Source organism: Cytobacillus eiseniae, from assembly GCF_017874625.1.
Classification (GTDB): domain Bacteria; phylum Bacillota; class Bacilli; order Bacillales; family Cytobacillaceae; genus Cytobacillus; species Cytobacillus eiseniae.
Genome location: NZ_JAGIKZ010000009.1, coordinates 57,672 through 115,342, shown reverse-complemented (window position 1 = coordinate 115,342; position 57,671 = coordinate 57,672). Strand labels below are relative to the sequence as shown.

Genomic DNA, 57,671 nt, shown 5'->3' with positions numbered 1-57,671 from the left:
TCACTAATCCTTTGATTAAAATGCTGAAACAAGCGTTTTAATAAATATGTTTGCAGTTATTTTAAAGGAGGTGAAAAACGTGAGAAAGATACTTAAAAAGCTATTTGCCATTGATAAAAGATTATTACTATTTATCGGTTTATTTGCGGGAATCGTGCTATCAGTTGTCACCGTAAAGACTTTTGCTTATACAGATTCACCTGAATTCTGTCAAAGCTGTCATATTATGACGAGTGCGCATGATACATTTGCAGATTCCACCCATGCGACACTTGCTTGCAGTGACTGCCATTTGCCACATGATACACTCGCTAATAAACTTGTATTTAAAGCGAAATCCGGTCTAGGGCATGTATATTACAACACACTCGGGGTTGAGAAAATTCCGGCCGTATTAATTGCCACAGATGGCTCAACAGATGCCATTAATCAAAACTGTATTGATTGTCATGAAAGTACATTAAATAATGTATCCCATGATGCAAAGGACAGCTGTTCAAGCTGCCATCAGGCAATCCCGCATGGCAACGGTTTTAAAACAGAGGATTTCTTTAAACCACCGAAATCAGGTGAACTGTTAGAAAACAAAGGAGGTACGATGAATAATGGCTAGGAGATATCGATGGTTATTTCTTTCCTTAGCTGCTGTTTTGCTAATCATTACAGGCTGTTCAAGTTCAAATGAAGCGACGACTGCAGCTGATGGTGGAAAGACAGGACTATCTAAAGACGAAATCAGTAATGAAGCATTTAAAGAATTATTTCCTCTTCAATATGATAGCTATCAGAAAAATGGAGAGGATACGGAAGATACGAAGTATAGTGGTTCAGTGAAAAGAAGTAAGTTTGATGCAGACAAGGAGCCTTACCTACCGGTTCTTTTCAATGGATATGGGTTTGCAACAGATTACAATGAGGACCGTGGACATATTTATGCAAATGAAGATGTTCGCGCCACAGCTCGAATTAATGATAAATCGATTGGTTCTTGTTTAACATGTAAATCAACAGCCGTTCCACATATGATTGAAGAAATGGGCGATGACTATTGGGGCTCAAGCTTTAATGATGTCATTTGGCCAAAAGCAGAGTCAATGGGACATTCCCCAATCGGCTGCTCAGACTGTCATGATCCAGAAACAATGGATCTTCGCATTACCCGTCCAAGTTTTATTAAAGGGATGGAAGCACAAGGAATTGATATTTCAAATGCGACGAAAAATGATATGAGAAACTATGTATGTGCACAGTGTCACGTAGAATATCACTTTGCTGCAGATAATGGCGAGGTCACATTCCCATGGGAAAATGGCTACAAACCAGAAGAAATGTATGAATACTATGAAACAACAGCAAAGGAATCTGGATTTACTCAGGATTGGATTCATAATGTTTCAGGGACGCCAATGGTAAAAGCCCAGCACCCAGATTATGAAACACATATGGAAGGGCCGCACGGACAGGCTGGTGTGACATGTTCGGATTGTCATATGCCGTATGAACGTGTAGACGGCAAGAAGAAAATTAGTTCTCACTGGTGGCAGTCACCGCTTAAGACGATGGAGCAATCTTGTGCAACTTGTCATAGTGATCGAGACTTAGAGGATTTAGAAGATCGGGTCATGGGAATACAAGATACACATATGGAAGCTCTTCATAAAGCAGAGGATATTTCCATCAGTTCTCATTACTATGTGAATAAAATGATTACCTCTGGTGTAAGTGAAGAGAAAATTAAAGAAGCACAAGCACATATACGTAAAGGGCAATGGTTCTGGGATATTGTTGCTGCCGAAAGTGGAGCAGGTTTCCATAATCCTCAGGGAGCAATGGATTCTTTAAGAGTTTCAAGTGAAGAATCAAACATGGCCATCCAAATAGCGACAGAGGAGCTTGTAAAGAAAGGCGTAAATATTGAAGAACTAAAGGGAGAAATAGAAAAAGTGAAGAAGGCTGTATTTGAAGAAAAAGATCACTCCAATAAGAAAGTACATGCGACCAACAGTTACTTTCCAGCTCAACAGCCCCCTTCAAAATAGAAAAAAAGTAAGCTATGAAAACACTGTACAATGAAACTTGTACGGTGTTTTCTTTATTGTGGCAAAATGTTGAACCTGTGTCAATTAACTCACCCCATTTTCAAAATATTTCATAGAAACATTATTCTGAATACTTATTTTTAACTAACAGGCTAAATACTTATTGCAAGGACAATGAAAAAGCAATAAAATTTACTTTGGCATACGAAATAAAGAGGGCATTAAGTTCATTTGAATTGAAATAAAAGTAAATATAAATTTTGATATAGAAATGTCTAGCTCCAGCGCCCAGGGGTTCGAGGTTATAAGCCATTCCGTCAAGAAGGTTAAAGAACAACCTTCCTGCCGGCCTGTCTTGTGCTTGTCGTCCCTGACCAAGGCGCTTCCGCATTTCTATGAAAGGAGCGTTTTTATGCCTCGGACCTTATGGCTTTTAGTTATTGGGATGGCGGTGAATGTAACAGGCTCTTCTTTTTTATGGCCTTTAAATACGATTTATATTCACGATCATTTAGGGAAATCATTGTCTGTTGCTGGAATTGTCTTAATGTTAAATTCTGGGGCAAGCGTGATTGGGAATTTATTTGGTGGCGTGCTTTTTGATAAAATAGGCGGCTATAAGTCGGTACTGCTCGGCATAGGCATTTCGCTATTTTCTCTTGTCGGATTAACCATGTGGCATGGATGGCCAACCTATGTTGTCTTTTTAACGATTGCTGGATTTGGTGCAGGGATTATTTTCCCATCCATGTTTGCAATGGCGGGCTCTGTTTGGAAAGAAGGCGGGAGAAAGGCCTTTAATGCGATTTACGTTGCCCAGAATTTAGGGGTTGCAGTCGGTGCAGCGCTTGGGGGGCTAGTTGCGTCTTACTCTTTTCAGCTTATTTTCATAGCCAATACACTTATGTATATCGTCTTCCTAGTTATTGCAGTTTTGGGATATCGAGGAATTAATACTGTTTCAGTTACACAGAGTACTATTTTACAAGAGAAACCAGTTGTCAAAAATCATAGAAAGCTATATGCATTATTGGTTCTTTGTATTGGGTATTTATTATGCTGGGTTGGGTATGTTCAATGGCAGACGACAATTGCAGCCTTCACACAGGAATTAAATATTACTTTAAAACAATATAGCTTCCTATGGACGGTTAATGGTGCATTGATCGTTCTTGGTCAGCCGCTAGTCAATCTGTTTGTTAAGCGAATCAAGTCACTCAAAACACAAATTAATCTCGGTATTGTTATTTTTATTGGCTCCTTCGCCCTTACAGCTGGTGCAAAAGAGTTCCCAATCTTCCTTACAGCGATGATTATTTTAACAATTGGTGAAATGTTCATCTGGCCTGCTGTCCCAACAATTGCAAATGACCTGGCACCAAAGGGAAGGGAAGGCTTTTATCAAGGGATTGTAAATAGCACAGCAACTGGCGGGAGAATGATTGGTCCTTTACTAGGTGGAGTGTTAGTTGATGTTTATGGAACGTCCATGCTCTTTTCAGTTCTCATCGTCCTCCTATTCATCTCGATTTTTACTACTTTAATTTACGATCGAAAAATAAAAGAAAAGAAGCAATTAGCACATGCGTCGTAAGAATGATGGAAAAAGCAGTGGGAGAATGCCACTGCTTTTTGTGTTTTTTGGGAGAGCAGAAACGAAAGATCGAGAGAATAGTAATGAGATAAAATTCTGATGGTCAGAACACGATCAAGAAAAAGGAAAAAGTCCATCATCAAGGTGATGATGGACAAAACGTGGTCAGAAAACGGAAAAAGAGTCCGTCATCAAGGTGATGATGGACAAAACGTGGTCAGAAAACGGAAAAAGAGTCCGTCATCAAGGTGATGATGGACAAAACGCGGTCAGAAAACGGAAAAAGAGCCCGTCATCAAGGTGATGATGGACAAAACGTGGTCAGAAAACGGAAAAAGAGTCCGTCATCAAGGTGATGATGGACAAAACGTGGTCAGAAAACGGAAAAAGTGGTCTTCTGTCAAGAAAGTAGACACAAAAAATTGAGACAAGTTTCTTCTTAAATAACTACCGCACTTCGTTTGGTGGGGTGTTAGAAATGACCACTCGATAAAACGTGACTGGTCATTTCTAACACCAATTGGCTAACTCATGAGATATTTTACAGTCCCTAACTGATGGTACTTTCTCTCAAAGTGATTCGGAGAACAGTTCCCCAAAGTAGAGTGTTTTCGTTTTTCATTATAAAAACTGCTGATATAAGAGTCGATAGCTTTTTTAGCTTCTGCTCTCGTAGTAAACCGCCTTCTATAGATCAGATCCTTTTTTAGTGTGGCATGAAAGGATTCGATACAAGCGTTGTCATATGGGTCACCTTTTTTGCTCATACTAATTTGCATTTTATTTTCATTCAAAACATCGATATAGTCATTCGAACAGTACTGAGAACCACGATCAGAATGATGAATCACTCCTTCGGGAGGCTGTCTTGATATAATGGCCATGTTTAAAGCCTGTACTGTTAACTCTTTCTTCATGTTACTCCCAAGACTCCAACCTATGATTTTCCTAGAGAACAAGTCCATTACCGAGGATAAATATAACCAACCCTCTAGAGTCCAAATATACGTGATGTCAACTACCCAGATTTTATTAGGCTGCTCTACATTGAACTTCCGTTTAACTAAATTAGGATAAACCTTTAAATCATGATCCGAATCAGTTGTGACAAGGAATTTATTTTTTGGAGTAGCTGTTAGACCGAGTTCTTTCATTCTCCTGGCAACTGTTTTCTCCGAAATGTTATACCCCCACTCGACCAAGTCATCATGTACTCTAGGGCTGCCGTAAGTCCCCATGCTCTCATGAAAAGACTTACTAATCTTTTGATTGATTTCATTTCTATAAGCTTCTTTTTCAGAATGCGACTTCTTTTGATTCTTTAACCATTTATAAAAACCACTTGGTGATACGCCTAGAACTTCGCACATCTTCACGACAGTATGTTCATCACGGTGAGCTTCGATGAAGGTATAAATTACTCTGGGTTTTTTGTGAAGATGTGCATCGCCTTTTTTAAGATTTCATTCTCCTCTTTCAGTTGTTGTATTTCTTTTTCATGTTGTTTTTTTAGCTTTTCTAATTCGGAAGGAGAGATAGAAACTACTCCAGATTGATTTGCAATTAATCTATCCTTATAAATCTTGACCCATCTACATATAGTCTTATATGAAATCTCTAATTCATAAGCCACATCTGAAGCTTTTCTTCCTTCCTCCACTACTAATTTTGATACATATTCTTTATATTCTAGTGAAAAGTGCTTTCCCATTTGAACACGCCCTTTTGAATGATACTTTTATTATAAATAAAATCTCATATTTACGTGTCCACTTTATAGACTAACTTTAAAAAAGTCCATCATCAAGGATATGCTGGACAAACACGGTTAGGAAACAGAAAAAAAGTCCTCATCAAGTGTATGAAAGCCATAACTCAATAGTCAAAGAGTTCAAATAGCTTTTCTCACCAAAGCTTGTTCCACAAAGAGCACTTCATCAAAATAGCTTTTTAATCGGATCCATCGTGCTGGATAGGAATAAATAAAATCTGCAATTGCGTCTTCTGAAAAAAGTATAAGACAGTCCAAATGAATCCGAGAATGCTGTTTAAGATCATGTAATAAAGCATGCGGAATCGTATAGAAGTTATTTAGTTGAGTGGGATTAAGCGTAACCGCATTAATTTGGTTATCCTTTAAATAAGCTTGCAAAGCATGTTTTTGCAAATAAATGCTCTCTTCTTTCGTAAGGTTGCCCGCTTGCCATCGTTCATTTATAAAATAAATCCCCTGCATTTTACATACACCCCAAAGTAGCTTTTCCTACTGTTATGCACAAAAAAACTACTACTAATACATCAACTATTTATAGAATGATTTCCTGCACCAACGAATGCCAGGCACGATAACAGCCTATGCGACATATTTTAATTTGATTAAGGTCCATTAAAGAGTGTTTTCTTATGAATTGACAAAACAATTATGACAGATTTATAGAATGTTAAAAGTGACTATGAAAGGATGTCTGAACATGAATCAAGACTATCCAGTATATCTATATCTCGATGTGATCCAAAAGGTAGTTCAGCAACCAATTGCCTTCCCACCACAACATCAAAAACAGCAACCTGGCTTGGAATGGGCGATGGTGCCAAGGCCGATATTTGATTATGCAGGCTTTAAAGGGAGTGGAAAACTGAAAGGGAAAGTGGCGCTAATCACGGGAGGGGATAGTGGGATTGGACGTGCGGTAGCGGTAGCTTTTGCCAAAGAGGGGGCCGACTTGACCATTGTCTACCTTAATGAGGAATACGATGCAATGGAGACAAAGCAATATGTGGAACAATTTGAAGTCAACTGTCATCTAATTCAAGCGGACCTTCGTGATCCTTCGACTTCCCAACTTGCGGTAACAAGTACGATCGAAAAATATGGACGGTTAGATATCGTCGTTAACAATGCAGCTGTACAGCCTTTCACTGAAGATATTATGGACGTATCTGATGAACAACTTGAAGATACGTTTCGGACGAATGTATTTGCATTGTTTTACATGATAAAAGCGGCTCTTCCACATTTGAAAAAGGGGAGCTCCATTATTAATACGACCTCAAGAGTTGCTTACGAAGGAGATAAAAACGTGATTGACTATTCCTCATCAAAAGGTGCTGTCGTTACCTTCACTCGATCAATGGCATTATCGCTAGTAGAGAAAGGAATCCGTGTAAATGCCGTTGCTCCTGGCCCAGCATGGACGCCTCTAACCGTAAGCACATATCCAGCAGATCATGTAGCTATACTAGGTACGGATATCCCTATGGGGCGGGCAGCTCAACCTTTTGAAATCGCTCCAGCATTTGTCTACCTTGCAACAGATCATTCATTTTATGTAACAGGTCAAACCTTACATGTAAATGGAGGGATTATACGCTATTCTTAATAGGAATTTTAAAGTAAAATTAGACCATAATTTGAAAAGTGGTCTTTCTTTGTTCAATAGTAGTAAGATTCAAGAGGCAAACGATAGAAATATCAAGGAATAAAGAATATTAAGCAAATTAATGCTAAAATATAAGAAAAAGGAGAAGGTTTAATGACTAAAAAGGCAGCAGGTTTTGGTGTACGCTTGATAGCGGATATCCTTGATTTTTTCATTCTTGTTATCTCCATTTCTACAGTGCTCTTCCTGCTAAAGGGGGAATATTCAATTGAATGGTCTACAGGTTGGACTTGGCAAATTATTTATACTCTGTACTTAACATTCATCCCATTAGTATGGGGTGGGTATGTAATAGGGAAAAGGATTTTAAAAATAAAGATAAAACGAATCAATGAAGAAGAAATAACATTTAAACATATGTTTTTAAGAGAAGTAGTAGGGAAGTTTTTAGTAATGAACATAACATTTGGATTATCCGCGATTATTAGTGTTTTCATGGTCGTATTTAGAGAAGATAAAAGAGCGGTACACGATCTTATTGCTGGAACCTATGTTAGTTATGAAAGATAATCTTTGAAATTCTTGGTGCTTATAAGTTTTGAGATACATACAAGCACATATACTTGTTTCCATACATACACTATCTATTACCTTTCCCGTCAAGATGAGCCCCCTTGCATCTTCTCGGGAAATTTTATACAATAACACTAAATTAATAACGATCTGCCATGATAAGGAGCAGTAGTGATGGGTTGTCTGTTGTAGAGAGCTGACGGGAGGTGCAAGTCAGTCGGACACATCATGAACTCGCCTTTGAGCAGCAAGTGTGAAAGAGTAGTAATGCTTGCCGTACTCCGCGTTAAGGATAATGAAGCGAATGACCTTTGTCATTAATGTGGGTGGTACCGCGGGAGATTCATACATAATCCTCTCGTCCCTATTTTGGGATGAGAGGTTTTTTTATTACTTAAAAATAGGAGGAAATGACTATGAGCTTCAATCATCAGCAGATTGAAAAGAAGTGGCAAAATGTCTGGGAAGAAAATAAGACATTCAAAACAAGCGAAGATAAAGGGAAGAACAAGTTTTATGCATTAGATATGTTTCCATATCCATCAGGCGCAGGTCTCCATGTTGGCCACCCGGAAGGCTATACGGCAACAGATATTCTTTCCCGTATGAAGCGGATGCAAGGCTTTAATGTTCTACACCCAATGGGATGGGATGCATTTGGATTACCAGCTGAACAATACGCATTAGATACAGGCAATGATCCAGCTGAATTTACGGAACAAAATATTAATACGTTTCGCCGTCAAATTAAAGCATTAGGATTTTCTTATGACTGGGACCGTGAAGTAAATACAACAGATCCTGAGTATTACAAATGGACACAATGGATTTTCTTAAAACTATACGAAAAAGGCCTTGCCTATATTGATGAAGTGGCTGTTAACTGGTGTCCTGCACTTGGTACAGTACTTGCAAACGAAGAAGTCATTGATGGAAAAAGTGAGCGTGGCGGCCACCCGGTTGAACGTAGACCAATGAGACAATGGATGTTGAAAATCACGGCTTATGCGGATCGCTTGCTTGAAGATTTGGATCTATTGGATTGGCCAGAAAGCTTAAAAGACATGCAGCGCAATTGGATCGGGCGTTCAGAAGGAGCAGAAGTCACATTTGCAATTGATGGCCATGGGGAAACATTTACGGTATTCACAACGCGTCCAGATACTCTATTTGGTGCAACCTATGCGGTGCTTGCTCCTGAGCATGCGTTTGTTGAAAAAATTACAACAGATGAGCAGAGAGAAGCTGTTCAAGCGTATATTGATAAAGTAAAAAGCAAAAGTGATCTAGAACGAACAGATTTAGCAAAAGAAAAAACAGGTGTCTTCACTGGAGCCTATGCAATTAATCCGGCAAATGGAGAAAAAATGCCCATTTGGATTGCGGACTATGTTTTAGCTAGTTATGGTACAGGCGCCATTATGGCAGTGCCTGCTCATGATGAACGTGATTATGAGTTCGCAAAAGAATTTGGTCTGCCGATTGTGGAAGTAGTAGCCGGTGGAGATATTGAGAAGGAAGTATATACTGGCGATGGCGAGCATGTGAACTCAGGCTTCCTAAATGGGAAGAACAAAGAGGATGCCATTGCAGAGATGATCGCTTGGCTTGAGGAAAAAGAAATCGGTACGAAGAAGGTTACATACCGCCTTCGAGATTGGTTATTCAGCCGTCAGCGCTACTGGGGTGAACCAATTCCGATTATCCATTGGGAGGATGGCACAATGTCAGCTGTTCCAGATGATCAGCTTCCATTGCTACTTCCGAAGACAACAGAAATTAAGCCTTCAGGTACTGGTGAATCGCCACTTGCTAATATTGAAGAGTGGGTCAATGTGGTTGATCCAGTAACAGGCAAAAAAGGCCGCCGTGAAACGAATACAATGCCACAATGGGCAGGCAGCTGCTGGTATTATTTACGCTATATTGATCCGAAAAATAGCGAGGCGCTTGCAGATGCAGAAAAGCTAAAAGAATGGCTTCCAGTTGATATTTATATCGGCGGTGCAGAGCATGCCGTTCTTCACCTTCTATATGCGCGCTTCTGGCATAAGGTATTATATGACATCGGTGTTGTTCATACGAAAGAGCCTTTCCAAAAGTTGTTCAACCAAGGAATGATTCTTGGTGAGGGCAATGAAAAAATGAGTAAATCAAAAGGAAATGTCGTCAATCCAGATGATATTATCGATAGCCATGGTGCAGATACTCTTCGTCTATATGAAATGTTTATGGGGCCACTTGATGCTTCCATTGCTTGGTCAACAAATGGCTTGGACGGTTCTAGAAGATTTTTAGACCGTATTTGGCGTTTATTGATTGAAGAGAATGGAGAGTTGAATCCAAAAGTTCAGGCAAATGAAGAAGCAAGTAACTTAGAAAAGGTTTACCACCAAACAGTGAAAAAGGTAACAGAGGATTTCGAAGGCTTGCGCTTTAATACCGCCATTTCTCAGCTAATGGTATTTATTAATGAAGCGTATAAATCAACCGTATTGCCAAAGCAGTATATTGAGGGATTTGTCAAATTAATTTCCCCAATTGCTCCGCACGTAGCTGAAGAGCTTTGGGAAAAACTAGGTCATACAAACACAATTGCATATGAAGCATGGCCAGCATTTGACGAAGCAAAGCTTGTTGATGATGAAGTTGAAATCGTCATTCAAATTAACGGAAAAGTAAAAGCAAAGCTTCGTGTACCAGCAAATGCACAAAAAGATGCACTAGAAAAAATTGCGATGGACGATGAAAGTGTAAAAGAACAAATTGACGGAAAAACAATCCGTAAAGTCATCGCAGTCCCAGGAAAACTAGTAAATATCGTAGCGAACTAGAAAAGCGAAGGCGACTGATTAGCGACGTATGGACTGGAAGGCCCCGGACTGAGATAAAGGAAACACGATGAACGAATGTGATTCGATGTTGACGCAATCGTTGCTGAGGAAGCCTGAAGTCCAGTAGTCGCTAGGAGCCGTAGCTGGACAAAGAAAAGCAAAGACGACTGGCCTCAGCAAGAAAGACATCCTCCGATTGGCATTTTCGGAGGATGTTTTTTACAATAGAAACATAATAAATACAGAAGGGAAATCCTACATATGATAGAAAATATTACGACAGAGGAACTAGAAAAGAAGCTGGCAGCAGGAGAAAAGCTTGAGCTAGTTGATGTGAGAGAGGATGAAGAAGTTGCGCAAGGGATGATCCCTGGTGCGAAGCATATCCGAATGATGACTATTCCAGAAAACCTAGATTCCTTCGATAAAGACAAGGAATATATTATTATTTGCCGATCAGGAGGACGAAGCACAAACGTGTGCCATTACTTGCAAGATCAAGGATATAAAGTCATCAATATGGCTGGAGGCATGCTAGATTGGTCAGGAGAAACAGTAAGGAAGTAACCGGTCTTTCTAAGGGGAATGGTATTGCCAGCATTAAATGTAAGTTGTTCGGTTCAGGGGTAGAAAAAGAAAGGGGATTAGCGAGCGAATGAGCATATATTTCTGCTTGCTTCTATGTATATAAGGAATACTATGCTCTACGATCGAAAGTATCTATTGGTTTGTTGATAAAATATTAAAAAATGAAGTAAATTGTGTAACCAATGATAATCATTACCTAAGGAAAGATGCTGATGCCTTATCTAGATTTAAGTAGAGCATCCAAGTGGGGAAATAGACGGAAAAATTCCGCCTATTTTGTAATTATTAATAAAAAAAGCTTAAATAAGCGGAAAAACTCCGCCTATTGGCCCGAAAAATGCAAAAATACTTGATTTTTCATTGAATAAGCGGAAAAATTCCGCTTATTTCATCAAAAACGAGCTTCATTTTGAGTTTAAGCGGAAATTCTCCGCTTATTTTCTTTTTACTCGAAGGACAAGGCATCTTATTTTAGATGAAAATGAGTTATAATCAGGGATGTTCTTTAGCAAAATCATATATTTGCCTCATCAACCGTTTAGTCTATACGTATGCGATATAGCTTGATATTGTCCTTGTGACTACAACTTTTCCACTTCACAACCGAACGACTTACATTAGATGTTGTCTGCTTTCACATTAATAATATGAAGGCTAATCCAGTTCAACATTCTCCAAAAATAACCTAGCTGCCAATGATAATGTTTTATTTTTATGATAGGCGAGATAAAAGTATCTTTCAGCTAAAAAGTCATTGATTTCATATGTACGAATCATTCCCATATTCGCATATTCCTTTGCTGCTATTTCGGAAATAATTGAAATGCCAATGTTTTCCTTAACGAAATGAATAAGACTATTACCAGAATCCGTATGGACGACAATTTTCAATTGGTCCTTAGGGATTTTATTTTTTTCTAAATACTTATTGAGAAATGCTTGTGTGCCCGAATCAGAATTTCTCATGATTAGGGGATATTTTATTATTTGCTCTACAGTCACTGGCTCATCCAATTCCAATTGGTTAGATGAAATTAATACTAATTTTTCTTTTAAGAGAGGTAGATAGCAAAGCTTATCATTATCATATTTCTCTCCTAAAATCCCAAAATCAACGGAGCGGTTTAATACTTGGTCAACGACATTTTTTGAAGATGATTCCATAATGTGGAATGAAATATTCGGATGGATTTTATTAAACTGCTTGATCATTGCAGGAATAATAAAAGAGCCTGGGACAGAGCTTGCTGCAAATCGAATGATTCCACGGAAATCGGTCATCCCTTTTTTAATATCAAGTAAGGCTTCATCCTTCATTAGCAGTATTTTTTGTGCCCAATGATAGAGCCGTTCTCCATGAGGGGTAAGGAGTGCTTCTCGGCCATCTCGATCGAATAGTAGAACATTTAAATCCTTTTCTAATGCTTTAATATGCGAGCTAACGGTGGATTGGCTTAAGAAAACTTCATCTGCTGCTTTTGAGAAATTTTTATGCTCGACCACTTTTGTAAATATAAAAAGTTGATGCAAGTCCATATGGCACCTCTGTTATATTGATAAATTCGATCTATTATTAAATGTGATATCGATTGATTAGATTTATATTAGGATACCATTGTTTGATATTGAAATAAATGTAGGGTTTTGTCGAAATCAGTAACTTAAATAGATCATAAAGGGGAATAAAGAATAGGCATTACTAAGATGTTGATGCTTTTACTTACTACGTACTTAGAAGAATCTGACCTATCTATGAAAGTGGGCAAAATCTCAAGACGGGAAGGAAGCACTATCCAAAATAAAAATATGCATAAATATAGTTGGTTGAAATTAGATTATTCTGTCAATAATAGTGAGAAAACAATGGAAAGGGTGAGGGATCTTTGATAAAGGTCAAATTATTTGATCAAGAGCATGAGAAGGATCTCGAATTAGAAATGAATCGTTTTTTAGAAAGAATGGAAGAAAAGAAGCTGATGGACATTAAGTATAATGTAGCCGCTGTCCGCGAAGACGAGGATGAACAAATCTATTGCTTCTCAGCCATGATTATTTATCGTGCTTAATGAAGAGAGAGTAACCGCAAAAAAATAAGATTCATGGCCACTAAATAGAAATCGAGTGACCATGAATCTAGATTTAAAAAGGAGCGGGTTAGTTATTCCTGCAATCAGCTGCGTTCAATCCAGCTAGTCTTCCAGTGACTAGTGCAGAGGTAATGTTATATCCCCCGGTATAGCCATGAATATCAAGAATTTCCCCACAGAAAAATAGTCCATTCATTAATTTAGATGCCATTGTCTGTGGCTCGATCTCTTTGACAGAGACGCCTCCACCTGTTACAAACGCCTTGTCTAATGAAAGTGTCCCATTCACTTGGAATTGAAACATCTTACAGCTCTTAACAAAACTGCGCAGCTTCTCATTTGAAATGACCGCTCCTTGTGCAGATGGATCAATCTGATTTTGTTCGAGCAAAAACAATAAATATCTTTCTGGTAAATAACCCTTTAATAAATTTTTAATGCTTTTTTTCGGGTCATCTTTCATTACCTTTGATATTTCTTGGAATAAGGGCTCTTCCTTTTTATCAGGGATGGCGTCAATACTCATTGTCACTTCCTTCAAATTCCACTTCTTCATCGCCTTAACGACAAATTGGCTGCACCGTAAAACGGCTGGACCGCTGATGCCAAAATGAGTGAAGATCATATCCATCTTATGGGTAATCAATGCCTTCCCTTTCGGATTCAATACACTGACTGCTACACTTCTTAATGATAATCCTTGCAATGTTTTATCTTTAATAAATGGGGCAGATGAGGTGACAGGCACTTCTGTTGGAAACAGTTCAGTGATTGTATGTCCAGCCTTTTCTGCCCATGCATATCCATCCCCAGTTGAACCTGTGTGGGGGACTGATTTTCCACCGACAGCAATTACAACTGAATCTGCTTCATAGCTTTCACCATTTTTTAATTCAACAGATTTTACCTGCCCGTTTTCATAGTGTACATCTTTAATGGGGCAATTTGTTTTGATTGTCACCCGTAATTCTCTAAGTCTTGATAGCAATGCATCAACAACGGACTGTGCCTTATCTGTTACTGGAAACATGCGTCCGTGGTCTTCTTCTTTTAACTGAATCCCTAAGTTCTTGAAGAATGTAATAATATCTTCATTACTAAAAAGAGAAAAGGCACTATATAAAAAACGGCCATTCCCTGGGATATGCTTAATAATTTCATCAACAGGAAGCCGATTTGTAACATTGCATCTGCCCCCGCCTGAAATGGCCAGCTTTCTTCCAAGCTTGTCCCCTTTATCAATAAGGAGCACTCTAGCCTTCTTTTCGGCCGCACCAATGGCTGCCATTAAACCTGATGGACCTCCGCCAATCACGATTACATCATATTTCATTTGGTCACCAACTTAATTCTTTGTCATGTATGCCATTTATTATAAGCGATTCGCAATGAAATGCCTAACTTACACGATTTCACAAAATGTTCAATTTTAATAGAATGTTTGAACCTATGCTGTGATTGGACTATTCGAAAAAGCGATACATATCTATAGATATTATAGATAGAATGAATGTATTTCGTTCAATCGCTTAAATATAATGAAGGAGGATAAATCCTTATTGATTAGTAGGATTTATTTGTAATCGATCATGTTTCTACCATCTATCCTTCAAAAAGGAGGTGTCAAATGGAAAGTCACATGTCAGTAAATGTCACTTATGATGCGGGACCAACTGGGTGTGGTGAGCTAATCATGAATGTATTCCTTACGATGAAAAAAATGGATGAGGGAGAAATCATTCAAGTGATCTCATATGATCCCGGCGCACGTGAAGATTTGCCTGCTTGGTGCCGAATGCAAAATCACACACTAGTAGATCGTGTGGATGAAGGAAATATCAGTCATTATTATATTAAAAAAGGGAACTAGCTTAGACAGAATATCTGTTTAAGAAATAATAAATATTGGGGGAATGAATGATGTCAGGAAAATTCGCAGTGAGTATTACAAGTGCTAAAAATGATACAGATAAAGCAACGGTTGGGTTTGTAGTTGCCAATGCTGCTGTTGCATCAGGTCAGGAAACAGTTGTCTTTTTAAATGTGGAAGGTGCGTATCTAGCAGAAAAAGGATATGCAGAAGATATTCACGAAGAAGGCTTTGCACCATTAAAGCAATTAATGGATCAATTTGTTGAAGCGGGCGGCATCATTTGGGTATGCAGTCCTTGTTACAAAAAGAGAGGGCTATCAGAAGATCATCTAATTGAAGGGGCAACGATCGTCGGAGGAGCTAGATTAGTAGAATTCTTAACACAAGGTGCAGCTTCAATTACATATTAATTTAGGGGGCAGCTTTCATGTTCAATCCTCATGCCGTTTGTGATGGTGGAGATCTCGATTGCGGATCAGGTTTGTTATTGATTATTAATAAAAGTATGAAGCCGCTTGATCCCGGACAAGTTTTGGAAATTAGAAGCAGAGAGCGAACGGTGGCTGATGATTTACCAGCATGGTGCCGAATGGTCAAGCATGAATTTATCGGATCAGAGCCAGGTGAGAATACGGTTAGGTATTTTGTGCGAAAAGGTCAAAGCAAATCGGCATTAGAGAGTGATCTTACGGCTGCAAAAGGGTACAAATGGAATGTTCGGGTGCAAGGGGAGAAAGATTTAAAGGCGAAAGTGTTTGCAAGAAACCATCATTTCTACTCCGGAAAGCCTGCAGATTTTAGTGCTCGTGTGGATGCGCCAAGTGCAATCGATTATTTCATTGCTTCTCTTGCTTCCTGTTTAACGGTTGGATTCAAAGCGCATGCTTCAAGAAGGAATATTGTTGTTGACCAAATCGAGCTTTCGCTTAAAGGTTCCATCGAAAATATTTTATCCCATATGGAAATAGAAGAAATGGGAAGTCCGAGTATACAGCAAATTTCAGGTACATGCTATGTATCGTCCGCTGCGGATGAAGAGTTATTGAAAGAGATTTGGCAAATTACATTGAACAAGTCACCTATCTATCAAACTTTGAAAAAAACAGTTGAAATCAAACTGAACTTTTCAATTGTCTATTAGGAGGAAATACGATGGAATCAACACTATTCCCAACATCTGTTATCGGCAGCTGGCCTAGATCGGTTGAAGTGCAGAAGGCGATGAGAGAAAAAAGAGCAGGCAGAATGACAGACGAAGCATTTCAAGCAATTGCTGATCAGGCAGTTATTGAATGCCTTCGACTGCAAGAAAAAGCAGGCGTAGATATCGTATCTGACGGTGAGCAAAGAAGAGATAATTATATTTCGTTTGTTGCTGAGCATTTGCATAATGTGAAAATGCTAACAGTCTCTGAATTGCTAGAATACATAGAGGATAAAGCAAGTTTTGAAGAAATCCTTGGGACACTTGATGTTCCTGCCTTTTCTCTATCAAATCCTGCAGCAGCAGGAAAGATTAGCCGAAAAAAGCCGCTCGCATTAAATGACTTTCGATTTCTAAAGAAGCACACAGATAGAAAAATAAAAGTAACACTTCCAGGCCCCTATTTATTAACAAGATCCATGTGGGTTGAAGGGCTATCGGAAGAAGCTTATCCAACGAAGGAAGACTTAGCAATCGATATTGTAGGAGTTTTACGAGAAGAATTGGAAGATTTGATTGCTGAAGGCGTTGATTTTGTCCAATTTGATGAACCTGTGCTGACTGAGCTCGTATTCACACAAAAGAATGCCAATCGAACATTTATGTGTGGAGCCTTAACTGCAAAAGCAGATGCTGAGGTAGAAATTGAATTCGCGCTAGGGTTAATGAATCAAGTGATGGAAGGCATGCGGGGAAGAGGAACAAAATTAGGTGTCCATATTTGCCGAGGGAATTGGAGCAGAGAAGACGATATCCTTCTAAGAGGTCCTTATTTCCCGCTTATCCCTTATTTATCAAGGGTAAATGTTGATCAACTTGTTCTTGAGTATGCGACACCAAGAGCAGGAGAAATCGAGGCGATAAAGGAGTTCGCTCATGCTGAAATTGGCTTTGGTGTAGTGAACCCTCGAACAGAAGAGATTGAAACGGCAGAAGAAATTGTGGAGAAGGTCAATCATTTATTAAAGCTCATCCCAGCTAAGCAGATCTATTTAAATCCAGATTGCGGGTTCGGCACATTTGCCCAAAGACCGATGAACAGTAATGAGATTGCTGTTCAAAAGCTTAAGGCGATGGATGAGGCAGCAAGCATATTAAGAGAGAAAATTAAATTAGCCAGTCTATGATTATTTGGAGGGGAAATAGATGAGCCAAAAACTTACATTTCAATTAGATGTTACAGGGTCTGGGATGAGAACAGATTCTACGAATGGCAAACATACAATAAGCATTGATGAACCTGAATCTTTAGGGGGAAAAGATACGGCGGCTGACCCAATGTCTACATTGTTAGCTGCTCTTGCAGGTTGTGAGAATGTAATGGCCCAAATCATTGCTAAAGAAATGAATATCGAAATAGAGGATATCTCATTTAAAGTCGAAGGAGAACTTGATCCTAGCGGGTTAATGGGAAATCTAGAGATTAAACCCTACTTCGAAAAAGTGAAGGTACAAGCTTTCTTGAAAACTTCAGCATCCGAAGAGGAAGTGGATGAATTGCGAAAAAAAGTAGATCAAAGATGCCCAATTTACCGAACAATCAAAGATGCTGGAATTCCAATTGAAAACTCCTGGATGAAAACGAAATAGATTCCTAAAAAAGCCAGTGGACTTACTGGCTTTTTTTATGTTGCCTAGAAATTATTAGCTCCAAGTAGAAATCCTGTAAGAAGAAGAGTAGAATACAAATAGTGTGCATGAAAAATTGTGATTGTCATTTACATACATGTTTCGATTGAATGATCTTTTTACTATATTAACTTAATGGTGGAACGCAGCACAGCTGGAGCTTCTCTTATAAGAAGCTTTAACTGGCAAAGCTCAGCGCTTTTTTGAAGGGGAATGGGGTTCTATGTCATCAAAGCTTCTAAGGGGTACTTTTATCTTAACCTTGGGAACGATTATTTCAAAAGTACTTGGGTTATTTTATGTAATTCCTTTTTATCATATTGTTGGACAAGAAGGGAATGCGCTCTATTCGTTTGCATATATCCCTTATACAATCTTTATTAGTCTAGCTACAGCAGGCATTCCTGCTGCCATTTCAAAATTTATATCAAAATATAATGCGTTAGAAGAATATGCAGTTGGAAGAAAATTATTTAAATCTGGTATGTTTGTGATGATGTGTAGTGGAATTCTTGCATTCCTCACATTATATTCATTAGCACCATTTATTGCCGAAATTAGCCCGAATGATGCCAATGTGACGATTGAGGATGGAACAACGGTAATCCGGGCAGTCAGCTTTGCGTTATTGCTTGTGCCATTTATGAGTATGATTAGAGGTTTCTTCCAAGGACATCAGTCGATGGGTCCAACAGCTGTATCACAAGTAATTGAACAAATTGTTCGTATCTTTTTCGTATTAGTTGGGGCATATGTCGTTTTAAACTTTATGAATGGAAGTATGTCGCAGGCGGTCAGTGTCGCCACCTTCGCAGCATTTATTGGTGCTATCGGAGGATTATGTACGCTGCTATGGTATTGGTACAAGCGGAAGCCGCATTTAGATGAATTGCTTTTAGAGGATAAAGGAACAGTAGATATTTCTTTGAGGGATATGTATAAAGAAATTATCGTCTATGCAGCACCATTTGTCTTTGTCGGCATTGCCAATCCACTTTTTCAGCTTATTGACCAATTAACGTTTAGCGGGGCGATGGAATCCATTGGTTTAGCGGGTGAAGCAGTCACTGCTTTTGCGATCTTGAATTTCAATACACATAAATTAGTCATTATTCCAGTATCGTTAGCTACTGCTTTTTCATTAACATTAGTACCTAGTATCACAAGTGCCTTTGTTGATGGAGACCGAAAAAACTTGAATATGCAATTGAATCAAGCTTTTCAAGTGTTATTATTTCTAACACTGCCTGCCGTTGTGGGTCTTTCATTATTGGCCGAGCCAATCTTTACCTTATTCTATGATCATGACCCATTAGGAACGGATGTGCTACGAATTTATGCACCGGTAGCTATCTTATTTGCCTATTTCCTTGTTACTGCAGCTATTTTACAAGGGATCAATGAACAGCGCTTTACGGTGTTAAGCTTACTCGTAGGACTATTGATAAAATTAAGTCTAAATATTCCTCTTATCAAACTTATGGAAACGCAGGGAGCTGTTGTCGCGACAGCAATTGGGTATATTGCAGCAATAACGATTAATTTACTAGTCATTAAGAAATTTGCTCATTATCCATTCAAGCTTGTCGTTAGAAGAGGACTATTAATTATATTATTTACTTTGTTTATGTTTATCGGTGCAGGAATCACTTATAAGATTCTTACCCTTTTCTTGTCACCAGCAACTGATTTCCAGGCGTTCATTCTTGTGATCATTTGTGCAGCAGTTGGGGCAAGCATCTACTTCTATTTAAGCTTTAAGACGAGACTTGTCTACTTCCTATTTGGGGAGAAAGTTGACAGATGGATGAAAAAGTTAAGATTGCGTGTGTAATGGAGTGAAATAATGAGAATTGATAAAATGCTCGCTAATTTAGGGTATGGAAGTCGGAAGGATGTAAAGCAGCTTCTGAAAAGCGGGGCTGTTGAAGTAAATGGGAATAAAGTGAAGGATGCAAAGCAGCAGGTCAATCCAGAAATGGATCAAGTTACACTGCATGGCGAAGAAGTAGTATATAAGGAGTTTATCTATTTATTGATGAACAAGCCACAGGGTGTGATTTCTGCAACAGAGGATTCCGAGCATGAGACAGTCGTTGATTTATTAGAGCCTGATGACCTTGTTTTCTCACCGTTTCCAGTTGGCCGGCTAGACAAAGATACAGAAGGGCTGTTGCTTTTAACAAATGATGGACAGCTAGCCCACAGGCTTCTCTCACCGAAAAAACATGTGCCAAAAACGTATTTTGCGGTTATTAACAGTGAAGTGACAGAAGAAGATATTGTAGCTTTTAAAAAGGGTGTCATCTTGGATGATGGCTATGAAACAAAGCCGGGAGAATTGACTATTTTAAAAGCAGGAATCACATCTGACATTGAGTTGACTATTACTGAGGGGAAATTCCACCAAGTGAAAAGAATGTTTGAAGCAGTCGGAAAGCGAGTCATTTATTTACAACGAATATCGATGGGGCCGTTACTGCTTGATGAATCACTTGAGCTTGGAGAATATCGCGAATTAACAGACGAAGAATTAGAAAGCTTGATGCAATATGAGGTCAAATAAAAATCGCCGTACGCGGCGATTTTTTTCGTTTTTTGTTAGCATAAGCAGCTTGCGCTTTATTTATTGTGTAATGTTTTACCTCAGACATCAGACCTCTATGAAGTATATCTGTCTAAGGAAATCTTTACGATGACATTTTTACTTTCTTTTTTGTTGTCGTCCATTTGCCTCGACTGGGGCTTTTTACTAAGTCATTATAAACAAGAACATTTAAATCTCTCTGAATGGTACGAGGAGTAATACCAAATTCCTCTACAAGTTCTCCCGTTGTTACAGTTCCATGCTTATTAATAAACATGTAGACGGATTTGATACGGTTTAACATCCGGTTAGTCGAAGGTTTCAAAGAACCACTCCCTATCCTTTTTTCAAACCAATGGCAAATTCCTGCAACTGACAGTTAATTGAAGAACGAATGTCCTTCAAACATATGTAGTTTTCTTTTCCTCAGCCATCTCCTTTACAAATTTCAGAATTTGTTCTAGATTTTATTCTTAGCTACATTGTACTCCTATTTTTTGATAATTTCTACTTTATTGGCGAATTTACAAAATATTAATATCCCATCCTCCTTACTTTGTTAAAACTTTTTACTATCCTATGAAGTCCCATGCTTGTATTATGTTGGAAAATTCAAAAAAAGAGCATTTTTCCTATTTTTTATGTAAAAGAAAAACCTTTTTATTCATTATTCGTATGTATACATAGGAGGCGTACTAATGACTTTATTAAATGTAGACATTCAATCAGCAGGGTATGAAAAAGATAAAGCAATCATTCAAGATATACATTTCCAATTGAAAAAAGGAGAGCTTATTGGATTAATTGGTCCGAATGGGGCTGGAAAGAGCACGACTATTAAAACGATTCTTGGTTTATTGGAAAATAAAGAAGGGCTGATTTCCTTCCAAGAGGATGCAAGCTATTCCTATGTACCAGAAAGACCAATCTTTTATGATGAACTAACATTATGGGAGCATCTTGATTTTATTGCAGCCGTTGAAGAGATACCTGAAAAGGCATACATAGAAAGAGCAGAGGATTTACTTGAGAAATATAAGCTTACTGAACATGCCCATGAATTTCCTGGTAAGTATTCGAAGGGGATGCAGCAAAAAGCGATGCTTATTCTTTCAATGATCACTAATCCCGACGTGTACATCATTGATGAACCATTTATTGGGCTTGATCCGAATGCAATGAAGTTATTTTTAAAGTTAATTGAACAGGAGAAAAGTCGGGGAGCAGGCATTTTGATGTCCACCCATGTATTAGATACGGCAGAAAAGGTATGCGATCGTTTCATCATGATCCATAATGGACAGCTTAGGGCAGGTGGAACACTCGATGATATTCGCGAACAGTGTGAGCTTTTCAATGGATCACTGTATGACTGCTTCCACTTCATTGCAGAAGGACATGCAGATGAGTAGCTGGCAGCTTTTTCGTAATCGTTTTTTGAGTGATCGGAAATATCAATATGGGGTTTTCCGATCAATTGCTGATTGGACAATCATTGTCTATCTTTTTATTCCAGCATTCCTATTTTTAATCATTCGATACGGCTCATGGTGGATGGAATTGCCTAGCTGGATTGAATCAATCCCCTTTGCCCTTCTATTTATGCTTACTTATCTTTTAACCTGGAACGGAAGCATACGTACATATGTTGAGGAAGCAGATAAAGTATTTTTGATAAAAAAGCAATCACTCTTTTTTGGTATGAAAAAATGGGGGTATCTATACTCGCTTTTTTCACAGTCACTAGGAACAGCAAGTATATTCGTTATCCTATTGCCATTTTTAAGAAATTATTATGGAATGAACTGGATGGAAATTAGTTCATTACTTTTTTTCTTTATTGCATTAAAAGCGTTAATTATGCTAATAAAACTATATTTTAAAAAAATAGAAAAGAAGTTTAAAAGAGTTGTCCTTAGTATTCTAATGTTTGTTGTTTTAAGCTCGTTTAGCCAGCTAATCTATTTCTTTTGGGCACAAGGGGCATTGATACTCGTTTGTTTATGCGGAATGATTCTACTAATCATATCCATCTACTTTAGCTTAAAAGCAATACAAAAATTATCCACAATCGATCATGAAATCGATATGGGGAGAGCGGATAAAACGAAAAATATCGAATTGATTTTCATGTTTTCTAATGAAATGGAAAAACCAGTTATTTCAAAACGAACAAAGCCATTTTTCTTCCGTCGTTCGAAAAGAATTTTCAAAAAGCGAACACGAGTGAACGGATTTATTGAGTTATTTTTTAAAGTGTTCATAAGAAATCGTTCATATGTAATGAGCTATTTTCAGATTATCTCAGTCGGGACTGTCGCACTCGTACTAATTCCGCCACTTTGGATAAAGCTGATTATTTTCATTGGTTTTCTGATCATGATGAATTCCTGGCTTTCACTTATTTGGGATAAGGTTGCTCCATCCAATCCATTAAGCAAAAAATATAGTAAAACAGATTTCTACTTTACTGCAAGGAATAGAGCAGTCATGTCATTATTTATTATTGCGATCATCCTACTAGGGATTTTTGTATTATGCTGGCAAAGTTTACTCGCTCAATTTGGACTGCCGTTCGGTTTGTTTAGAGGGTAGATTCGTATGTCTATTTCCATCGCGTAAGGTGTATGATGGTGCATATGTAAAAATGAATTGATATAATTTTAAATAGGTATCATTTTTTAATACGGGAGGATCATAATGAACGAGATTAATTGGCAAAAAGAAGTAGAACAAAGACAAGACGCTCTCATTGAAGATGCGAAAAGATTACTGCAAATAAAAAGCGTTTTAGATGAAGAAAATGTAACAGAGGATGCACCATTAGGCAGTGGGGTCAAGGAGGCATTGGATTTCATGCTTGAGCTTGGAGAAAAGGATGGATTTACGCCTAAAAATGTCGGCAACTTGGCTGGGCATTTGGAATTTGGACAGGGAGAGGACATTCTTGGAATCCTTTGTCACGTGGACGTGGTTCCAGAAGGAGACGGCTGGTCGAGTGATCCATATGGAGCAGAAATCCGTGATGGAAAGATTTTTGCTAGAGGGGCTATTGATGATAAAGGACCAACAATGGCTGCTTATTATGCAATGAAAATTGTAAAAGAATTGGGCCTGCCGTTAAATAAACGTGTTCGCATGATTATTGGAACGGATGAGGAAAGTGATTGGCGTTGTGTGGATCACTATTTTGAGCACGAGGAAATGCCAGCAATGGGATTTGCGCCAGATGCAGATTTCCCGATTATTTATGCTGAAAAGGGGATTGCGGATTTTGACCTTGTTCAAGTAAATGAAGGATTTGAACATACAGGCGATGAAAAAGCAGTTGTGCTCTCTTTTCAATCGGGAAGAAGATACAATATGGTTCCTGACTTTGCAAAGGCAGCTTTAGAGGTGAAAACAGAGTCAACCGATCTTCTCCAATCATTTGATCAATTTGTGGAGAAAAATGAACTTCAGGGGAAGCATTATTTCGAAAGTGGTTTATTAATCCTTGAAATCGAAGGGATTTCAGCTCATGGGATGGAACCAAATAGTGGAAAGAATGCTGGCTTGTTTATGGCCAATTTTTTATCACAAATAATGTTAGATACAAAATCATCCCATTATTTCCGATTTGTATCCAATTATTTTTATCAGCAGTCTAGAGGAAATAAGCTAGGTGTTGCTTATACAGATGATATAACGGGAGATTTAACCATTAATGTTGGAAAGCTTTCCTTTACACAAGAAAATGGGGGAAGCCTTGGATTGAATCTTCGCTACCCTGTAACAAACCAAATGGATGAAACAAAGGGGAAACTTGAAAGAATCTTAAAAGAAGAACAATTTACACTTGAAAATTTCTCGGATTCTAAGCCGCATCATGTAGCTGCTGATGACTTTCTTATTCAAACACTTAAAAAAGTATATGAAGAACAAACAGGAGAGAAAGCAGAACTGCTTTCAATTGGAGGGGGAACATACGCCCGTTCCTTAAAGTCTGGTGTCGCATTTGGCCCATTATTCCCTGGCAGAGAGGATATTGCACACCAAAAGGATGAATATATGTATATTGAGGATTTGTTAAGAGCAACAGCTATCTATGCTCAGGCGATTTATGAGCTTGCAAAATGACGTTTACATCTAAAGAATGGACAGGGGGGAAGCAGAGATGCAATCTGTTATTGTAAATGGAGAGTTTGTTGAACGGTCAAAGGCAAAGATCGATATTGAAGATCGTGGATACCAATTTGGGGATGGAATTTATGAGGTCATTCGGGTATATAACGGGAAAATGTTCACTGCAACCGAACATTTAGAACGACTCTTTGAAAGTAGCAAGAAAATTAGGATGCAAATTCCATATACGATCAATGAATTGAATCAAATGTTAACGGAATTGATTACTAGAAATGATCTGACGATTGGTACGATTTACATGCAGATTACCCGTGGAATCTCACCTAGAAATCACGCATTTCCAGCAGCAGATATCCAACCAACTCTTGTTGCTTATACGAAGGAAGCGGCTAGACCGGTTGAAACGATGAGAGCAGGAGTAAAAACAATTTTGAACGAGGATATACGCTGGCTTCTTTGCGACATAAAAAGTCTAAATCTCCTTGGTAATTTGATGGCAAAGCAAAAAGCAGTAGAAGCTGGATGCTTTGAAGCAATCCAGCATAGAGACGAGATAGTAACAGAAGGAAGTTTATCCAATATTTCAATTATTAAAAATGGAAAAGTGATCACCCATCCAGCCAATCATCTCATTCTTAATGGAATAACAAGGCAAAAGGTATTGGAAATCTGTCAAAACAATAATATTCCTTTTGAGGAAATTCCCTTTACGCTTGAAGATTTAAAGAATGCGGACGAAATTTTCCTAACAGGAACAACAGTTGAGATCACACCAATTGTTGAAGTGGAAGGAGAAAAGGTTGGGAGCGGTACGATTGGTTCAATCACCAATAAGCTACAGCAGCTTTTTGAAAAAGAGATTGAGAAACAATGTGGCCGCTTATAATAGGAGATCATAGGCAAGAAATGTCCCTCGTCGTTTAGATGAGGGGCATTTTTGTGATTTGGATTAATGAAAGATTAAAGTCTTTGGAAATGATGGCCAAACCATGGCGGAGAAAGCTAAAGAAAGTCTATCTTAGACTTGCTAGAATGATCAGCTTTTTCCTTATAGATAGAATCAATCATTAACATCTGCTAAAATAAGTGAAAATATGAGGTAGATTATGGAGGGAAGGAATGGATACGAAAGCACATTATTTCTTTGCTATTCGTTTGCCTGAAAATGTTAAGATAGAGATGAAGAGGATTTGTTTGAAATTGGAGGCTATTTTTCCTTTTCAACGCTGGGTTCATCAAGAGGATTATCATATTACACTTGCTTTTCTTGGAGCAGCTTTAGAAACAAAGCTAGCTGAAGTTAAAAGAATGGCAGCGCAAAGAGTAGAAGGACAAAAGGCTTTTTCAATACATATACATCAATTGGGCGTTTTCGGAAAAGAGGATGCACCAAGAATCTTTTGGGCTGATATGCAAAAAGAAGAGAGCTTAATGAATATTCAGGAGCTTGTTTTTTCTGCTTGTACACAAGCGGGCTTTGAATTGGAGAAGAGGCCATTCAAGCCTCATATTACGTTAGCAAGAAAATGGGCTGCGAATGATCCTTTTCAGAAAAAGCAATTGATCGAGGAGAATCCATTCAAACATTCCCCTACTACCTTCCAAGCGAAGGAGATTGTATTATATCAAACACATCTAGATCGAACACCTAAATATGAAAAGATAGCCATATTCACTTTACAAGATGAATGATCGATAGATAGAAAAAATAAGGCAGGCTCGCAAAAATGGGACAGTTAATAAAAATACAAGATTATGTTTCGCGCTATGAACAAAATATTTATTTATACCCTTCACGCTATGTAAGACTTAAAAAACAGCAATGGGGAAAATTAAAAAATGCTTGGGAAAACAATGATGCCTCTCTTTTCACGGGTCCACAGGAAGTGGCAAAAGACTGGCTTGAAGAAGAAAAAAAACCGCTAGTGAATAAAATAAAAGGGTTTTGGAAGCTAGGGAAAAAGGATAAAGAAGAAGAAGAGGAACTTGAGCCTCTCGAACTCCATAAACAAATGAATGAAGAGACAAATGAAGAGGATGTATTGCGTTTTGAAGCAAACTTTACTTATCGACCAGATACAGTAGAAGAATTGAAACACCAGTTTCTTGACCAATTATTTCGCTTTCAAATGAAATGGGCAAGTTCAACCTTAACGGAAAAATCATTTGTGGAGAAAGCATTTTATTATGATGAGAAATTAACGTTTTTTCTGAAACGATTTCCTGATACATTTCTTGTCTTATACTCGCCGATATTTTTATTGAAGAAGGCGCCGGTAGAAGTTGAAACAATCATTATCACTCCAACAGGTATTTGGTGTGTAAGCATTCTGGAAGAGGAAAACGATGCCGTCTTTATCGGATCAAAAGAACGCTTCTGGGTGAAACGGGTAAAGGGAGTAGAGAAGAAGGGATTGAATCCTGTATTAGCATTAAATCGTACAGGAAAGATCGTCCAGCAAATTTTTCGAATGAATGAGATTGATCTTCCTATCCATAAAGTGGTGCTATGCAGAAATGGGTATATTGATTATCCTTCTCCACCTTACGATATTGAACTAATTGAGAAAAGAAATTATGATGAATGGTTTAACGGGATGAGAAATCTTCGTTCTCCATTGAAACATATACAGCTTAAGGCGGCACAAGCATTGCTGCAATATTGCCAAACATCATCCATTAGAAGACTTGAATGGGAGAATGATGATGAGGATTAAAAATGGAACAAAGATTTATTTTATTATTAATCCCCAGGCAAAAAATGGGTATTGTCAAAAGGTTTGGAGCAAAATCGAACAGTTGCTTCTCGAGAAAGGGATTTCCTATGAAGCATTTTTTACTAATTATCGTGGTCATGCAAAAGAGATTGCGCGCAAATTAGCGGAAAAGGAAGAAGGAAGAAAAACCTTGATTATTGCTGTTGGTGGCGATGGAACAATGCATGAGGTCGTAAATGGAGCGGCAAGTTTTCAGCATGTAAATTTGTCCTATATTCCTGGCGGATCCGGGAATGATTTCTCGAGAGGGTTTGGGATCCCGAAGGACCCTGTCGCAGCGCTTAACCAATTGTTAAATAAAGAGGATCTGGAAGCTACCCTTACTGATCTAGGAAAAGTTTCAAAAAAGGATGGGGAAGCAATTTATTTTATAAATAATATGGGTGTTGGTCTTGATGCAAGTATTGCCCGTGAGGTAAATGAATCAAAAATAAAAGGTTATTTAAACCGGTTATCATTGGGAAAGCTTGCATACGTCTATTTTTTACTGAAGAATTTAGTCACCTTTAAGAAATCAGCTATGGAAATAGTCATCGATGGAAAGTTGTCTACTTACGAGAATGCGTGGTTTGTTAGTGTTTCAAATCAGCCATTTTATGGTGGGGGAATGAAAATTTCTCCTAATGCTTCTCCATTTGATGATCAATTAAATATAACAGTTGTTCATAAAATATCTAGATTAAAAATTTTATTCGTCTTTATTACTGTATTCTGGGGAGGACATGTTGCATTTAAAGGAGTCGAGGCGTTTACTGGTAAGGAAATAAGAATATCTTCCTTGCACCCATTGCCAGTCCATGCGGATGGGGAAGATATTGGGACGACACCGCTTAAAGTCATCACTTGCCACAGACTTCTACCCATCTCTTCTAATGCAAGTGGACAATGAATAAACAATGTGAAGGAGGTAGGCTCTGATGATTTCAAATCACCGAAAATTTAATGCTTATTTAGATGAGATGGAGATCATTACGATCTTACTTCCGAATGACTACTATGAAGGAACTTCTGCTTTTTTTTTAATCGAGAAAGAGAATAAGAATGATCCTCTTCCTTTAACAATCCTCAAAAAAATTCCACTTCAGGAAACAATTAAATATATTTGCCAAGTAAATGAACAAATCACACTCGGTGAGCAATATTGGATCATTGATGCACATGGCGGAAGAACTGATTTGCAAATCGGAGCCGTCATTCGAACAAAGGCATTTGATCAGGCATTTTTCTATGATGGATCGTTAGGCGTTTGCTATCGAGAAGAACAATCGGAGTTTAAGCTATGGGCACCGACAGCTACTGAGGTTAAGTTATTTGTAAATCATGAGGGTGCATTGCAGCCTCAATTTCTACAAATGGAAAGAGGAGAAAAAGGGCTATGGTTTTTGATCGTACCTGAAAACCTAGAAAAGGCCAGATACTCCTATCATGTTTGTGTCAATATGGAATGGAAAGAAGCGGTTGATCCGTATGCAACTGCTGTAAGCATAAATGGCGAATACGGCATCATTGTCGATCTTGCAAAAACAAATCGCATAAAACCCCCGCTTCCATCTTTCGAGCAACCTACAGATGCAATTATTTATGAAACTCATATTAGAGATCTTACCATCCATCCGAATAGTGGCACGTTAAGCAAGGGAACTTATCTAGGTGCTGCTGAACTCCATACTGTTGGGGCGAATGGTGCCTTAACTGGACTTAGCTATATAAAGGAGCTAGGTATTACACATATTGAATTTCTCCCCTTCCACGACTTTGAAGGGGTCGATGAAAGTGAGGCTACAAAGAAGTATAATTGGGGCTATAATCCACTGCATTTTAATGCACCGGATGGGAGCTTTTCCACTGACCCGAGATCCCCCTATAAACGAATTCATGAATTGAAAACGATGATCCATGCAGTCCACACAGAAGGGCTTCGTGTACTGATGGATGTTGTGTATAATCATGTTTATATACGTGAAAGCTCCTCTTTTGAAAAAATTGTTCCGGGATATTTTTTCAGGCATGATGAATATGGGATGCCTGCAAATGGAACAGGGGTCGGAAATGATTTTGCTTCTGAGCGCTTAATGGGGAGAAAATTTATTATCGACTCCATTATGTTTTGGCTGAAAGAATATCAGGTAGATGGATTCCGCTTTGATTTGATGGGGATTCTTGATATAGAAACGATGAATATGATTCGGGAAAAGGTGGATGAAATCGATCCTTCGATTCTACTTATCGGTGAAGGATGGGATTTAAATACACCGATTCCGCTGAATGAGAAAGCGAGTATTCGCAACCAGGCATTGCTGCCTAGGATTGGCCAATTTAATGACTGGTTTAGAGACACGGTAAAGGGAAGCACCTTTAATTTATATGATAAAGGGTATGCTCTAGGTAACGTGCATTATTATGAAGCAGCCAAAGAGGTTTTGGCAGGAAGTATTGGAATCGAAAAGAGCGATAATGGTTTATTTCATTCACCAATTCAATCTGTCAACTATGTTGAGTCTCATGATAATCATACATTATGGGATAAATTAGTGATTTGTATGCAAACAGAGGAAGAGGAAATAAAGCAAAAACAACATAGACTTGCAACGGCAATGGTTCTTCTCGCACAAGGCATTCCCTTTTTGCATAGCGGACAGGAATTTTTTCGAACGAAGAAAGGGATTGGCAATAGCTATCGATCGCCTGATTCCATTAACCAGCTTGACTGGGACAAGAAGGACCATTATCAAGCGAATGTGAACTATATTCGTGGACTCATTGCCATTCGTAAATCACATAAGGCCTTTCGGTTATCTAAGCAAGAACTAATTCGTCGGCATATGCATTTTCTGCCTTGTGAGAAGCCTATTATTGGCTATAGGCTGAAAGATGTAGCGAAATATGGGGAATGGGATGAAATCCTTGTATTCTTTAATCCTGCCCAATCAGAGGGTCTTATTCAGCTTCCTGCTGGGACATGGTTCGTGCTTGCAGATGATGAAACAGCAGCGATTATTTCAAAAGAGGAAATAAAATATACACTTATGCTGCCTCCTATTAGCATTTATATAGCAGCTCGCAGATGAAAATAATAAATAGGCTTGACGAAAAAAGCAAGAAAGAGATAAAATTTAAAAGATAGCTATTGGGAAATAATACAGCAATAGCTATTTTTATTTTTTGTACCCTGTTGATTCGAGCGGAAATCAACAACAGCATTTTTTATGATGAAACAAGTGACATGATTAAAAATATACGACTACATGAATGAGTGGCTTACTAAGCAGGTGAACAATTTTGGAAGATATATTAGGTAGTGAATGGGAGATTGTTCCCGCAGGTGGTGCGACTGGGGAAGCCTTTTTTGCCAAACATAAGGAACAGCAGCTATTTTTGAAACGGAATACATCTCCATTTCTTGCTGTATTGTCTGCTGAGGGAATTGTCCCGAAGCTTATTTGGACGAAAAGACTTGAAAATGGCGATGTCATCACCGCTCAACAGTGGGAAAGCGGCAGAGAACTCAAGCAAGCAGAGATGAACAATGAACGAGTTGCTCAGCTGCTAAAGAAGATCCATAGCTCAAAGCCGCTGCTTAGCATGCTCGAAAGATTGGGAAAATCCCCGTTGCTCCCTGAAACCATTCTCCAGATTCTTGAAGAAGAATTGGATGAAGAGCTCAGACAAGGGGATATGATTGCCCAATCGCTTACGTTTTTACAAGAGAATGTGAAGCATATCCATTGCGATGAAAAGGCGGTATGTCATTGCGATGTCAATCATAACAATTGGCTGCTTGGAGAAAACAATCAGCTCTATTTAATCGACTGGGATGGCGCGATGATTGCAGACCCAGCTATTGACCTCGGCATGCTTTTACATTGGTACATCCCGAAGGAAGAGTGGCATGATTGGGTTCAGCGTTACGGTTTGATCCTTACAGATGATTTATTCTTGCGGATGAAATGGTATTCTGTTGCCCAAACGATAACGTCCATTCAGTGGCATAAAATTAAAAGCCGCTACGAAGAAATGAATAAAGAGCTGCAATTCCTTGAGAACTGCATGCGCTCTAAGTATACTGATTAATGTCATTTACCCAGCTTGATAACTCATTTTGATGCAGTTCAATATGATTGTCTAAATGGGTAGCATTTACACCGCTTTGACTGTAATAATAGATTTCTTCAAGTACTGCTTTTGCTTGACTGTCAATCGTTGGATTCATTAATAAGGATTTCACTAATCGTTCCAATTGTTCACATTCAGAAACTGATCCACAACAATCTGTTTGATGGTTGCTTAGTATATCTTTTAATAAATTTAACTGATCCTGCTGACTGATTGGCATGATCGACACCCTTTCAAGGTAACATTGGCGAAAAAGGAATTCACCTTAGAATGTGAGTTCCTTTTTCGATTTATGCATGATACAATTTGCATGGTATTATTTAAGGAATAGTAATTATTTAGGAGTGTAATATATGCGACAAAGAAACAAGCCATGGGCAAAGGAAAAGCTTGCTGACTATCCACAGTATGTGATTGGGTCGCCAGATCAATGGAAGGGCAAGTGGCATGAAGTCTTTGAGAAGAAACAGCCGCTTCATATTGAAATTGGTACAGGTAAAGGCCGTTTTATTAGTGGAATGGCTAAGGCAAACCCAATGATTAATTATATTGGCATCGAATTACAAGATAGTGTGATTGTGACTGCCTTAGACCGGATCATTGAGGAAGAGCTGCCGAATGTGAAATTAATGAATGTGGATGCAAATAATCTACCTACCTTTTTTGAAAAAGGAGAGGTTGACCGTGTGTATTTAAATTTCTCAGATCCATGGCCAAAAACCCGTCATGCTAAGAGGCGATTAACATATAAAACTTTCCTCGAAATTTATGAAGATATTCTTGTAGATCAAGGAGAGATTCATTTCAAAACAGATAATCAAGGTTTATTTGAGTATTCACTGACAAGCTTCTCTGAATACGGAATGCTTTTAAAATACGTAAGCCTTGACCTTCATACTAGCAATTTTGAAGGAAATATTATGACTGAATACGAAGAAAAGTTTTCGAATAAAGGAAATCGAATTTATCGCTGTGAAGCTCAGTATCGGTAATAATAAGGGGTGTCCAAAAGTCATATTTTTGACAATTGGGCCCCTTTTTTATATCTAGGAGATTTTCAGACAGCCTCTATATTTTATTTTCTAAAATGTTAAAATAATCAAAAGGGAGGGAAAGCAATGGAGACATTACAATTAAAGAACATAAAATTAACTTGGCTGCGTGGCGGTGTAAATTATTTAGATGGTGGTGCCATGTTTGGAGTGGTTCCAAAGCCACTTTGGTCAAAAAAATATCCTTGTAATGAAAAAAATCAAATTGAGTTACGTACAGATCCTATTTTCATTCAGATGGATGGCAAGAATATTCTTGTGGATTCTGGATTGGGCTATGGAAAGTTAAGTGAGAAGCAGAAGCGGAATTTTGGTGCATTAGAAGAGTCACAAGTAGAAGAAGATCTGCACACACTTGGATTAACACCTGCTGATATTGATTATATTTTGATGACTCATTTGCATTTTGATCATGCTTGTGGACTGACAAAGCCTCATGAGGATGGATTCGTCTCTGCATTTCCAAATGCTAAAATAATCGTTTCAAAAGTAGAATGGGATGAAATGAGACAGCCGAATATCCGTTCAAAAAATACATATTGGAAAGAAAATTGGGCGTGCATTCAGGAACAAGTGCATGCATATGAAAAGGAATGGTCACTCGGTGCTATTAAAATGGTCCATACAGGCGGCCATAGTGATGGACACTCGATTCTAGTCATTGAGGATGGTGAGGAGCTACTTATTCACATGGCTGATATTATGCCAACCCACGCCCATAAAAATGTTCTTTGGGTCCTTGCTTATGATGATTATCCGATGAATTCAATTGCCGCAAAGGAAAAATGGATGGAATATGGGCTTCAAAAGAATGCATGGTTCACCTTCTATCATGATGCCTATTACCGTGCAGTTAAGTGGAATAATGATGGAGAGCTAGTAGATAAATTAAGTAGGGAACGATGAGGTAGATAGGAATAAAGCTCATGAAGGTGTCTAAGATCGAGAAGGTCCACATTGATCAGATTGAGCACCCAATCGGACGAATAGACGGAAAACTTCCGCTTATTTCGTAATTATTAATAAAAAAAGCCTGAATAAGCGGAAAATTTCCACCTATTGTCTTGAAAAATTAAAAAATGAAGGATTTTCCATTGAATAAGCGTAAAAACTCCGCTTATTTTCGCCAAAATGGGCTTCATTCTGCATTTAACCGGAAAACTTCCGCTTGTTTTACTTATGCGCGTTACTCGATTAAGGACGAGGCGTCTTATTTGGGTAGAAGCAGGGGCGTTCTTTAGAAAAATAAAAATTCATTTATTTGCCTCATCCACCAAATATTGAATTACAAGTCATTAGATTATAAGAAAACGCAGAGGATGCTCTGCGTTTTCTGTGTAATTTTATAGTCTAAAAGTATGCAATTTAGCTTGATATTAACCTTATGAATTCGGTTTTTCTACTTCTCAATCGAACTGATGAAATTAAGGCACTACCGCTTTTCATTTTAAGTTAATTTATATGCCTCAAGGATTAATCCTGTTCCTGCATCAGCAATAAATTCAAATTGCTCTGTTTGCTCGTCACTTTTTTGAGAAATGCCCCCCCGATAAATTTCATATGAGAGCTGTCCTTTTTTGTATGGTTCTTTTGTCATTTGGATCCATGAACCGCTAATTGTGCCGTTTTTCTTAAAAATGGCTTTCGCATTTGCTAAAGCTTTTTCAGGTGAGACCGTCACCTTTTGGGCAAGTAATTCTCTTGCTGCATAACCGCCAGCTAAACCAACGCCAACCCCTAAAATAAATGATTTCCAGTTCATCCTGCACCTCCATTTGAAGAATAAAATAAATGCTCGTAATTTTTTTACTCCTACATCTTACCAAAAAATAGCTAAGTAAAAAACTGAATTAGTGGCAAGTACTATGAAAGTTCTGTAAAATGAAAGAATACTATAAATTTTTTCTAGGAGAAGAAGCCATGAACGAAAAAACATTGCAGCTTTTTAAAACATTGACAGAACTACCTGGTGCACCAGGAAATGAACATTTTGTACGTAATTTCATGAAAGAGCAACTTAGTCAATATGCGGATGAAATTGTTCAAGATAAGCTTGGTGGAATTTTTGGCGTGAAAAAAGGCGATGAAAATGGTCCTACCATTATGGTTGCTGGTCATATGGATGAAGTTGGCTTTATGGTTACGTCCATAACTGAAAATGGAATGCTTCGTTTCCAAACACTTGGGGGCTGGTGGAGTCAAGTATTGCTCGCACAAAGAGTGCAAATTATGACGGATAATGGCCCTGTTATCGGTGTCATTGGATCAATTCCACCACATCTTCTAGATGAAGCAAAACGAAGCAAACCAATGGAAATGAGCAATATGCTTATTGATATCGGTGCAGATGATCGTGAAGATGCGAAAAAAATTGGCATTAAGCCTGGTCAGCAAATCGTACCGATCTGTCCATTTACACCAATGGCAAATGAGAAGAAAATTTTGGCTAAGGCATGGGATAATCGATATGGCTGTGGGTTAGCAATTGAATTACTGGAAGCGGTAAAGGATGAAAAGCTACCTAATATTCTATATTCTGGCGCAACAGTTCAGGAAGAGGTTGGCCTTCGTGGTGCACAAACAGCTGCCAATATGATTAATCCTGATTTATTCTTTGCAATGGATGCTAGCCCAGCGAATGATATGTCTGGTGACAAGAATGAATTTGGTCAACTTGGAAAAGGCACACTTCTTCGAATTCTTGATCGTTCAATGGTCACACATCGGGGAATGAGAGAATTTGTTTTAGATACGGCAGAAACGAATAAAATCCCTTATCAATATTTTGTTTCACAAGGTGGAACAGATGCTGGCCGAGTACATATTTCTAATGAAGGTGTACCGAGTGCAGTGATTGGAATTTGCTCTCGATATATTCATACACATGCATCCATCGTCCATATTGATGACTATGCAGCTGCAAAGGAATTAATTGTGAAGCTTGTGAAAGCTTGCGATAAGACAACAGTAGAAACGATTCGACAAAACGGCTAAGAAGAGAGAGGCAACGGTCCGTTGCCTCTTTTTCAACTAGAAAATAAGGAGTCATACAAATGAATATTATCATCGGCACAAAAAACCCAGCAAAAATAAAGGCGGTTCAAGCTGCCTTTCAATTATATGAAGCAGAATTTCATGCTTTAGATATTCCTTCAGGTGTACAGGATCAGCCTTTTTCAGACGAGGAAACAATCAAAGGTGCGATCAATCGCGCATATGGTGCATTAGCAGCAGGAAAAGGTGAAATTGGCATTGGGCTTGAGGGCGGTGTACAGGAAACAGCGTATGGCTTATTTTTGTGTAATTGGGGAGCACTTGTAGTAGAAGGGAAACCACCAATCATTGCAGGCGGAGCGAGGATTCCTTTGCCAGATGAGGTGGCGAAAAGACTAATTGCAGGAGAAGAGCTTGGCCCAGTCATGGAGATATTTGCGAAAAAAGAGGATATTCGCAAAAAGGAAGGAGCAGTTGGTGTATTTACAAATGGACAAGTTTCAAGAGCGGACATGTTCACCCATGTTATGAAGCTATTAGTTGGACAGTATGAATATCAAAAATAAGAATCCCTTCAGACCAAATCACAGTTGATTCGGTCTGAAGAGACTATCTGCCATTCATCGAGTTCATTTATTAGAGGTTATTCTGTGTCAAAAATATAGCTTAATACTTTCAATGCTTGATTAACTGTTTCGACAGTCACATTGGCTTTATTTGAAAGTTCTTTAAGTGGGTGGTGGAGCTTTTCTGGACGAATAAGGATAAGCGGCTTATTAAGAGAGATAGCTGCGCTTGCATCCATTGCTGTATTCCACTGTTTATACTGTTCACCGAATAGGGCAATGACGAGGTCTGATTTCTTCATTAATAGCTCTGTTCTTAAGTTATTGATGTTTGATGCCGCTTCATCACGGAAAATAGGGTTTGGCTGCTCCCCTAGAATTTCCTCTCCGATTAAATCAGAACGATCATGATTTTCCATCGGTCCAACAAAATGAAGGGGGAGCTGAAGAGACTTTGCTTTTTCCTTTAATTCGTTTCTCCAATTTGAATGAATTTCACCTGCTAAATAAATTGTTAATTCCAATTCCATTCCTCCTTTTCGTATAGATATCAATATTTTACCACTATTTCTAAATAATTACTTATAGAAGAATTCATCTGAAAGACTTGTCAGACTAACTTTAAGAAATGTATGATAGAAAAGAATGATAGATTTCCTAGCAAGGAGGACAAAAGTATGAGAAACATATCGAAAGCTACCTTGCTCTTAATTTTTGCAGTTTTACTACTTAGTGCTTGTTCCGCTTCACTTAAAGAAGAGCAAAATGCTGTGAAGGATGCTGTTACATTGGCATTCAAAAGTGAACCAAAAGAAACAAATAAGGAAAATAAGGATATCAAATATTATCTTCCATTTGGAATTGAAGTGAAAGAAGAGTCTCCAAATAATATTATTTTAAAAAGTGGCTCGAAAACCTATATCCTATTCTATAATCAGCATGAAGAGTCAAATAGTAAAATTGTGTACAATGCAACGATGAAGCAAAAAGAATATGACGTAAATGAAACATTTGATAAGGATCAGAAATTTGGTTTCTTATTGATCAAGAATACGGATAAAAAAATCAATGAAATGACGATTGGGATTGGTGGCGTGAAAATTACGTCGCAATCAAAAACGAAGCAATTAGCTTCAGATGCGAAGATTATGAGTGAGATTATTCATTCTGTTACGATGAAATAAGACAAGCGAAGGGACTCTCCTTCACTTGTCTTATTTTTTTCAATCTAAGGCAATTTCTCATGAGTGCTATTTTGATTTAACCATTAATAAATGGGCTTATTTTTTTCTAGTAAATAATTGGGTAAATCGATTTCGTCTTTTTTGTTTTATTTTGACCTCTTCCGCATCTAGTGAATCAAGCTTAAATTGATTGACTTCTTGTTGGAGGTCACTTGCAATCTGGCTGAGCTCAGATGCTGCTAGATTTACTTTTGAAATCGCATCTAATTGTGTTTCACTTGAGGCTGCAACTTCTTCTGATGAGGCAACTGAAACTTGTGACACAGTATAAACCCCATGAATCTGGTTTGCTAAAGAGTCAGTGGATGCATCGACGTTTTTCACAGCTGTTTCAATGGTGCCAATTCTTTCGTGAATGCCCTTGACGTGCTGTGCGATATTTTCAAAGGCCTTTTTCGTTTGCTGGACGGATTCACTTTGACGAAGCTTGTATTCATTGAAATATGCAGATTCAGATAATAACTGTTCCATCGTCTGATTCATGACCGACATGAGTGTTTGAATTTCCTGTGCTTCTACCTTAGAACGCTCTGCTAGTTTTCGCACCTCATTTGCGACAACGGCAAAGCCCTTTCCAGATTCACCAGCTCTTGCAGCCTCAATTGCGGCATTTAAGGCTAATAAATTTGTATTGTCAGCGATGCTCTGAATCGTAGTAACAATTGTTGAAATATTATCTGCTTGCTTTGCGGCTTCACCTACTTTTGCAGTTAAATGATTGGCGAGAAGTAGGAATTGATCAGAAATAGCTTGTAGTTCTTGGATTGTTAGCAGACCGTTATGGCCTTCTTTTTCAGTAAGTGCGACTTCCTCACTAATTTCTACACTTAGAAGCTCTGTGTGCCGAATTGCGCTCGTTACTTGTTCAATATCCATTCTGCTAGCTTCAAGCTGGGTAGACTGTTCCTCTGCTCCGATTGCAATTTGCTTAATAGCGGAATCGACTTGATTTGCTTGTGCTGATGTTTCTTCGGAAATAGCAGCAAGATGTTGAGAAGAAGCCTGTAGCTGGTTGGAAGAATCAAGGATATGAAGAAAAGCATATTGAACTTTTTCAGCCATTTGATTAAATGTTTGGGCGAGTGCACCCATTTCATCCTTGGCAACTACGGGTACACGATAGGCCAAATTCCCATCCCCAATTGTTTCAGCACCTGTCTTTAAGAATGTAATCGATCTAGTGATACTTGATAGTAAGTAAAGACCGAGAAGGGATAAAAAAACAATAAGTAATAGACTAATCGCATAAATACTATACGTATATACTTGATTTTGGTTTTTCAGCTCATTTCGTAGAACTGTTTGATTAGCGATGATCCCCTTTTCTATTTCTGCTGAAGCCTTTTCAATTGCTGAAGCTTGTCCATCAAATTCAATAATAAAATCCTCTGTTTGCTGATAAGAAGAATAAATGGAGCTTAAGGCAAGCTGGTATTCTGATAATCTTTTAATTAAATATTCTTTTGAATGATCCTCCAAATCGTTATTCGATTGGAAGGCAGCTTGAAAGGCATTTCCTGCATCAATAAATTGCTGATACGAGTCATCATCTCTAGTTGCAAGATATTGTTTTTCATACATTCTCATTAATAAAAGCTGTTCATCGATCGTAGGGCTTTTAAGGAATTTCGTTAAATTGGCCATCTGGTTTGCCGAGCTTGCAATTTGTCCCTTTAGTCCTTGCTCTTCTGTAAAACCAATTTGTTGATACATCGTTGTAAGTGTTGTGAATTCATCCATATAGGACTCAGTGCTTAGAATAACACTTTGGAATTGCTCCTTCATTACTAGGTCAGCGTGTAAATCACTTAGTCGATTTGCCTCAGATTTGACTCTTGAAATATTTTGCACAACTAAATCTGCACCTAATGGATCTGGTGATCTCAAAAATTGCTGCTCATATTTTCTAGTCATGGCTAAATGATATTTCAGTTCTTTGCTTCCATCTACAATGGCTTGTAATGAGGTTTCCTTGTCAGAACTATTCTTTTGAATGAATTGAAGTAAAAAGTTAAAAGATACTAATAATAGCAGGCCGCCAATTGTTAGTCCGACAATGAGAAACAATTTGCTGCGAATTGTTTTCAATAGCTACACCTCACTATAATGAAATAATATTCAAAAGATTTTAATTATACCCAATTATAGAACTTTTTTCATAGTAATACAATAACAGATAAAATAATAAACAGTGATAAATGTTGCTCTAAGGAGACATTTTAATAGACCAGCAGGTAGAAGCTTGTTATCATCAAACTATAAAAGGGTGGGGGGCGAATCCCACATAGGAGGAGTTAGTAGATGAAAAAACTTGAATCAATGGAGCAATTCGAACAGTTAAAAGACAATGGGCAGCATATTTTTATGTTTTCAGCAGACTGGTGCCCAGACTGTCGTATAATTGATCCGATTTTACCAGATGTAGAGGCGAAATATTCGGCATATACTTTCATTTATGTGGATCGTGATCAGTTTATCGATTTATGCATTCAATTAGATGTATTTGGTATTCCAAGCTTTATTGGCTTTAAGGATGGGCAGGAGCTTGGACGATTTGTTAGCAAGGATCGCAAAACACAAGAAGAAATTGAACACTTTATAGATGGTTTAAGTAAATAATGAAAATGGATAGTATAAAAATGAAAAAAGAGCTAGAGAAACGTTTGGCTCATTCGAATCGTTCATTTTTATTTGATAAAAAAAAGGACGAACTTCGAATAGAAAATAAACAGACAGGCAAAGGGATCACGATCTCCTTGCCTGGAATTATCGCTAAATGGGAAATACAGAAGGATCAAGCAATCGAGGAAGTTGTTTATTATGTGGAAGAAGGCTTAAATGCTATGGATGCAGATAGTCAGCTTTCTGGGCATGAAAAGAACATTTTTCCGGTCATTCGTTCCACCTCATTTCCATCTGAATCGGAGGAAGGAGTTTCATTTTTATTTGATGACCATACAGCAGAAACGAGAATTTATTATGCGCTTGATTTAGGTACAACCTATCGATTAATTGATAGGAGATTGATGGAGAAAGAGGGATGGGTTCCTGAAAGAATAAGGGAGATCGCTTTATTTAACATCCGCTCCCTCTCTACAGAGATGAAAAGTGATGTAGTTGCAGGTAATACATTTTATTTTCTAAATAAAAATGATGGGTACGATGCAAGTCGTATATTAAATGAACCATTTATAAAAAAAATGGAGCATGAGATGAAAGGCTCAATGGCGATAGCGGTGCCTCATCAAGATGTATTAATTATTGCAGATATAATGAATGAGATAGGCTATGATATTTTAGCAGAATTGACGATGAGTTTCTTTACAAGTGGTCGTGTGCCTATCACTTCGCTATCCTTTTTATACGAAAATGGGGAATTCGAACCTATTTTTATCCTTGGAAAAAATCAAAATAAATAATCAGACGAAGGAAGGATCACTTTTTGTGGTCCTTTTTTTAAATGCATTTACAAGCAGCATGAACCACGTTCAGTGACTATCAAAATTCAGTACTGCACCGCAAGGATTGCGTCAAGCGCGGTGTCGTTCACAATCCTCGTGTTTCCTTTATCGAAAGGAGGCCAGCTCCCAGGTAGGAGGGCGAGATCTTAGCCGCTCGCATTTTTGTATGTCCATAGGTTGATTATTCCAAATATGCGAGACGATAGGCCTTATTTCGATTTTTTTCTCCATATTTCCCAAATTACTGATAAAATAGGAAAGATAGAAATGAAAGAAAGAGTGGTAAAAATTGAGTTGGATAAAAAGGCTTTTTCAAAGATTTAAAAATGATGAGGATTATCTAATTGAAGATGAGAATGAAAATGAATATAATGAACAGCCCCTATTAAAAAGTCAGCAACCACAAGGAAAGAATATCGATGCAAGAGTTGTCTATCAATATCCAAAAGGTCAATTTCGCTTTCCTTTGATTCCAGACGAACAAGAGCAAAGTAGAGAACGAGTGAAGCAGACGAAAAAGCATGAACAGCAAGATAAACAAACAATCGAGCGAACAGTCTCTTCTACTATGAGAAGCAATGAATCGGTGCGCGAAAAAAATGAAGAGGCGGCACCTAAAAAAAGAGGCCCCTTCCGCCCGACAGAAATTCCTTCTCCTATTTATGGCTTTGAGCGTTCAAAGGTAAGAAGCAAATCAGCTGTCGCAGAACCGATCGAATATGAGTTAACAAATACAAAGATGGAAAGCACTAATCTAGAGGAAAAAGTGGATTTAAGGAAGGCAGAAGAGCTTCAGATGCAACATCAAATGGAGCCGGTGGAAATACAAAATGATTCAAGTGAGGAAGATGAATTTGCTAGAGTAGTGTCTGATCATAAAATAGAAGAAAGCATTCAATTAGATGAAGCAGCAGATGAAATGATAGAAGAGATAGAAGAAATAATAGACATAAAAGAAATAGAAGCAGCTGAACAATCACCTGAAGATCTGTCTATAAGCATTGAAGTAATTGAAAGTGATCAAAATAAGGAAGAAGAATCAGTCCCTGTTTCTTCTGGCAGGAAACACCTTCCATTCAATGTAATTATGCTTAATCAAGATAAAAAAAAGCTTGTAGAGAAAATGAATCCATATCAATCAGCAGGAGCGCATAGTCAAACGGCTCCACAAAAGCAAGAACTGCCTCAAAGGGTCGAAGAAAAGACCTTCTCCGAGGAAGAGGAAATCCCTTATTATGTATTTCCATCAAGAGGCTTACTCACACCTGCTGTTAATCTTGAGGAGTCGACTGAATGGATCCAAGAGCAGGAAGAGTTATTAAATTCTACTTTACAAAATTTCAATGTCCATGCAAAGGTAGTGAATACTACACAAGGACCTTCTGTGACAAGATATGAAGTCCAGCCAGATCCAGGTGTAAAGGTCAATAAAATCACGAACCTTTCGGATGATATTAAATTAAGCCTTGCAGCAAGAGACATTCGTATTGAAGCACCGATTCCTGGCAAGCATACGATTGGAATAGAGGTGCCAAATAAGAAAATGAGGCCCGTATTTATTAGTGAAATCATTAACAGTCCGGAGTTTCAAGACAGTGCTTCTCCATTAACGGCTGTACTCGGGCTAGATATAGCTGGAAAACCAATTGTAACTGACTTGCGGAAGATGCCTCATGGATTAATTGCTGGGGCGACAGGTTCAGGGAAAAGTGTCTGTATTAATTCCATCCTTGTAAGTCTGCTTTATAAGGCCACGCCTGATGAAGTTAAGCTAATTTTAATCGATCCAAAAATGGTTGAGCTTGCCCCATATAATCGCATCCCTCATTTAGTTAGTCCTGTTATTACAGATGTGAAGGCTGCAACTGCTGCATTGAAATGGGCGGTAGAAGAAATGGATCGACGTTATGAATTATTTGCCCATGCAGGTGTTAGAGATATTAATCGATTTAATGAGCTTGCTAACGAACATAAGCGTTATTCTGATAAGCTTCCATTTATGGTCATTATCATTGATGAATTAGCTGATTTAATGATGATGTCACCTGCCGATGTGGAAGAAGCGATTTGTCGAATTGCCCAGAAAGCAAGGGCATGTGGCATCCACTTAATTATTGCGACTCAAAGACCATCTGTTGACGTCATAACGGGGTTAATTAAAGCAAATGTCCCAACAAGAATTGCTTTTTCTGTCTCCTCACAAATTGACTCAAGAACAATTATCGATATTAGCGGAGCGGAGAAATTGCTTGGTCGAGGAGATATGCTATTTTTAGAAAATGGCAGTTCCAAGCCAGTGCGATTGCAGGGGACTTTCGTATCTGATCACGAAATTGATGAAGTAGTTGCCCATGTGAGAAGAGAAAGAGAGCCTGAGTATTTATTTGAACAAGAGGAATTATTGAAGAAGGCACAAGTGATTGAAGAAGAGGATGAGCTATTTTATGATGCGTGTGAGTTTATCGTTGCCCATGGTTCTGCTTCTACCTCTAGCCTCCAACGAAGGTTTAAAATTGGATACAATCGCGCAGCTCGATTAATCGATATGATGGAACAGCAAGGAATGATTTCAGAGGCACGCGGAAGCAAGCCGCGCGACGTGCTGATAACGGAAGAGGATCTGGAAAATCTTCAAGGTACTAGTACAATAAATTAATCCATGGTATTCTTTACTTGCATGTTTAAAATAATAAGAATAAATATTTGCTATTACTGAGGAGCTTTATGAATGAAGGAAATTGAACTTAAATTACAAGGTAAGATTAATCGGTTAACAAATCAAACATTCAAATTTGATGAACGAGTAAAGGATGGTTGGTTTTCAGCTGTTTACTTTTTGAAGACGAAAGATATTGTGAATAAATATATGCCAGACAATATTATTACGATGCAATTTTTTCAGAAGAATCATGCTGTTTTATGTGGAACAGATGAAGTAATTGCACTTTTAAAAACTTTTGCTGATAATCCTGATGATCTTGAAATATATTCATTAAAGGATGGCGACAAAATTGCTCCGTTTGAAACGGTGCTTACGATTACAGGGAAATACCAAACATTCGGGTATTTAGAAGGAATTATTGATGGCATTCTTTCTAGACGTACATCTGTTGCTACAAATGTGTTCAATGTGGTCAATGCGGCGAGTGCTTCAGGCAAACAGAAGCAAGTGATCTTCATGGGTGATCGTGATGATCATTATATTACTCAAGCTGGTGATGGCTATGCCGCGCATATCGGTGGTGCATCTGCGAAGGCTACCCATGCAATGAATGAGTGGTGGGGAAAACAAGGCATGGGCACGATGCCACATGCACTAATCCAATTATTCAATGGAGATATAGTTGCAGCAACAAAAGCTTATCAAGAAACATTCCCACAGGATGTATTGGTTGCTTTAGTTGATTACAATAATGATGTCATAACAGATTCATTAAAAGTAGCAAGAGAATTTGGAGACGACTTGAAAGGTGTTCGACTAGATACGTCTAGAACATTGATTGACCAATATTTCTTGAGAAATCAGCATCTCCTTGGTACTTTTGATCCGCGTGGAGTGAATGCAGAGCTTGTTTTTGCATTGAGAAAGGCTTTGGATGACGAAGGTTATCACCATGTGAATATTGTTGTTAGTGGTGGCTTTAATGAAGAACGAATTAAGGACTTTGAAGAAAATGGTGTACCTGTAGACACGTACGGTGTAGGAAGTAGTTTGTTGAAGGTAAATATTGGGTTTACAGGCGATAATGTCTTAATTAATGGAAAACATGCAGCGAAGGCAGGTCGCAGGTATCGTCCAAATGCAAGACTTGAAAAAGTTGAATAACAAGAACAGTAGCTCATTACATAGTTTTTATTCAAGATAAATGATATAATTTTTGAATATGAAAATTTATAATGTTTGCTGCCGTTTATTAAGTGTGTCCTAAAAGGGGATATGCGCAAAAATAGATATATGTCATATACTGTTTTACAGATATACGATGGTTGGAGGTTCTTTATATGACTATTTACCATTTCGTAGGTATTAAGGGGTCTGGTATGAGTGCCTTGGCTCAAATTCTCCATGATATGAATTATCAAGTTCAAGGCTCAGACTACGATAAGCATTTTTTCACTCAACAGGCCCTTGAACAATCAGGAATAAAGATCCTTCCCTTTCAAAAGGAGAACATACAGCCCGGTATGACGATCATTGCCGGAAATGCCTTTCCAGATACACATGAAGAAATTCAAGAGGCAATGAAGCTTGATTTACCAATTGTACGGTATCATCGTTTTCTTGGTGACTTTATGGAGAACTTTACAAGTATTGCTGTTACAGGTGCTCATGGAAAAACATCAACTACCGGTTTGCTTGCCCATGTTATGGAAGGGGCTAAGCCAACTTCATTTTTAATCGGAGATGGCACAGGCAAAGGGGATCAAAATGCCGAGTATTTTGTATTTGAAGCCTGTGAATATAGAAGACATTTTCTTTCTTACTTTCCAGATTACGCAATCATGACGAATATTGATTTTGATCACCCTGATTACTTTGCTAATATTGATGATGTTTTTTCAGCGTTTCAGGAAATGTCGTGGCAGGTGAATAAAGGAATTTTTGCGTGTGGGGATGATGAACAGCTGCAAAAAATTCAAGCGAAAGTACCTGTTCTCTTTTATGGATTTGGAGAAGAAAATGATTTCCAAGCAAGGAATATTGTGAAATCGACAGAAGGAACAACCTTTGATGTGTTTGTTCGAAATACATTTTTTGAAACCTTCTCTATTCGCTCTTATGGAGACCACAATATATTAAATTCATTGGCAGTTATTGCTATTTGTCACTATGAAGAAATTGACCCACAAATCGTTCAGGAATATTTGCACTCTTTTGAAGGGGTAAAAAGAAGATTTACTGAAAAGAAAAATGGGTCACAAATTATTATTGATGATTACGCGCATCATCCGACAGAAATTACAGCAACGATTGATGCTGCAAGACAGAAATACCCTGATCGTGAGATAATCGGTGTATTTCAACCACATACATTTACAAGAACACAAACATTTCTGGATGAATTTGCAGAAAGCCTTAATTTAGCTGATAAAGTGTACTTATGTGAAATCTTTGGATCTGCGCGGGAAAATCATGGAAAGCTATCGATTGAAGATTTGAAAGCCAAAATACCTGGCTCAGAATTATTAGTAGAAGAAGAAACTGAACGCTTAAAAATTCATGAAAATGGTGTCATTATTTTTATGGGAGCTGGAGATATCCAAAAGTTCCAAGAAGCATATGAGAAGCAATTATAATCAAAAAAAACGATGCAGCCTATTTGTAGGTTGCATCATTTTTTAATAAATGCTAAAAGCAGTTCAGCCTTTAGTTTACTTTAAGTTTTCAGGATTTAGTGCTTCTAATTCAGGGATAACGAAGCGTCCATCTTTGCGAATGAGGCGATCATCAAAAAAGATTTCACCACCGCCATAATCTGGGCGCTGAATATTCACCATATCCCAATGGATATTCGATTTGTTGCCGTTATAAGCGTCATCATATGCTTGTCCCGGTGTAAAGTGGAAGCTTCCTTCAATCTTTTCATCGAATAAAATATCCTGCATCGGATGCTGAATGAAAGGATTGACACCAATTGCAAATTCACCAATATAACGAGCACCTTCATCTGTATCAAAGATTTTATTGATTCTCTCGCTATCATTTGCTTCAGCTTCAACGATTTTTCCATTTTTAAAAGTTAATTTCACATTTTCGAATGTAAAGCCCTGGTATGGAGATGGCGTGTTATAGGTAATGACCCCATTGACTGAATCACGAACAGGAGCTGTGTACACTTCTCCATCAGGAATATTCATCTGTCCAGAACATTTAATAGCGGGAATATCCTTAATAGAGAAAGATAAGTCTGTTCCTGGACCTGTGATTTTCACTTTATCTGTTTTATTCATTAATTCAACAAGATTGTCCATTGCTTGGTCCATTTTTCCATAATCGAGATTACATACTTCAAAGTAAAAGTCTTCAAAAGCCTCTGTGCTCATTTTTGCTAATTGAGCCATAGAATGAGTAGGATATCTAAGGACAACCCACTTTGTCTTAGGTACACGAATGTCACGGTGTACCTTTTGGCCAACGGTGGAACCGTGGATTCTCATCTTCTCATCAGGTACATCTGAGTGCTCATTAATGTTATCTCCGGCACGTAGGCCTATGTATGCATCCATTTGAGCCATTACATTTGCTTCGAATTCAGCGATCATATTAAATTGCTCTTCCTGTGCACCGACAAGTAGCGCACGATCAACTTGATGGTCCTTCAATGATACAAATGGATAGCCACCAGCTGCATACGCTTCTTTTACGAGTGCAGTTACAAGTTCCTTTTGTAATCCGAAATTTTCAATTAAAACCTTTTCGCCCTTTTGGAGGCGAATGGAATAGTTTATTAAATTTCTTGCAAGTATTTCGATTCGAGGATCCTTCATTTGTTTCCCTCCGAGTAATAAAATAATGTGTATCTATATTATTGTAACCGAAATAAATCATTTTGTTTATTCAAACCCTTTAAAATATGATAAATTTATAATTGTACATAAAAAGTCGAATGATTAAGAAGGAAATGATCCAATTGTATGGAAGTGTATGTAAGAATAGGGAAGTAAAAAGGCATGATATGTAATGTAATTCACTAAAAAAAGTTTCAAATTATGTCGAATCGGGTAAGAAAGAAAGTAGATAGATAAATAAATGGAGGTTTACGAAGTGCAAATTATTTTATATTTAAGTATTGCAGTAATTGCGATCGCTTTTTTTATTCTTGTTATTTATTTAGCAAAAACTTTGACATCCTTGCGAGTGACATTAGACAGTGTCTCAAAAACATTAACAGGGCTGGAAAAGCAATTAGATGGTGTGACGAAAGAAACAGAAGCACTTCTACATAAAACAAATTTGCTTGCAGAGGATATTCAGTACAAGTCTGAAAGCTTAAACAGTGTTGTAAGTGCAGTGAAAGATGTGGGGGATACTGTACGTGGCTTCAATGGCTCTATTCAAAAAATCACCTCTTCTGTAAACAGCCAATTTGAAGAAAATAAAGAAAAAATTTCTGCAGTCGTCCAATGGGGTCAAGTTTTTCTCGAAATGAAGGATAAGTGGAAAGAGAGAAAACAAGACTCCGTTCAAAATAAAATGAAGGACGAGCAAAACCTTCAAAAAAAACGAGTAAGAGGAAACTAAAGGAGGAAGAAGGCGTATGAGTAGTCAAGAACGAAACCAAAACGAACAGTCAAAATCAGAAGAAACAATCAATACGAAGGATTTTTTGATAGGTGCTTTAATCGGAGGTATCGTCGGAGCTACAACAGCCCTTTTCCTAGCACCTAAATCTGGGAAAGAACTGAGAAATGACATTAATGAACAGGCGATCGTATTAAAAGAGAAATCTGGTCAAATTCGTGAGACAGCAGTAGCAAAAGGGTCTGAGATCGCAGCAGTTGCAAAGGAAAAAACAAATGCGATTACGCAAACAGTCTCAAAACAATCAACAGATTTAGTTAATAAGGTGAAAAACTTAAATTCTACTGAAGATCATTCTGTACCAGTTGACGAAAGCTTGGTTGAGGATGATTTGGCAGAGGATCCAGATGTCCAGTTGAAGCTAGAAGAAACAAAGCGAGCATTTGCAGAGACAGAAGAAAAGGTTCATCAATAAGGGGTTATGCACTACATTGATGATTAAAGCTGTCTTTTCTAGGAGGAAGTATGAATGGAAAGATTGAATGATCAAGAAGCTTTTGATAATGTCGTTCAAACAGGCGAGCTCATTATTATGTTTAAGCATAGTGCAACATGCCCAGTTAGTCAGGCTGCCTATGAAGAATTTGAAAAGTTTGCCCAAGAACATCCAGACTTAAAGACTTATTATTTAATCGTACAAGAGGATCGGCCACTATCCAATCATATTGCAGAGAGTTTTCATATAAAACATGAATCCCCTCAGGCAATTCTTTTCAATAATAGTGATTGCTCTTGGCATGCATCTCATTGGAAGATTACATTTGAATCATTAACAAAGGCAATTGAAGAAAATAGCTAATAGAAAAGCATCCATTATATGGATGCTTTTCTATTAGCAGGCCAATCTATTTTTAATTGATCGCCAGGTTCAAGCTTACTTTGGAAAGTTGCTTGTTCGCCATTTATTAAAAGTATAAAATTGCCATTCGCTTGTTTTGGCATTTCAATATCTACATGTCCAAATAGATCTTGGAACATGAAAGGTTCTAATTTCCGATATTCAATAAGAAGCTCGTCACCATCAATGATCGTGTCTTCTTCTGTTAGCAGTACACCCTCTCTTTTTATAATCGAAATAGGCTTTTGCAGGTTGATATTTTTGCCATTGAATGAGATGGGAATACTTTGTGATAACATCATTTGTTTCATTTCAGCTAATTCAGTCACAGAAGGTGTTTTTTTCTTTTCGATGAAAATTTGATCATGATCTTCGTAACTATTATGGAGCTTTGTTTCAACTCCATTTCGATAAATCTTTCCAGATAACGGAGGAATAAATGTATCTTTGCCATTTATTTTTACTCTGAAAGGCCGTATTTCAGCAATTAACTCATATAAGTTGAGTGAGCGGAGCAATTCCTCAATCGTACCAGGGATCATGCATTCAATATGATCACGGTCTTCAATTAAATGATCAGGACCAACGGCTTTTCCATTGCATTTGATTGTAGCATCAGCAATATATGGATGATCATTGATGGTTACTTTTTTCTTAGGAATTTCATCAATTAAATCGATTATTTGCACTTCTGCTTTATGGCCATCTTCCCCTTTAATTACGGTGAGTTGGTCTCCATTTTCAATCTGACTGTCTAAAGAGATCTGTTCGTCATTGCGTAAAATTAGTGGTGCATCTCCATGACTTCCAGGAATAGTAATATTTTGTCCATTAAGTGTAACGATTAGTGCCAGACCAGGTTTTCCATAAAGCTTATTTAGTTTAATTCCAGCTGCAAGTAAGCAATCACCAACGGTTAGCTTTTTCACTTCAAATAATCGGACAGGCTGTTCATTTACATACACAGTTTTGTATTGAACAGGAGAAAGATGTGCTGCAATTGCAATTCCAATCGGTGTAACAAGTTCTGGCCCCTTTTCAATATGATCTGAAATTGTTAAAGAGTTGATGGCATCGATCCCTCTAATCGCCACTCGATTTTCAGGAAGGCTCAGCTTTTCAGCTACCCTTTTTGGTAATTCAGGTGTGAGGCTCCCGCCGCCAACGAGCATTACTGCTTTTGGGGATTTATTGTTGTTCAGCTTTAAAATCTCATTACAAATGGCAGAAGAAAGTCGATCGAGTGCAGGAGAAATTTGTGCAATGATTTCCTCTCTTTTCACGTCTGTTTCAAATCCTAGAATATCTGTAACAGATATTGTATCATTCTTATGTAGATCCCTTTTCGCTTGTTCAGCTAATGGAAAATCTAGCAGGAGCTGATCACTAATTGCCTCGGTTATTTCATCACCAGCAACAGGAACCATTCCATATGCTATGACGGTTCCAAGATCTGTTATCGCAATATCAGATGTACCCGCACCAATATCCACAAGCGCAACATTCAGCCTTCGCATGGATGGGGGAATTAGTACATTGATTGCTGCGATTGGTTCGAGTGTTAATGCTTCCATTTCGAGGCCTGCACGGTGAAGGGCAGAAAGAAGTGATTCAACAACAACCTTCGGAAGAAAAGTGGCGATAATTTCTACTGAAGCTTCATTTCCTTGTTGATCAATTAAACTACCAATCTCTTCTCCATCTAATCGATAATATAGAACAGAATATCCTACACAATAATAGTAATGGCTCTGTTCTGCCTCATGTTTTTCAGCTACAACAGATTGAGCCTGCTGAACGGCACTTAGCTCGAGATGAAGAATATCTTGCTTTTGAATAAGTGGTTTTCCATTTATATCAATTGTTACTTTTGATCTCTCTGTTTTCAAAGCTCTTCCGGCAGCAGCAACACAGACTTTTTTCAGTGGACCGTGTCTTTCTTCAAGTTCGTGTTTTATTTCAGCAATTATTTTTGAAACAGAAAGGACATCATGTATTTGACCATCTAGCATGGCACGTTCTTGATGTTCTTTTACGAGAATATCAATTACATGGTAGTGTTCATTCTGTTCAGCAAGGATAATTCCGATGACAGAACGAGTGCCAATATCTAAGGCAAACAGCTTTTTTTGTTCAAGCATGTAATACACCTTCTTTATTTTCATTCACTTCTTTATCACTTAAAAGCGTTTAATTAATAAAGAGTATTTTCGTGACATACGATAATAATTCATATATAATAACTCTAATTATTTAAAATGTAACATAAAAAAAAGGGTCAATAAAGAAGAATAGAATAATTCAAGTTTTTTGGCTCCACTTTAAAGGGAAAGGAAGGATTGTAATGAGTAAAGATCTTGATCAGTTACGAAATCGTGTGGATGAACTAAATTTACAGCTCCTATCATTAATTAATGAAAGGGCTAGATTAGTTCAAGAAATTGGAAAGGCTAAGGAAACACAGGGGGTTTATCGTTACGATCCTGTCCGTGAGAGGAAAATGCTTGATCATATTAAAGAATATAATGATGGTCCTTTTGAAAACTCAACAATTGAGCATATGTTTAAGGAAATTTTCAAGGCTGGATTGGAGCTGCAAGAGGATGATCACCGTAAGGCGCTCCTTGTTTCCAGGAAGAAAAAACCTGAAAATACAATCATTAATCTAAAAGGAGAAAAAATTGGGGATGGAAAGCCACATTTAGTATTTGGGCCATGTGCGGTTGAATCCTATGAACAAGTTGCGACTGTTGCTGATGCAGTGAAAGCAAAGGGACTTAAACTTCTTCGTGGCGGCGCATTTAAGCCAAGAACATCACCTTATGATTTTCAAGGACTTGGACTAGAAGGCTTGAAAATTTTGAAACAAATAGGCGATGAATTTGACTTGGCAGTAATTAGTGAGATTGTAAGCCCTGCTGATATTGAAATAGCCGTGGACTATTTAGATGTTATTCAGATTGGTGCAAGAAATATGCAAAACTTTGAACTTCTAAAGGCAGCCGGTGCGATCAATAAACCAGTTCTTCTTAAACGTGGGTTAGCGGCAACGATCGAGGAGTTTATTAATGCGGCTGAATATATTATGGCTCAAGGAAATGGACAAATTATTTTATGTGAACGTGGAATACGCACATATGAGCGGGCAACGAGAAATACGCTCGATATTACTGCCGTTCCAATTTTAAAGCAAGAAACACATTTACCAGTATTAGTGGATGTCACACATTCAACTGGAAGAAGAGATCTACTGCTCCCAGCAGCAAAAGCGGCATTAGCAATCGGTGCGGATGGGGTAATGGCCGAGGTTCATCCAGATCCTGCTGTCGCATTATCAGATAATGCACAGCAAATGAATTTAAAGCAATTTGATGAATTTATGAAAGAACTTCAATCCTCCTCTTTTGTTACTATTTAATATCAACTCGCCTTCTACTTAATGTGGAAGGCTTGTTTTTTTAGATTGATTTTTAAGTTCCTTTAAAATCAATTGTATGAATGAATATGATTGAACAATTCGGCTGATTTGAGTGAAACTATTGAACATGAATCTAGATTCTTGAAGTTTGACCAACTAGGTCGGTTGATTGGAGCGGAAATCAACCTTTACCAACTTTATCTTAATAAGTATCAATATTTGTGAAAACAGCCTTAATTTATAACAATGTTTACAAGAATAGCCTTTTTTATAAGAAATATTGTCCACTTGATTGCGGCATGTCAAATACTGTCGTATGATTAATTACAATATTACATACTTATTAGCAGATCACTTTTTGCGTCAACATAAGCTGCCGCAAAACTGGCGATCGTTAGAAAAATAGGAGTGAACGATGATGAATGTAACGATATACGATGTAGCAAGGGAAGCGAATGTTTCAATGGCGACCGTTTCACGTGTCGTAAATGGAAATCCCAATGTAAAGCCTGCTACACGAAAAAAAGTTGTGGAAGTAATTGAAAGACTTGGCTATCGTCCGAATGCTGTAGCACGTGGACTAGCTAGCAAAAAAACAACAACGGTAGGCGTGATTATTCCTGATATTTCGAGCACTTTTTTTGCGGAGCTTGCACGTGGAATCGAAGATATTGCAACAATGTATAAATATAATATTATCCTAAGTAATTCAGATCAGAATTTGGATAAAGAGCTCCATTTATTAAATACAATGCTTGGAAAGCAAGTGGATGGCATTGTATTCATGGGTGGAAATATTACGACTGAACTTGTAGAGGAATTTAAGAAATCTCCCGTTCCAATTGTGCTGGCTGGATCAATAGAAGAAAGCGAAAAAATCCCATCTGTTAATATTGATTATGAACAGGCTACATATGATGCGATTGATTCCTTTATTCAAAATGGTCATAAAGAGATAGCGATTGTTATTGGCCCTCTGCAAGAGCCAATTAACCGAGAAAGAAAGTTAGCCGGCTACAAACGAGCTCTTTCGGAAGCGGGAATTGACTATAAGGAAAACTTCGTTATCGAGGGAGATTACACATACGACTCAGGAATTGAGGCCTTTGAAAAACTACTTGAAGGAGATGTGAAACCTACTGCGATATATTCTGGATCTGATGAAATGGCGTTAGGAGTAATCCATGGCGCTGAGGATAAAGGATACAAAGTCCCTAATGACTTTGAAGTCATCAGTTCTGACAATACACGTTTATCTCTAATGGTCCGTCCACAGCTTACAACCATTGTTCAGCCTTTATATGATATTGGTGCAGTAGCCATGAGACTTCTTACAAAACTAATGAATAAGGAAGAAATTACCGATCATATTATCGTTCTTCCCCATCGTATTGAACAAAGAAGCTCAACAAAATAATGAATTTGCCGATAATAGTAAAAAAAGCGAAGGTGGCTTGCCCAGGAGCGACTAGCCTAAGACGAACGAACAAGAAGGTTGTTCTTTGATCTTCATGTTCGTCTGACTTAAGACCTCGAGCTCCTAGCCACCGCAGCTGGACAAAGAAAAGCGAAGGTGGCTTGCTCAGGAGCGACAAGCTTAAGACGGACGAACAAGAAGGTTGTTCTTTAACCTTCATGTTCGTCTGACTTAAGACCTCGAGCTCCTAGCCACCGCAGCTGGACAAAGAAAAGCGAAGGTGGCTTGCTCAGGAGCGACAAGCTTAAGACGGACGAACAAGAAGGTTGTTCTTTAACCTTCATGTTCGTCTGACTTAAGACCTCGAGCTCCTAGCCACCGCAGCTAGACAAAGAAATTCGGACAAAATCACATTATTTTGATGATCGGGAGAGGTAATATGAAGAGGAAGAGGTTTGATGTATTAACACCAATTGGATTAATCGTTGGTATGGCTATGCTCATATTTGGGATTATGACGAATGATGGAATTAGCGGCTTTCTTTCATTTATAGACCCAGCCTCCATGTTAATTGTAACAGGCGGTCTAATGGCTGGTCTTCTTGTAAGCTTTCCGCTAAGAGATATGAAACAAATGTTTACTGTAATCAAACAAGGTTTTTCTCATGATGAGCAAAATCTAGGTGAACTAATTGAGACATTCATACATCTTTCAGATCGTGCAAGAAGAGAAGGACTTCTATCGTTAGAAACAGAATTGGAAGAGGTTCCAGACCCTTTTATCCGTAAGGGCATTCTACTTGCAGTTGATGGCATTGAACCAGACGTCATAAATGATATTATGACTGCAGAAATTGTTGCCATGGAAGAGCGTCATAAAAAAGGCAGAAGTATTCTAGAAAAAGCTGGAGAATATGCACCAGCTTGGGGAATGGTCGGTACACTAATCGGTCTTGTTCTTATGTTAAAAGGCCTGAATGATCCATCCACATTAGGACCAAATATGGCCATCGCCCTTTTAACAACTTTATATGGAACGTTATTAGCTAATTTATTTTTCTTGCCATTAGCTTCAAAGCTCAGTTTAAAAACAGAGCAGGAAGTTTTTTTAAAGCAAATTATTATTGAAGGGGTCATTGGCGTACAATCTGGACAAAACCCAAAACTTTTGGAAGAAAAATTAAGTGCTTTCTTGTCCTCTAAAGAACGTATTGTGGCGCTTCAAGCCTTGAATTCCAAGGGGGCACTGGATAATGAGGCTTAGAAGACGACCTTCTAATTCTGTAAAAGGTGCGCCAGCCTGGATGGTTACATTCTCTGATTTAGTGACATTAATTTTAGTTTTTTTTATTTTACTATTTTCAATGTCACAAATTGATATGATGAAATTCAAGGCGATTTCAGAATCATTCCAGGAGCATTTTTTTGATTTTTACCCATCCATTATTCCTGTTGAAAGTCCTCCCGGAGTGGAATCAAATATGGGCGAAAATGAAAATGAAAATGAGAATGAGATGAATGAAAAAGACTTATCTGAAGAATCTTTAGAGAATTTATTAGCGGAAGTACAAGGGTTCCTGGAGAAAAATGGGATTGAAGATGTAATTATCGCCAATAGGACAGAGCGCGGAGTTGTTCTTGTTCTGCAGGAACAAGTTCTATTTGATCCGGGAGAGGCGACTCTTCTAGAAGACTCGAACGCCTTTTTAAATAGGGTAGGAGAGCTTTTAGCGAATCTTCCTAACTTAGTTAAAGTCGAGGGACATACGGATAATATTCCGATGAGTTCTTTTCGATACCCATCTAACTGGGAGCTTTCTGCAGCAAGGGCAAGCAGTGTGATTAATTACTTGATTGAAAGTCACGAGCTAGATAGTCGAAAGTTCATTGCGGTTGGGTATGCAGATACGAGACCAATAGTCTCAAATGATGTACCTGAAAATAGACAGAAAAATCGCCGAGTGGAAATTATTATTTCTGATCCTAAATACAGTAAGGAAGATTTTATATCCAATTAAAAAGGACCAAGAACGGTCCTTTTTAATTGCTTAGGAAACTATAAAATCGCGCATTGTATATAATTTTATAAGTAGTTTAGTCTACGTCCAGCTTCGGCGCCTATCGCCTATCAAACTTCAGTACTACTCCCTGCGATAAGTCAAGCGCGGTATCGCTCACGCTCACCGTGTTTCCTTTATCGAGAGGGGTAGTCCTTCCAGTTTGTACGGCGATGAACAAGGCGCCTACGCTTTTGTTCTATTGACAATCGTATACAGACACTAGCGACTATTTTTTTGCTCTCAGTCAGAGCCTTTCAGTTTGTATGGCAATGACCAAGGTCTTGCGCTTTTCTTAGATAGATTCTGTTTTTGAGTGGTTTCTTATTGGATATAATGCTTTTTCTAATGTTTGCTTATTTTTTTCTGATATTTCTTGTTTACGAGGGATGGGCTTATAAAGGTCCTCTGGGTCATCCCATTGGAAAGGCAGTGGATCTGCTGCGGTATCCTTCCAAGCATTAATCCATTCCGTTGGTAAGTTCCCATAACAATTTGAGTTTTCCGTCATTTCAAGCCAGATTAACGCCCATGCTCTTGGGACGACCCGCCAAATATCATATCCGCCCCCACCTACGGCTATCCATTTCCCATTACAATACTCATGAGCAATTTCATGTGCGAGCTTTGGGATTTCGCGATATATATTCATAGTTGATGATAAATGGGTAAGAGGATCAAGAAAGTGCGAGTCTGCTCCATTTTGTGTAAGAATGACATCAGGTTTAAAGAATGCTGCTACCTCTCTTAAAGAGGTCCGATAGACTTCAAGCCATGACTCATCTTCTGTAAATGCATCCAATGGAATATTAAAGGAATATCCATATCCTTTTCCTTGGCCACGTTCGTTCACATTTCCAGTTCCAGGGAATAAATATCTGCCAGTTTCATGGATTGAAAGCGTACAAACATTTGGATCATCATAAAATGACCATTGGACGCCATCTCCATGATGGGCATCGGTGTCTATGTATAGAACTCTTGCATGGTACTTTTCTTGTATATATTTAATGGCAACGGAGCTGTCATTATATACACAAAACCCCGATGCTTTTCCCCTAAAGCCATGATGAAGTCCACCACCAAGATGTAGCGCATGCTTTGCATGTCCGCCCATTACATAATCAACAGCTGTCAATGTTCCACCTACTAGTAATGAACTAGCTTCATGCATATGAGGGAAAATGGGGACATCTTCTGTACCGAGCCCATAATTCTCTGCCTGATCAATAGAAAGCTGTCCCATCCCGGCTAGCCTGACTGCATTTATGTAGCCTGGGTCATGGATTAGTTGAAGTTCCTCATCTGTCGCTGGCCGTGGCGGGATAAGATGATGATCAGATATTGCATGTAAGCGCTTAAGTAAATCAAGAGTTAATTTAAGCCTTATTTGATTAAAAGGATGATCCGTATTAAATTTGTAATTCAATAATTCCTCTGAATAGATGAATACAGAATCAGCATTATGTATCATGATGGCATCCCTGGATGATTTGGCCATAAAACATGGTGTCCAGATTTTTTTAAATCCTCGATTAATGCGAGTGGGTTCATCGTTTGTAAGCGAATGACAATAATTTTGTATTTTTCATCCTTTTTATCCGGATAGACTAGTACACTTTGAATATTTGCATTCTTATTGCGGATGACTGTTGAAATCTCATGAAGCATCCCTGTCCTGTTTGGCACTCTTACTTCAATTTGAGAGCCTGGCTGGTGTGCACCAGTCAATTCTACTAATGTACGCAGTAAATCTGTTTCTGTAACAATCCCAACTAGTCTATTATGATTAATAATCGGCAGGCATCCAATACGATGTTCATATAGAATGGCTGAAATTTCTTCAACAAAATCATGTGGATGACCAGTTATTACGTCTGTTTTCATAATCATTTTTAGTGGGTTTTGCAATTCTTGT

56 protein-coding genes and 1 other annotated feature (2 of these 57 cut by a window edge) are annotated in these 57,671 nt (G+C 38.1%); of the genes, 42 read left to right on the top strand and 14 right to left on the bottom strand.

Going from position 1 to position 57,671, the window contains the following annotated elements; translation table 11 throughout:
- From J2Z40_RS10080 to J2Z40_RS10065, 4 genes are all read left to right on the top strand, one after another.
- On the top strand, positions 1-7 hold the 3' portion of the coding sequence (locus J2Z40_RS10080) for a TlpA family protein disulfide reductase (RefSeq protein WP_066396961.1). 494 nt of this gene lie to the left of the window's left edge; 7 of the gene's 501 nt are visible here — the last part of the coding sequence; its start codon lies off the left edge, out of view; its stop codon occupies positions 5-7.
- A gap of 72 nt (positions 8-79) precedes the next feature.
- Positions 80-613, top strand: a complete 534-nt coding sequence (locus J2Z40_RS10075; protein ID WP_342590330.1) for a cytochrome c3 family protein — start codon at positions 80-82, stop codon at positions 611-613.
- Entirely contained in the window at positions 606-2,039 is a 1,434-nt protein-coding gene (locus tag J2Z40_RS10070; RefSeq protein WP_066396955.1) for an ammonia-forming cytochrome c nitrite reductase subunit c552, read from the top strand. The genes J2Z40_RS10075 and J2Z40_RS10070 overlap by 8 nt, the downstream gene beginning before the upstream one ends.
- 412 nt (positions 2,040-2,451) lie before the next feature.
- Entirely contained in the window at positions 2,452-3,633 is a 1,182-nt protein-coding gene (locus tag J2Z40_RS10065; protein WP_066396953.1) for an MDR family MFS transporter, read from the top strand.
- Positions 3,634-4,157: 524 nt separating this feature from the next.
- On the opposite strand, the gene J2Z40_RS10060 is transcribed toward J2Z40_RS10065, so the two are convergent.
- The 3 genes from J2Z40_RS10060 to J2Z40_RS10050 form a co-directional block, all read right to left on the bottom strand.
- Positions 4,158-5,039, bottom strand: a complete 882-nt coding sequence (locus tag J2Z40_RS10060) for an IS3 family transposase (RefSeq protein ID WP_342590331.1) — start codon at positions 5,037-5,039, stop codon at positions 4,158-4,160.
- An 11-nt stretch (positions 5,040-5,050) separates the two neighbouring features.
- Positions 5,051-5,344 (bottom strand): transposase, encoded by a 294-nt coding sequence (locus J2Z40_RS10055; protein WP_066396951.1) that lies wholly within the window; start codon positions 5,342-5,344, stop codon positions 5,051-5,053.
- Between the two features lie 180 nt (positions 5,345-5,524).
- Positions 5,525-5,869: a hypothetical protein gene (locus tag J2Z40_RS10050; protein WP_066396949.1), complete on the bottom strand. Its 345-nt coding sequence runs from the start codon at positions 5,867-5,869 to the stop codon at positions 5,525-5,527.
- A 235-nt stretch (positions 5,870-6,104) separates the two neighbouring features.
- On the opposite strand from J2Z40_RS10050, the gene J2Z40_RS10045 reads away from it, so the two are divergent.
- From J2Z40_RS10045 to J2Z40_RS10030, 4 genes are all read left to right on the top strand, one after another.
- Positions 6,105-7,013, top strand: a complete 909-nt coding sequence (locus J2Z40_RS10045; protein ID WP_066396947.1) for an SDR family oxidoreductase — start codon at positions 6,105-6,107, stop codon at positions 7,011-7,013.
- Between the two features lie 153 nt (positions 7,014-7,166).
- The gene (locus J2Z40_RS10040) at positions 7,167-7,583 is read left to right on the top strand and encodes an RDD family protein (protein ID WP_066396944.1); all 417 of its coding nucleotides are present in this window, start codon (positions 7,167-7,169) and stop codon (positions 7,581-7,583) included.
- A gap of 149 nt (positions 7,584-7,732) precedes the next feature.
- Positions 7,733-7,955: a binding site (T-box leader), on the top strand.
- Positions 7,956-8,002: 47 nt separating this feature from the next.
- Complete coding sequence (leuS, locus tag J2Z40_RS10035; RefSeq protein WP_066396940.1) at positions 8,003-10,420, top strand: leucine--tRNA ligase; 2,418 nt, start codon at positions 8,003-8,005, stop codon at positions 10,418-10,420.
- A gap of 261 nt (positions 10,421-10,681) precedes the next feature.
- Complete coding sequence (locus tag J2Z40_RS10030) at positions 10,682-10,987, top strand: rhodanese-like domain-containing protein (protein ID WP_066396939.1); 306 nt, start codon at positions 10,682-10,684, stop codon at positions 10,985-10,987.
- A 675-nt stretch (positions 10,988-11,662) separates the two neighbouring features.
- On the opposite strand, the gene J2Z40_RS10025 is transcribed toward J2Z40_RS10030, so the two are convergent.
- Positions 11,663-12,544, bottom strand: a complete 882-nt coding sequence (locus J2Z40_RS10025) for a selenium metabolism-associated LysR family transcriptional regulator (RefSeq protein ID WP_066396937.1) — start codon at positions 12,542-12,544, stop codon at positions 11,663-11,665.
- 347 nt (positions 12,545-12,891) lie between these two features.
- On the opposite strand from J2Z40_RS10025, the gene J2Z40_RS10020 reads away from it, so the two are divergent.
- Entirely contained in the window at positions 12,892-13,074 is a 183-nt protein-coding gene (locus tag J2Z40_RS10020) for a sporulation protein Cse60 (protein ID WP_066396928.1), read from the top strand.
- Between the two features lie 88 nt (positions 13,075-13,162).
- Here the strand turns inward: J2Z40_RS10020 and J2Z40_RS10015 are convergent, their stop codons facing one another.
- Positions 13,163-14,428, bottom strand: a complete 1,266-nt coding sequence (locus J2Z40_RS10015) for a BaiN/RdsA family NAD(P)/FAD-dependent oxidoreductase (RefSeq protein WP_066396926.1) — start codon at positions 14,426-14,428, stop codon at positions 13,163-13,165.
- A gap of 294 nt (positions 14,429-14,722) precedes the next feature.
- Between J2Z40_RS10015 and J2Z40_RS10010 the strand changes: the two genes are divergently transcribed.
- From J2Z40_RS10010 to J2Z40_RS09980, 7 genes are all read left to right on the top strand, one after another.
- A complete protein-coding gene (locus tag J2Z40_RS10010; protein ID WP_066396924.1) occupies positions 14,723-14,965 on the top strand; it encodes a sulfurtransferase TusA family protein in 243 nt (80 codons plus the stop codon).
- 47 nt (positions 14,966-15,012) lie between these two features.
- Positions 15,013-15,378 (top strand): DsrE family protein, encoded by a 366-nt coding sequence (locus J2Z40_RS10005; RefSeq protein WP_245350049.1) that lies wholly within the window; start codon positions 15,013-15,015, stop codon positions 15,376-15,378.
- Between the two features lie 17 nt (positions 15,379-15,395).
- Entirely contained in the window at positions 15,396-16,109 is a 714-nt protein-coding gene (locus J2Z40_RS10000; RefSeq protein ID WP_066396919.1) for a sulfurtransferase TusA family protein, read from the top strand.
- Between the two features lie 11 nt (positions 16,110-16,120).
- On the top strand, positions 16,121-17,299 hold the full coding sequence (locus J2Z40_RS09995) for a cobalamin-independent methionine synthase II family protein (RefSeq protein ID WP_066396917.1): 1,179 nt from the start codon (positions 16,121-16,123) through the stop codon (positions 17,297-17,299).
- 19 nt (positions 17,300-17,318) lie between these two features.
- Positions 17,319-17,762 (top strand): OsmC family protein, encoded by a 444-nt coding sequence (locus J2Z40_RS09990; protein ID WP_066396916.1) that lies wholly within the window; start codon positions 17,319-17,321, stop codon positions 17,760-17,762.
- Between the two features lie 262 nt (positions 17,763-18,024).
- Complete coding sequence (locus tag J2Z40_RS09985) at positions 18,025-19,635, top strand: putative polysaccharide biosynthesis protein (RefSeq protein ID WP_066396914.1); 1,611 nt, start codon at positions 18,025-18,027, stop codon at positions 19,633-19,635.
- Between the two features lie 12 nt (positions 19,636-19,647).
- Positions 19,648-20,367: a pseudouridine synthase gene (locus J2Z40_RS09980; protein ID WP_066396911.1), complete on the top strand. Its 720-nt coding sequence runs from the start codon at positions 19,648-19,650 to the stop codon at positions 20,365-20,367.
- A gap of 124 nt (positions 20,368-20,491) precedes the next feature.
- Here the strand turns inward: J2Z40_RS09980 and J2Z40_RS09975 are convergent, their stop codons facing one another.
- The gene (locus J2Z40_RS09975) at positions 20,492-20,713 is read right to left on the bottom strand and encodes a DeoR family transcriptional regulator (protein ID WP_066396909.1); all 222 of its coding nucleotides are present in this window, start codon (positions 20,711-20,713) and stop codon (positions 20,492-20,494) included.
- Positions 20,714-21,086: 373 nt separating this feature from the next.
- On the opposite strand from J2Z40_RS09975, the gene J2Z40_RS09970 reads away from it, so the two are divergent.
- From J2Z40_RS09970 to J2Z40_RS09930, 9 genes are all read left to right on the top strand, one after another.
- A complete protein-coding gene (locus J2Z40_RS09970; RefSeq protein ID WP_066396908.1) occupies positions 21,087-21,800 on the top strand; it encodes an ABC transporter ATP-binding protein in 714 nt (237 codons plus the stop codon).
- Positions 21,715-22,983 (top strand): ABC transporter permease, encoded by a 1,269-nt coding sequence (locus J2Z40_RS09965; RefSeq protein ID WP_162840498.1) that lies wholly within the window; start codon positions 21,715-21,717, stop codon positions 22,981-22,983. The genes J2Z40_RS09970 and J2Z40_RS09965 overlap by 86 nt, the downstream gene beginning before the upstream one ends.
- Positions 22,984-23,088: 105 nt before the next feature.
- Entirely contained in the window at positions 23,089-24,507 is a 1,419-nt protein-coding gene (pepV, locus tag J2Z40_RS09960; RefSeq protein WP_066396905.1) for a dipeptidase PepV, read from the top strand.
- Positions 24,508-24,544: 37 nt separating this feature from the next.
- Complete coding sequence (gene dat, locus J2Z40_RS09955) at positions 24,545-25,399, top strand: D-amino-acid transaminase (RefSeq protein WP_066396903.1); 855 nt, start codon at positions 24,545-24,547, stop codon at positions 25,397-25,399.
- Positions 25,400-25,632: 233 nt separating this feature from the next.
- A complete protein-coding gene (gene thpR / locus J2Z40_RS09950) occupies positions 25,633-26,205 on the top strand; it encodes an RNA 2',3'-cyclic phosphodiesterase (RefSeq protein ID WP_066396897.1) in 573 nt (190 codons plus the stop codon).
- 35 nt (positions 26,206-26,240) lie between these two features.
- Positions 26,241-27,230, top strand: coding sequence for a nuclease-related domain-containing protein (locus J2Z40_RS09945; RefSeq protein WP_066396895.1), 990 nt, complete (start codon positions 26,241-26,243; stop codon positions 27,228-27,230).
- Positions 27,220-28,179: a diacylglycerol/lipid kinase family protein gene (locus J2Z40_RS09940; RefSeq protein ID WP_066396892.1), complete on the top strand. Its 960-nt coding sequence runs from the start codon at positions 27,220-27,222 to the stop codon at positions 28,177-28,179. Before J2Z40_RS09945 ends, J2Z40_RS09940 begins: the two co-directional genes overlap by 11 nt.
- Before the next feature lie 28 nt (positions 28,180-28,207).
- On the top strand, positions 28,208-30,358 hold the full coding sequence (gene pulA / locus J2Z40_RS09935) for a type I pullulanase (protein ID WP_066396891.1): 2,151 nt from the start codon (positions 28,208-28,210) through the stop codon (positions 30,356-30,358).
- Between the two features lie 211 nt (positions 30,359-30,569).
- Complete coding sequence (locus tag J2Z40_RS09930) at positions 30,570-31,361, top strand: phosphotransferase family protein (protein ID WP_066396889.1); 792 nt, start codon at positions 30,570-30,572, stop codon at positions 31,359-31,361.
- Here the strand turns inward: J2Z40_RS09930 and J2Z40_RS09925 are convergent.
- Complete coding sequence (locus J2Z40_RS09925) at positions 31,345-31,623, bottom strand: YtzH-like family protein (RefSeq protein WP_066396887.1); 279 nt, start codon at positions 31,621-31,623, stop codon at positions 31,345-31,347. The genes J2Z40_RS09930 and J2Z40_RS09925 overlap by 17 nt on opposite strands.
- A 133-nt stretch (positions 31,624-31,756) precedes the next feature.
- Here J2Z40_RS09925 and trmB point away from each other — a divergent pair, with 133 nt between their 5' ends.
- Both trmB and J2Z40_RS09915 read left to right on the top strand, forming a co-directional pair.
- Complete coding sequence (gene trmB, locus J2Z40_RS09920; RefSeq protein ID WP_066396886.1) at positions 31,757-32,395, top strand: tRNA (guanosine(46)-N7)-methyltransferase TrmB; 639 nt, start codon at positions 31,757-31,759, stop codon at positions 32,393-32,395.
- Positions 32,396-32,521: 126 nt separating this feature from the next.
- The gene (locus tag J2Z40_RS09915) at positions 32,522-33,361 is read left to right on the top strand and encodes a YtnP family quorum-quenching lactonase (RefSeq protein WP_066396885.1); all 840 of its coding nucleotides are present in this window, start codon (positions 32,522-32,524) and stop codon (positions 33,359-33,361) included.
- Between the two features lie 541 nt (positions 33,362-33,902).
- Here the strand turns inward: J2Z40_RS09915 and J2Z40_RS09910 are convergent.
- Positions 33,903-34,217, bottom strand: coding sequence for a PepSY domain-containing protein (locus tag J2Z40_RS09910; protein ID WP_066396884.1), 315 nt, complete (start codon positions 34,215-34,217; stop codon positions 33,903-33,905).
- A 158-nt stretch (positions 34,218-34,375) separates the two neighbouring features.
- Between J2Z40_RS09910 and J2Z40_RS09905 the strand changes: the two genes are divergently transcribed.
- Positions 34,376-35,449: a M42 family metallopeptidase gene (locus tag J2Z40_RS09905; protein WP_066396883.1), complete on the top strand. Its 1,074-nt coding sequence runs from the start codon at positions 34,376-34,378 to the stop codon at positions 35,447-35,449.
- A gap of 59 nt (positions 35,450-35,508) precedes the next feature.
- On the top strand, positions 35,509-36,015 hold the full coding sequence (locus J2Z40_RS09900; protein ID WP_066396882.1) for a DUF84 family protein: 507 nt from the start codon (positions 35,509-35,511) through the stop codon (positions 36,013-36,015).
- A gap of 77 nt (positions 36,016-36,092) precedes the next feature.
- On the opposite strand, the gene J2Z40_RS09895 is transcribed toward J2Z40_RS09900, so the two are convergent.
- Entirely contained in the window at positions 36,093-36,539 is a 447-nt protein-coding gene (locus J2Z40_RS09895) for a YtoQ family protein (protein ID WP_066396881.1), read from the bottom strand.
- A 153-nt stretch (positions 36,540-36,692) separates the two neighbouring features.
- On the opposite strand from J2Z40_RS09895, the gene J2Z40_RS09890 reads away from it, so the two are divergent.
- Complete coding sequence (locus tag J2Z40_RS09890) at positions 36,693-37,199, top strand: hypothetical protein (protein WP_066396878.1); 507 nt, start codon at positions 36,693-36,695, stop codon at positions 37,197-37,199.
- Between the two features lie 96 nt (positions 37,200-37,295).
- Here the strand turns inward: J2Z40_RS09890 and J2Z40_RS09885 are convergent, their stop codons facing one another.
- Positions 37,296-39,347 carry a methyl-accepting chemotaxis protein gene (locus J2Z40_RS09885; RefSeq protein ID WP_066396875.1) on the bottom strand — a complete coding sequence of 684 codons (2,052 nt, stop codon included), beginning with the start codon at positions 39,345-39,347 and terminating at the stop codon, positions 37,296-37,298.
- A gap of 213 nt (positions 39,348-39,560) precedes the next feature.
- Between J2Z40_RS09885 and J2Z40_RS09880 the strand changes: the two genes are divergently transcribed.
- From J2Z40_RS09880 to murC, 5 genes are all read left to right on the top strand, one after another.
- A complete protein-coding gene (locus J2Z40_RS09880) occupies positions 39,561-39,878 on the top strand; it encodes a thioredoxin family protein (RefSeq protein WP_066396873.1) in 318 nt (105 codons plus the stop codon).
- A 5-nt stretch (positions 39,879-39,883) separates the two neighbouring features.
- Positions 39,884-40,678: a DUF1444 domain-containing protein gene (locus tag J2Z40_RS09875; protein ID WP_066399471.1), complete on the top strand. Its 795-nt coding sequence runs from the start codon at positions 39,884-39,886 to the stop codon at positions 40,676-40,678.
- Positions 40,679-41,009: 331 nt separating this feature from the next.
- Positions 41,010-43,376 (top strand): DNA translocase FtsK, encoded by a 2,367-nt coding sequence (locus tag J2Z40_RS09870; RefSeq protein WP_083953941.1) that lies wholly within the window; start codon positions 41,010-41,012, stop codon positions 43,374-43,376.
- Between the two features lie 72 nt (positions 43,377-43,448).
- The gene (locus J2Z40_RS09865; RefSeq protein ID WP_066396871.1) at positions 43,449-44,546 is read left to right on the top strand and encodes a nicotinate phosphoribosyltransferase; all 1,098 of its coding nucleotides are present in this window, start codon (positions 43,449-43,451) and stop codon (positions 44,544-44,546) included.
- A gap of 176 nt (positions 44,547-44,722) precedes the next feature.
- A complete protein-coding gene (gene murC / locus J2Z40_RS09860) occupies positions 44,723-46,018 on the top strand; it encodes a UDP-N-acetylmuramate--L-alanine ligase (RefSeq protein WP_066396869.1) in 1,296 nt (431 codons plus the stop codon).
- Between the two features lie 75 nt (positions 46,019-46,093).
- Here the strand turns inward: murC and J2Z40_RS09855 are convergent, their stop codons facing one another.
- Complete coding sequence (locus J2Z40_RS09855) at positions 46,094-47,209, bottom strand: aminopeptidase (RefSeq protein WP_066396866.1); 1,116 nt, start codon at positions 47,207-47,209, stop codon at positions 46,094-46,096.
- A gap of 277 nt (positions 47,210-47,486) precedes the next feature.
- Between J2Z40_RS09855 and J2Z40_RS09850 the strand changes: the two genes are divergently transcribed.
- Genes J2Z40_RS09850 through ytxJ form a run of 3 tightly spaced genes read left to right on the top strand, consistent with a single transcriptional unit; the run spans position 47,487 to position 48,822 of the window.
- Positions 47,487-47,963, top strand: coding sequence for a DUF948 domain-containing protein (locus J2Z40_RS09850; RefSeq protein ID WP_066396859.1), 477 nt, complete (start codon positions 47,487-47,489; stop codon positions 47,961-47,963).
- A 16-nt stretch (positions 47,964-47,979) separates the two neighbouring features.
- On the top strand, positions 47,980-48,438 hold the full coding sequence (locus J2Z40_RS09845; protein ID WP_066396855.1) for a YtxH domain-containing protein: 459 nt from the start codon (positions 47,980-47,982) through the stop codon (positions 48,436-48,438).
- Between the two features lie 54 nt (positions 48,439-48,492).
- Positions 48,493-48,822, top strand: coding sequence for a bacillithiol system redox-active protein YtxJ (gene ytxJ, locus J2Z40_RS09840; protein ID WP_066396854.1), 330 nt, complete (start codon positions 48,493-48,495; stop codon positions 48,820-48,822).
- Positions 48,823-48,836: 14 nt separating this feature from the next.
- Here the strand turns inward: ytxJ and pilM are convergent, their stop codons facing one another.
- Entirely contained in the window at positions 48,837-51,002 is a 2,166-nt protein-coding gene (gene pilM / locus J2Z40_RS09835) for a pilus assembly protein PilM (protein ID WP_066396852.1), read from the bottom strand.
- A 203-nt stretch (positions 51,003-51,205) separates the two neighbouring features.
- Between pilM and J2Z40_RS09830 the strand changes: the two genes are divergently transcribed.
- The 4 genes from J2Z40_RS09830 to motS all read left to right on the top strand — a co-directional run bounded on the left by J2Z40_RS09830 (position 51,206) and on the right by motS (position 55,714).
- Positions 51,206-52,279, top strand: a complete 1,074-nt coding sequence (locus tag J2Z40_RS09830) for a bifunctional 3-deoxy-7-phosphoheptulonate synthase/chorismate mutase (protein WP_066396849.1) — start codon at positions 51,206-51,208, stop codon at positions 52,277-52,279.
- 418 nt (positions 52,280-52,697) lie between these two features.
- A complete protein-coding gene (gene ccpA, locus J2Z40_RS09825) occupies positions 52,698-53,696 on the top strand; it encodes a catabolite control protein A (protein ID WP_066396847.1) in 999 nt (332 codons plus the stop codon).
- Between the two features lie 439 nt (positions 53,697-54,135).
- Positions 54,136-54,960, top strand: a complete 825-nt coding sequence (gene motP, locus J2Z40_RS09820; RefSeq protein WP_066396844.1) for a flagellar motor protein MotP — start codon at positions 54,136-54,138, stop codon at positions 54,958-54,960.
- Positions 54,950-55,714 (top strand): flagellar motor protein MotS, encoded by a 765-nt coding sequence (gene motS / locus J2Z40_RS09815; protein ID WP_066396842.1) that lies wholly within the window; start codon positions 54,950-54,952, stop codon positions 55,712-55,714. The genes motP and motS overlap by 11 nt, the downstream gene beginning before the upstream one ends.
- 334 nt (positions 55,715-56,048) lie before the next feature.
- On the opposite strand, the gene J2Z40_RS09810 is transcribed toward motS, so the two are convergent.
- The gene (locus tag J2Z40_RS09810; protein WP_066396838.1) at positions 56,049-57,227 is read right to left on the bottom strand and encodes an acetoin utilization protein AcuC; all 1,179 of its coding nucleotides are present in this window, start codon (positions 57,225-57,227) and stop codon (positions 56,049-56,051) included.
- A protein-coding gene (locus J2Z40_RS09805; protein ID WP_066396836.1) for a CBS domain-containing protein crosses the window boundary here: on the bottom strand, positions 57,224-57,671 show its 3' portion. 200 nt of this gene lie beyond the right edge of the window; 448 of the gene's 648 nt are visible here — the last part of the coding sequence; the start codon falls outside the window, past its right edge; its stop codon occupies positions 57,224-57,226. The genes J2Z40_RS09810 and J2Z40_RS09805 overlap by 4 nt, the downstream gene beginning before the upstream one ends.

Excerpts from the sequence above, each read along its gene's own strand:
- J2Z40_RS09890 (WP_066396878.1), top strand. The coding sequence starts at position 36,693 with ATGAGAAACATATCGAAAGCTACCTTGCTCTTAATTTTTGCAGTTTTA.
- J2Z40_RS09880 (WP_066396873.1), top strand. The coding sequence starts at position 39,561 with ATGAAAAAACTTGAATCAATGGAGCAATTCGAACAGTTAAAAGACAAT.
- motS (WP_066396842.1), top strand. The coding sequence starts at position 54,950 with ATGAGGCTTAGAAGACGACCTTCTAATTCTGTAAAAGGTGCGCCAGCC.
- J2Z40_RS09810 (WP_066396838.1), bottom strand. The coding sequence starts at position 57,227 with ATGATACATAATGCTGATTCTGTATTCATCTATTCAGAGGAATTATTG.
- J2Z40_RS09945 (WP_066396895.1), top strand. The coding sequence starts at position 26,241 with ATGGGACAGTTAATAAAAATACAAGATTATGTTTCGCGCTATGAACAA.
- J2Z40_RS10045 (WP_066396947.1), top strand. The coding sequence starts at position 6,105 with ATGAATCAAGACTATCCAGTATATCTATATCTCGATGTGATCCAAAAG.
- pulA (WP_066396891.1), top strand. The coding sequence starts at position 28,208 with ATGATTTCAAATCACCGAAAATTTAATGCTTATTTAGATGAGATGGAG.
- J2Z40_RS09990 (WP_066396916.1), top strand. The coding sequence starts at position 17,319 with ATGAGCCAAAAACTTACATTTCAATTAGATGTTACAGGGTCTGGGATG.
- J2Z40_RS09925 (WP_066396887.1), bottom strand. The coding sequence starts at position 31,623 with ATGCCAATCAGTCAGCAGGATCAGTTAAATTTATTAAAAGATATACTA.
- J2Z40_RS09855 (WP_066396866.1), bottom strand. The coding sequence starts at position 47,209 with ATGAAGGATCCTCGAATCGAAATACTTGCAAGAAATTTAATAAACTAT.
- J2Z40_RS09875 (WP_066399471.1), top strand. The coding sequence starts at position 39,884 with ATGGATAGTATAAAAATGAAAAAAGAGCTAGAGAAACGTTTGGCTCAT.
- J2Z40_RS10040 (WP_066396944.1), top strand. The coding sequence starts at position 7,167 with ATGACTAAAAAGGCAGCAGGTTTTGGTGTACGCTTGATAGCGGATATC.
- J2Z40_RS09970 (WP_066396908.1), top strand. The coding sequence starts at position 21,087 with ATGACTTTATTAAATGTAGACATTCAATCAGCAGGGTATGAAAAAGAT.
- J2Z40_RS10015 (WP_066396926.1), bottom strand. The coding sequence starts at position 14,428 with ATGAAATATGATGTAATCGTGATTGGCGGAGGTCCATCAGGTTTAATG.
- J2Z40_RS09845 (WP_066396855.1), top strand. The coding sequence starts at position 47,980 with ATGAGTAGTCAAGAACGAAACCAAAACGAACAGTCAAAATCAGAAGAA.
- ytxJ (WP_066396854.1), top strand. The coding sequence starts at position 48,493 with ATGGAAAGATTGAATGATCAAGAAGCTTTTGATAATGTCGTTCAAACA.
- J2Z40_RS10030 (WP_066396939.1), top strand. The coding sequence starts at position 10,682 with ATGATAGAAAATATTACGACAGAGGAACTAGAAAAGAAGCTGGCAGCA.
- J2Z40_RS10055 (WP_066396951.1), bottom strand. The coding sequence starts at position 5,344 with ATGGGAAAGCACTTTTCACTAGAATATAAAGAATATGTATCAAAATTA.
- J2Z40_RS10065 (WP_066396953.1), top strand. The coding sequence starts at position 2,452 with ATGCCTCGGACCTTATGGCTTTTAGTTATTGGGATGGCGGTGAATGTA.
- J2Z40_RS10070 (WP_066396955.1), top strand. The coding sequence starts at position 606 with ATGGCTAGGAGATATCGATGGTTATTTCTTTCCTTAGCTGCTGTTTTG.
- J2Z40_RS10005 (WP_245350049.1), top strand. The coding sequence starts at position 15,013 with ATGATGTCAGGAAAATTCGCAGTGAGTATTACAAGTGCTAAAAATGAT.
- J2Z40_RS09995 (WP_066396917.1), top strand. The coding sequence starts at position 16,121 with ATGGAATCAACACTATTCCCAACATCTGTTATCGGCAGCTGGCCTAGA.
- ccpA (WP_066396847.1), top strand. The coding sequence starts at position 52,698 with ATGAATGTAACGATATACGATGTAGCAAGGGAAGCGAATGTTTCAATG.
- J2Z40_RS09915 (WP_066396885.1), top strand. The coding sequence starts at position 32,522 with ATGGAGACATTACAATTAAAGAACATAAAATTAACTTGGCTGCGTGGC.
- trmB (WP_066396886.1), top strand. The coding sequence starts at position 31,757 with ATGCGACAAAGAAACAAGCCATGGGCAAAGGAAAAGCTTGCTGACTAT.
- J2Z40_RS09865 (WP_066396871.1), top strand. The coding sequence starts at position 43,449 with ATGAAGGAAATTGAACTTAAATTACAAGGTAAGATTAATCGGTTAACA.
- pepV (WP_066396905.1), top strand. The coding sequence starts at position 23,089 with ATGAACGAGATTAATTGGCAAAAAGAAGTAGAACAAAGACAAGACGCT.
- J2Z40_RS09965 (WP_162840498.1), top strand. The coding sequence starts at position 21,715 with ATGATATTCGCGAACAGTGTGAGCTTTTCAATGGATCACTGTATGACT.
- J2Z40_RS09985 (WP_066396914.1), top strand. The coding sequence starts at position 18,025 with ATGTCATCAAAGCTTCTAAGGGGTACTTTTATCTTAACCTTGGGAACG.
- dat (WP_066396903.1), top strand. The coding sequence starts at position 24,545 with ATGCAATCTGTTATTGTAAATGGAGAGTTTGTTGAACGGTCAAAGGCA.
- pilM (WP_066396852.1), bottom strand. The coding sequence starts at position 51,002 with ATGCTTGAACAAAAAAAGCTGTTTGCCTTAGATATTGGCACTCGTTCT.
- J2Z40_RS09905 (WP_066396883.1), top strand. The coding sequence starts at position 34,376 with ATGAACGAAAAAACATTGCAGCTTTTTAAAACATTGACAGAACTACCT.
- J2Z40_RS10050 (WP_066396949.1), bottom strand. The coding sequence starts at position 5,869 with ATGCAGGGGATTTATTTTATAAATGAACGATGGCAAGCGGGCAACCTT.
- thpR (WP_066396897.1), top strand. The coding sequence starts at position 25,633 with ATGGATACGAAAGCACATTATTTCTTTGCTATTCGTTTGCCTGAAAAT.
- leuS (WP_066396940.1), top strand. The coding sequence starts at position 8,003 with ATGAGCTTCAATCATCAGCAGATTGAAAAGAAGTGGCAAAATGTCTGG.
- J2Z40_RS09980 (WP_066396911.1), top strand. The coding sequence starts at position 19,648 with ATGAGAATTGATAAAATGCTCGCTAATTTAGGGTATGGAAGTCGGAAG.
- J2Z40_RS09940 (WP_066396892.1), top strand. The coding sequence starts at position 27,220 with ATGAGGATTAAAAATGGAACAAAGATTTATTTTATTATTAATCCCCAG.
- J2Z40_RS10025 (WP_066396937.1), bottom strand. The coding sequence starts at position 12,544 with ATGGACTTGCATCAACTTTTTATATTTACAAAAGTGGTCGAGCATAAA.
- motP (WP_066396844.1), top strand. The coding sequence starts at position 54,136 with ATGAAGAGGAAGAGGTTTGATGTATTAACACCAATTGGATTAATCGTT.
- J2Z40_RS09830 (WP_066396849.1), top strand. The coding sequence starts at position 51,206 with ATGAGTAAAGATCTTGATCAGTTACGAAATCGTGTGGATGAACTAAAT.
- murC (WP_066396869.1), top strand. The coding sequence starts at position 44,723 with ATGACTATTTACCATTTCGTAGGTATTAAGGGGTCTGGTATGAGTGCC.
- J2Z40_RS09910 (WP_066396884.1), bottom strand. The coding sequence starts at position 34,217 with ATGAACTGGAAATCATTTATTTTAGGGGTTGGCGTTGGTTTAGCTGGC.
- J2Z40_RS09900 (WP_066396882.1), top strand. The coding sequence starts at position 35,509 with ATGAATATTATCATCGGCACAAAAAACCCAGCAAAAATAAAGGCGGTT.
- J2Z40_RS10010 (WP_066396924.1), top strand. The coding sequence starts at position 14,723 with ATGGAAAGTCACATGTCAGTAAATGTCACTTATGATGCGGGACCAACT.
- J2Z40_RS10000 (WP_066396919.1), top strand. The coding sequence starts at position 15,396 with ATGTTCAATCCTCATGCCGTTTGTGATGGTGGAGATCTCGATTGCGGA.